Here is a 57,671-nt window from a genome sequence, read left to right as displayed (position 1 = left end):
CTCTTAAGTCATCTATTTCACTTGAAAGTTTATCTATTTGTTTTTTATTCTTTTTTAAGAGCTTTAAATCCTGAACAGCTAAACCATTAATAGCTGAGGTATATATTCTGTTACCGCGCTTTACAACGCTTGCAATGTTTGCGGCACTTTCGTGAATAACACCTTGGGTAGAGCTACTCTCAGCTTTCTCTAGCTGATCTTCTTCTTTCATTATTTTAGAGCTCTTACGGTGCGACAAATAACTTTTTAATAAAAGCACCAGAGCAAGAACAAGAAGTCCAACTAAAGCATATCCTTTTCCGTAGAATAAGATAACAGCCATGATTGCCGCAGCTACAAAAGCACTGAATGCAGTGAAAAACCAACCACCAATAACATTCAAAACACCTGCAACTCTATAAACAGCACTTTCACTTCCCCAAGCTTTATCTGCTAAAGAAGTACCCATAGCAACCATAAAAGTAACGTATGTGGTTGATAATGGAAGTTTCATTGAGGTCGCTATAGAAATCAATACACTGGCAACCATTAAGTTTACAGCTGCTCTTACCAAATCAAAAGCTGGTAAATCTTGAGTTTTAGCTATAACTTTAGGCTTAACAAAACGTTTTTCAGCCCAATTTTTATAGTTTTCAGGAAGTATATTGTTCACGCTTTCAGATAAGCCTATCGTTAGTCTTACAATATTTCTTGAAAGGAAGTTTGGTTCAAAACGTTCCTTGCCTTCATCTTGTCTAGATAGGTCTACAGAAGTCTTTACCACAGCCTTAGCTTTGCTAGAGAACCAAAGTGTTAATACCATTACAAGTCCAGCAATTAGGAGCAGAATAGGTTTTGTAGGTACTTTTCCAGCTAAACCTTCCATGCTATATTCAGATGGAGATATTCCTGTTGCTAAGTAAGCTTCATACCATTTTTGGTATGAGTCGTATCCAGCCATTGGCACACCAATAAAATTTACCAAGTCGTTACCAGCAAAAGCAACAGCCAAAGCAAAAGTACCGATGATAATAATTATGGTATAGATGTTAGATTTCAAGAAGTTGATAGCAACATATGATATTACAGTAAGTACAACAAAACTAATCCCTATTAAGGCCAAAGGATTTGAAGTAATGAGTTCAGTAATTTCAGGACTCATAAAAGAGGCGTTTTTAACCCCTTTAATAAGTATAAAATACAATATGGCTGTTGTTGCTAAACCACTAAAAACAGCACCATACCATGATGGTTTTTCCTGAAACTTGAAAGTCAATAATAGTCTAGATACGTATTGAATTATAGCACCAACAGTAAAAGCAACAACTACTGAGAGTAGGATACCAAGAATAATTTCAATCGCTTTAGCGTCGTTTATATAGTTGGTTAAATCTAAAATAGTTTCATTGCTATCAGCATAGATTTTTATTAATGCTACAGCTACAGAGGCACCTAATAATTCAAAAACGATAGAAACTGTAGTAGAGGTTGGTAGACCAAGTGTATTAAAAAAATCGAGGAGTAGTATGTCAGTAAGCATTACTGCCATGAAAATGACCATAATCTCATCAAACATAAATTCTCCAGGGTTGAAAATTCCCTTACGTGCTACCTCCATCATACCACTAGAGGTCATAGCTCCAACAGCAACACCTAAGCTGGCAACAATCATTATGGTTTTGAAGGAGACGGCTTTAGAACCTATAGCCGAGTTTAGGAAGTTAACAGCATCATTACTTACACCAACAACTAAATCTGCTATTGCTAAAAACGCCAAAGCAGCAAGCATATAGATATAAAGGTTTTCCATTTAATTCAAAGCTAAAATTGTACGCAAATTTCTTCTTTTAATTTGAACGTTATGTTAACTAAAGGTTATGTTCTTTGTAAGTCCTTAAAAAAAAGATTAACTGAGAACAATAGTTATCACTAGTATTTAGTGTAATATTATGAAATGTTACGAAATTTTAATTTAATAAAAACCTGAAAAACAAGTAATTAAAACTCTTATGTTAACTTAATGTTATGTAATTGTTGTTTAAATGTAAAATTAATGTTATGTTTGTAAGGTTATTATTAATTAAAGCCCAAATAGTTATGAGAAAGATAGTAATATTTTTGATGATGTTGAGTGTTGGTTATACCTACGCACAAAAAGAAAGAAGTTTAAAACTAAATAAAGAAACTAACTTAATTGAGGTGACTTATTACCACGACAATGGTAATGTAAGTCAAACAGGTTTTTATACAGCAGAGGGTAAGTTGCATGGGGATTGGTTTGCTTATGATGTTCAAGGAGAAAAAACAGTTTCTGCAAAGTATGATAATGGAAATAAAGTAGGGAAATGGTTCTACTGGAACAATGATTCTCTTAAAGAAGTAGACTACAAAAAAGGTGCTATTGCATCAGTTAGCGAATGGACAGAAAGCAAAACAATAATAGCTTCTAATTAGTCAGATTGAAATTGAAATAAGATTTTAAAAAAGAAAAACCCGCTTCATCTGAAGCGGGTTTTTTATTTATAATAAAATTTATTCTTAGTTGTTAATCCAAGAGAAATCACCTGAAGTGGTTGTAGAAGAAGCATAAGAAGCAGCTTCATCTGCATTAGCTCCATCCGCTTGAACGTTTGAAGCAGGTGCATTGTCTCTAAAATCAAATTGTGTATCAAAACCAGTTAAAGTTAAACCGTTTATAGTACAACCAGAGTTGTTTTTAATTTGAATACCTGTTCCACCAGTAGAAGAAACAGCTGTAAAGTTAACTAGAGTAGGGTTGTTGTTAGGACCATCAGCCTCAATTGCAGTAGAGAAACCAGCAATTGTTAAGTTGATATAAGCATTAGTTAAAGTACCGTTCCAACCTTCAGTCCAGTCAACAGCATCATCCTCTAAGTTTTCAGCATAGAAGTTAGTAACGCTAACCGTACCACCAAAGAACTCAACACCATCGTCAGCCCCTTCAATAACAGCAACGTTATCGATAGTTGTACCAGAACCAACAGCATAAAGAGTTAAACCATTAAACTGAGAATCAGCATTGATTTGAGCACCAGTATTTCTAAGGATTAAATAATCGATATTACCAGAAGAATCTGTATCGTTAGTACCACCGTACACTAAACCACCAACTTCAGCGATAGCGTTAACACCTTCACTAGTAGTCGCATCACCACAAAGTAATAAACCACCCCAAGCTTCACCATCGTTAGAACGCATAACAACAGGGCTAGAAGCATCACCTTGGATATCGATCATACCACCTTTTAAAACAGCGATATAGTTAGCAGTACCAGAAGCAGAAACGATTTCAGTTCCAGCAGGAATAGTTAAAGTAGCACCACTGTTTACTAATACAGGACCACTTATTGTATAAACAACTGAAGGATCTAAAGACATACTAGAAGTAATGTTTGCTGGTAAAGCACTACCCTCAACACCACTGTTGTTTGTAGCCCAAGCAAATAAACTTGCGTTAGTAGAAGAAGAAGCAAATACAGCATCATCAGCAGTATCAGCATCTGCACCATCAATTTGTAAGTTAGAAGCAGGTGCGTTATCTCTAAAATCTAAGTAAGTATCAAAACCAGTTAAAGTTAAACCATTGATTGTTGCACCAGAGTTGTTTTTGATTTGAATTGCAGTTCCTCCAGTAGAAGAAATTGCAGTAAAGTTAACTAGAGTAGGGTTGTTGTTAGGACCATCAGCTTCAATTGCAGTAGAGAAACCACCTATAGTAGCAGTAACATATGCATTAGTTAAAGTACCGTTCCAACCTTCAGTCCAGTCAACAGCATCATCCTCTAAGTTTTCAGCATAGAAGTTAGTAACGCTAACCGTACCACCAAAGAACTCAACACCATCGTCAGCCCCTTCAATAACAGCAACGTTATCGATAGTTGTACCAGAACCAACAGCATAAAGAGTTAAACCATTAAACTGAGAATCAGCATTGATTTGCGCACCAGTATTTCTAAGGATTAAATAATCGATATTACCAGAAGAATCTGTATCGTTAGTACCACCGTACACTAAACCACCAACTTCAGCGATAGCGTTAACACCTTCACTAGTAGTAGCATCACCACAAAGTAATAAACCACCCCAAGCTTCACCGTCGTTAGAACGCATAACAACAGGGCTAGAAGCATCACCTTGGATATCGATCATACCACCTTTTAAAACAGCGATATAGTTAGCAGTACCAGAAGCAGAAACGATTTCAGTTCCAGCAGGAATAGTTAAAGTAGCACCACTGTTTACTAATACAGGACCGCTAACAGAATATTGAACAGTAGGATCTAGTGTAATACTAGCAGTAATATTTGCAGGTAAAACACCATCTTCATTAATACTAGCGTTTGTTACCCAAGTAAAATTGCTAGCGTTGTTGTTTGATGAGTTGTATACAGCGTCATCTGCAGTATCAGCATCAGCACCGTCAATTTGTAAGTTAGAAACAGGAGCGTTATCTCTAAAGTCGAAAGTAGTTTCAAAACCAGTTAAAGTTAAACCATTTATTGTTGCACCTGAATCATTTTTGATTTGAATTGCAGTTCCTCCAGTAGAAGAAACAGCTGTAAAATTAACTAAAGTAGGGTTGTTGTTAGCACCATCAGCTTCAATTGCCGTTGAGAAATTCTCAAGTGTGTTAACTACATAGGCATTAGTTAAAGTACCATTCCAACCTTCAGTCCAGTCAACAGAATCATCTTGATTGTTTTCTAAGTAAAGGTTGTTTGGAGAGACAGTACCACCAAAAAACTCAACGCCATCATCAGTTCCATTGATAATAGCAACATTATCGATAGTTGTACCAGAACCAACAGCATAAAGTGTTAAACCATTAAACTGAGAATCAGCATTGATTTGAGCACCAGCATCTCTAATAATTAAATAGTCGATGTTACCAGAATCATCTGCATCATTTGTTCCACCGTAAGATAATTGACCAACTTCCGCAGTTGCATTAGTTCCTTCAGTTGTAGTTGCGTTACCACAAATTACAAGTCCACCCCAAGCACCAGCAGTACCATTAGATTTCATGATAACTGGACTATCTGCAGTACCTTGTACATCTATTTTACCTCCTTGTAATACAGCAATGTAGTTTTCTGTTCCAACGTTAGAAGTAATTTCAGTTCCAGCTGGAATAGTAAGAGTCATGTTTGTTGGTACAGTAAGAACACCATTTACAGTATAAGATACTGCTGGGTCTAAAGTTCTACTTTCAGTAAGTGCTCCAGAAAGAATAGATTCTGCTCCTGGGCCACTACCACCGCCATTATCATCATCATTGTTACATGATGTAAATAGCACACCTGTAATTGCTACAAGGCTTAATAATTTACTTAATTTTCTCATCATTGTTAATTTAAGATTTAATTGATTTTTTAAAATTTATAATTAATCGTCAGGGAAGTATTAATTCCTGTTGAGTAAGTCAGTACCGTATCCTTAGAAGGTATTCCTGTTACAGAAGATTGGTTGTTTTGGAATCTTTTAATTGTTGGATTCAATAAATTTTTTCCTGTAAAACCAATGCTCCAGTTGTCGTTGATTTCTTTATTGAAAATAAAATCTAGAACAACTACACCTTTTTCTACGATTTCCCCATTGAAAAACACATCAGGTTGACTTTGGTTTCTTGGTGCACCTAAAGCATATATTCTATCAGATGCATAGTTACCAGATAGTGTAAATTCGTAAGGGTATTTTTTTCCTGTATTAAATGTAAGAGCTACGTTTGTTATCCAGTCTGAAGCACCTTCTAAACCAACTTCTTCTTTATTTCCATATCTGAATGTACGTGTAACTTGACCATCACTGTTTCTTTCTACTTTAAGATCTTGGACATGATCTAAGTAAGAAACATTTCCTGTTAATTTTAAGTTTGGAAGAGAGTCTTGTTTTTTGATGATGTATACTCTACCTTCTAGCTCAGCACCAATTACTGTAGCTTTTTCACCTGTATTGAAATATGAGAATACGCTTCCATCAGCTCCTAGACGTAATGTTTTATTTATAGGGTCTTCAATTCGCTTATAAAAAGCAGTAAGAGAAACTAACTCATCACTAGAAGGGAATAACTCGTATTTTAAATCTACGTTTATGTTTTTAGATGCTTGTATATTAGGGTTACCTGCAGTTACTAAACCTTCTGGAGATACATATTCAAAAGGAGCGATTTCTTTAAATTCAGGTAAAGTTTGACTGAAGCTACCAGCTAATCTAACAGCTGATTTCTCACTTAATTCATACTTTAAGTTGAATGAAGGATATAGTCTTTCGTAGTTTTGAAGAGAATTACCAATTCTAGGTTGGAATGTAACTGGGTCAATGTAGTTACCTACATCAAAGTTAACATCAATCTCATCATTCTGATATCTTAAGCCTAATTGAGCAGTAAACTTATCAAATACAGCTACAAAATCTGCAAAACCAGCAAATGAAGTAAGAGTACCATCATAAAAGTCTGGTGCTACAGGGTTGAAGTTTAAAAGTCCATTGTTGAAGTTTTGCTCTGTGAAAATTTCAGATAAACCATCTACAGAAGAAGGGTTCAAAGATCCTCTGGTTTGTTCAACAATACCAAAGAACTGAGAGGTGAAATCACGTTGTTTATTTCTGATGTCACCACCAAAAGTTAATTTATAAACAGCATCACCATCTTCATTTTCCTTAAAAATGATTTCATCTTGAATACGACCACTGTATTCAATATCATTGATCTCTTGAACAGATTTACGCTGTTGAGTACCACCTATAAAAGCTAACTCTATTAAACCTGTGTCGTTAATGAAGTTAAGTTCGTTTCTTATACGGTTAGGCTCATTTGCGTCTACATAGTTAAAACCAGCAGCCCATTGTAAGGTGTTTTTTTCTGAAATATTATGAGTACCAGATAACTGAGTTACAGATAATAAAGTGTTTTTAATATTTTGGTCTCTAACAAATTGAAATCCTTCGTCAGTGTTATCTAATTCTTCAAAACGTTCAGAAGTTCCTTTTCTACCAGCTTCATAAGTTTCTTCAAAAACCTTGTTAACTGCAAAGGTGTTAAAGCTTAATCTGTTATCGCTATTAAATTTATATTGAGCGTTAAACATACCTACGGTACTAACAGTTCTCAACCATCTTACATTATCATTATCTCTAATATAGTCTCTGATGTTACCTTGGTCATATTGTCTAAAGATACCTTCGCGGTATTCGTGTTCAACAGATTGCCCACCACTAAAATACAATCCTAGTTTTTTAGACTCACCAACTTTACCTCCTGCATTAACAGAAAAAGAATGATCAATAGGTGTGCTTAAGGTTTGAGGTTCCCATGATTGTCTGGTTAGAGCATTACCAAGATTATCTGCAGAATATGCTCTAGAGTATACACCTAGAGTAATGTCTTTATTATTGGCAGTTACTTTGAAATTATCAAAAACATCTGCAGCGTTACTATTAAGACCACCGCTTAGGCTAATTCCCAATTCCTTAGATCCAGCCTCTTTAGAGACGATATCAATATTACCAGATGCTTGATCTGCTGAATTTTTTGGAGAGAATGTTTTGCTAATAGATACGTTTTGGATGAATTTTGAAGGAAATAAACCTAAGTCTATATTCTTCTTATCAATATTATCAGACGGTACAGGTAATCCATTTAAAGTTGTGGTAAGATATCTGTCACCAAGACCTCTAACATAAAGTTGTCCAGATCCATCAGATTTAGAAACGCCAGAGATTTTTGCTGTAGCAGCTGAAGCATCAGAAACACCAAGTCTGCTTAGTTGTTCCGCACCAATACTTTCTTTAATTTCAACAGCCTTTTTTTGATCTAATAATAAAGCGACTTCACTTTCTTTTCGTGTTGTAGTTGTAATAACTACTTCGTCTAAACTTGCTGCGCTTGCTCCCATAGGAACATTTACTGTTGTTACTTTTCCAGCAGTAACAGTTACAGGGATCTCTTGGGTTTCATAACCCACAAAGCTAAATACTAATGTGTAAGTACCAGCTTCTAAATCTTGAAATTGATAAAGGCCATCCATATCAGAAGTTGTTCCTTTGGTTGTGCCTTTAATTAAAATGTTTGCAAAAGGTAATGGCTCATCGTTAAAATCTTTGTCGGTTAACTTACCGGCAATTGAACCTGTTTGAGCCACCAAAACTACCGTAAACAGTAGAAAAAATACAGTTGTAAAAATATGCTTGTTCATCAATAAAAATGATATAAATTATCATTGCAAAGAAACGCTGATAATCATTTCTATAGGTTAAACCAAAATTAAACCTCTGTAATAAAAACGTTAGCTAAGTATTAGCTTAACATTAAATATTCGCTTCTAAAGGAAACATTAACTTAACATTGGAAAGCTTTGAGAGTAGTTGATTTTAATTTGAAAATTACTTCTCATTTTATCTATCTTGCACATTCTAAGAATACAGCTATGAATTGGGAACAATTACTCTCCTTAAAACGTTACGGTGATACTAATAAAAGACTAAGAAAAGAACAAGACGAAACACGTTTGGGTTTCGAAGTAGATTACGATCGTATCATATTTTCATCTGAATTTAGAGGGCTTCAAGATAAAACTCAAGTAGTTCCGCTATCTAAAACCGATTTTGTGCACACAAGATTAACGCACAGCTTAGAGGTAAGTGTTGTGGGTAGATCTTTAGGTAGAAAGGTGGGGCAACTGTTACTAAAAAAACATCCTCACTTAGAGGAAGTACATGGTTACAAAATTAATGATTTTGGAGCTATTGTGGCAGCTGCAGCTTTAGCACACGATATTGGTAATCCACCATTTGGTCATTCTGGTGAAAAGGCAATAGGATCCTATTTTAAGGATGGAAATGGTTCTGAATTCAAAATGCATTTAACAGATAAACAATACCAAGATTTATGTGATTTTGAAGGTAATGCCAACGGATTCAAAATCCTTACCGAAAGTAGAGATGGCAGAGAAGGTGGACTACGCTTAAGTTATGCCACACTTGGGGCATTTATGAAATATCCTAAAGAGTCTTTACCAAAAAAGCCAACAAAACATATCGCTGATAAAAAATATGGGTTTTTTCAAAGTGAAAAGGCAATGTTTAAAGATGTTGCCATGGAGCTTGGTTTAGCAAAACGTAGTGAAGAACATATAAGTTTTCATAGACATCCATTGACATTTCTTGTGGAAGCAGCTGATGATATTTGCTACACCATTATTGATTTTGAAGACGGCATCAACCTTGGTCTCATTGAAGAAGAATATGCATTGGAGTATTTAATTAACCTCGTAAGAGGCAAGATAAAAACCGAGAATTACAATTCTCTTAAAACAAAGGAAGACCGTGTAAGTTACTTGCGAGCATTAGCAATTGGGACTTTAATAGATGAAGCTGCCCAGCTTTTTATGAAGCATGAAGATGATATTTTAGCTGGAAATTTTGAAACCGCACTGCTAGATGTTAGTCAATACAAAGCACAGATAAAGGATATTATTGATTTAAGCATTAAAAATGTTTACCAATCTAAAGAGGTAATCAATAAAGAAATAGCTGGTTACGAGATTTTAAATCAGTTGCTAAACGTGTATGGTAAAATGGCCTTTAACTATTTTGAAAATAATTTATCCAATTACGATAAGCTGTTGTTAAATGTGCTTCCTGAGACTCTGAAGTTATCTAATGCATCATTGTACGACAACTTATTGGCTATATGCCTTTATATTTCAAAGCTGTCAGATACTAATGCAATGCTTCTTCATAAGAAAATTAGAGGTAATATCTTATAAAAAATTACACTTTATCGAAAAAATTTGTTTTTAAGCGATTTATTATTTTCATTTACCGTCTAATTAACTGTAACACCCCTACTTATGAAAAATAATATCCTTGGTGGCTTAGTTATTTTCGTCGTTGTAGTAACTTGTCTTTTGTTGATTGATGATATCTCTAGTTCTAAAGAGGTACAGACATCTTATGAAAAAATTGAAGTTGAACCAGTACAAGGTCAAACTGATTTAGCGATTGTTGAGGAGCAAGAATAGATTTTCAATTTCCTTGTTTATAGATGTTTTATCCAATTTTTGAAGTTCATTTAGTTGGTCAATAGTCCCATGTTCTACAAATTGATCTGCAATGCCAAGAATGCTAATAGGTTTCTTGTAACTGTTGCTGTTAGCAAAATTTAGTATTGAAGAACCAAACCCTCCAATTTTACTACCTTCTTCAATTGTGATAATAGCTTCATAATTTGAAAATATCGTATGAAGTAAATTTTCATCTAAAGGTTTTACAAACCTTAGGTCGTAATGTCCAATGTCTTCATTTCTATTAGAGGTAACTATTGTATCTTGAACTGTATTTGCAATTGTTCCAACAGAAAGAATAGCAATTTTTTTACCTGTTTTAAGACATTCTCCTTTACCAATTTCAATTTCTTCAAAAGGTTGTTTCCAATCTAAAATGTTTCCTCTTCCTCTTGGATATCTTATAGCTATAGGAAAATCTATTCCGAGCTGAACAGTGTACATTATATTTCTAAGTTCAATAGCATTTCTTGGAGAAAATATCACCAGATTTGGTATGCAATTAAGGTAAGAAATATCAAAGACTCCATGGTGTGTGGCACCATCCTCACCGACCAATCCAGCTCTGTCTAAACAAAAGATAACTGGTAGGTTTTGCAATGCCACATCATGAATTATTTGATCGTAAGCACGTTGTAAAAACGTTGAGTAAATATTACAAAACGGAATTAAACCTTGTGTAGCCATTCCTGCAGCCAAGGTAACGGCATGTTGTTCGGCTATACCAACATCAAAAGCACGCTTAGGAATTTTATCCATCATATATTTTAAGGAACTGCCTGTTGGCATGGCTGGTGTAATGCCGATAATCTTTTCATTTTTTAAAGCCAATTCCACTATAGTTTCACCAAATACATCTTGATATTTTGGTGGTTCACTAGTATTTGATTTAGTAATAAGTTCACCTGTTGAAGCATCAAATTTTCCTGGTGCGTGATATTTTACTTGGTCTCGTTCAGCTTGTTTTAAGCCTTTACCCTTCTTGGTTATAATGTGTAAAAACTTAGGGCCTTTTACAGTTTTCAGTCTTTGTAACTCTGAAATTAAAAGTGGTAAATCATGACCATCAATTGGTCCTGAGTAATTAAAATTTAAGGCTTCAAAAATATTATCTTGTTTTTGAGACCCTTTTTTAACATTGGTTAAATATTGTTTTAAAGCTCCAACACTAGGGTCTATACCAATGGCATTATCATTTAATATTACAAGGAGATTAGCATCTGTAACGCCAGCATGGTTAAGTCCTTCAAAAGCCATTCCGCTTGCAATAGAAGCGTCACCAATAACAGCAATATGATGTTTGTTTTCACCTTTAAGTTGCGAGGCAATCGCCATTCCTAAAGCTGCCGAAATTGAAGTAGACGAGTGGCCTACACCAAAAGTATCATAAATACTTTCGCTACGTTTTGGGAAACCACTAATGCCGTTTAGTTGTCTGTTGGTATCAAAGATTTCTTTTCTTCCGGTTAAAATCTTGTGTCCATAAGCTTGATGACCAACATCCCAAATCAATAAATCTTCTGGTGTGTTATATACGTAGTGTAAAGCTATGGTCAATTCTACAACACCAAGACTGGCACCCAAATGTCCTTCTTTGGTAGCAACAATGTTAATGATAAATTCACGCAAATCCTGAGCTAGTTGAGGTAAATCCTCAGCTTTTAATTGACGTAAGTCTTTAGGTAAGTTGATATGTTTTAAAAGTGAATTTTGCACCAAGCAAAAATACGAGTTTTTCTAGTCATCAATTATAAAAGTTATAGGTAGATAATATACCACAGATATTGCTATACCTCTTTGTTTACCAGGTATAAATTTTGGTAATAAATTTATAACACGTTTGGCTTCTACTTCAAAAACAGGATGTGGAGCTCTTACTTTTATATTTTCTACTTCTCCTGTTTCGTTAATTTTAAATTGTGTAAAAATTCTTTGTTTACCTTTTAAACCAATACTGTCTCCAATTTTTTCATTAAAATTCTCTTTTATGATTTCTTGTATGCGATCTGAAAAGTAAGTTTTCTTTTCTTCAGTCGTTAATTGTTTTGGTGTGTCCAAGAATTCTGGTGGCTGATTAACAACAATAAAACCAATAATAATTTCCTCTTCTATATTGTCTTCAAGCATAATATCTCCAATAATATTTGGTATTGTAATACTATCAGTTTTTTGATTGTTACATTGAGTAGGTTTTTTGATACTTTTTAAATCTATTGGAGTAGGTTTTTCTTCTAAAACAGCAATATCTCCAGTTGTTAGTATCATGCTTTCGACAACAACATCATCTATATCACGTTTTTTAGACTTGGTTTTTATAGGGATTGTAGAGTCAATTTTCTCACTTTTTTTCTTAATCTCACTAGTATCCGAAATTTTTTCATTCTGTTTTACTATTTCAATAGATTCAATTTTTTTAGTTTTCCCCCTTTCATCTTCACAATTAAATAATGTTAATCCCATTGATAGAAGTAAAGCCAATAAGAATACTCTATGAAAGCTCAAAGGTTGAACTAAAATAGCTTCAGGAATTTTAAGATTAATTGTGTCTAGCTGACTTTGCTTGATGTGTCCGCAGATACGTTGATTCTTGTTATTAGCAATATAATCCTGAATTTCATCGGGACTCATTTTAGTAAAATCGACAACGGTTTTGGAGCAGGAAAGACAGAATCGTCCTTTTTCATTAGGAGTCATTTTGGACCAATCTTCGTGACAAGGTTTTGGAATAGAAATTGAATAATTTGTTTTCATAATTAATAGCTTTAAAAGCTAGTATCAAATTTCTTGCCGCAATAATTATGTGTGGTTTTGAAATCGTATTTTTACAACTATGATAAATCCATTTGACGACACTTATTTTATGAAAAAAGCACTTCAAGAAGCTGAGGTTGCTTTTAAAAAAGGTGAAATTCCTGTTGGCGCAATTGTTGTAGTTGAAGATAGAATAATTGCTAGAACTCATAATCTAACAGAATTATTAAATGATGTTACAGCTCATGCCGAAATGCAAGCCATTACATCGGCAGCCAATTTTTTAGGTGGTAAGTATCTCACTAATTGTACACTTTATGTCACTTTAGAACCTTGTCAAATGTGTGCAGGAGCTTTGTATTGGAGCCAAATATCAAAAATAGTGTATGGTGCTTCAGATGAGCAACGTGGTTTTAATACTATGGGAACAAAATTACATCCTAAAACAAAGGTTGTTAGTGGTGTTTTAGCTGATGAAGCTTCGGAACTAATGAAGCGATTTTTTATTGAAAAACGAAATTTGAATTAAAACTAAAGAGTATGCATAAGTTATTAGGGATAGTGATTTTATTGTTAGTAGTAAACTGTAAATCCACAGAAAATAAAGCTAAAATGGTAAAAGAAGATGTAATCCTTATAGGAAAAGGTGATTTATATGGTTCAGGATCTGAAGGTATAGAGCAGCAAAATTTAGTGATTACCTCAGAAAGTGAATGGAAGGAATTATTGACTAAGATAGACTCGGTAAATAAAGTTTCGGATAGTTTTTCTGAAACCCAAATAGACTTTTCAAAGTACGGCATTATTGCAGTTTTTGATGCTGTAAAAAACTCTGGAGGACATAGCTTGAGCCTAGTTTTTCAAGAAACTAAGGATAAATTTTTGGTTGAGGTATTACGGAAATCACCTGACGGCATAGCAACTTCTGTTATGACACAGCCTTACTACATTGTAAAGATTCCTATACAGAATGTACCTGTAGTTTTTAAATAAAAAAACGCCCAACCATGGGTTGAGCGTTGAAACTGTAATAATAAGTATATCTTAAAGAATGCTTACGTTAGCAGCAACCATTCCTTTTCTTCCTTCTTCTTCTGTGTACTCTACATTATCGCCTTCACGAAGCTCTAAACCATTAAGGTTAGATACGTGTACGAAAATGTCTTTTCCTGTTTCTTCGTTGGTAATGAATCCAAATCCTTTTGAATCATTAAAAAATTTAACTGTTCCAGTCATTATAAAATAAATAAAAATTAAAACACAAATGTAATGTATAAACCAACGCAGTATGTTAATAAATCGTTTTATTTTAATTTATTGAAAATTAATGAGTTAAAATAAGTCTTTTTAATGTGGCTTCAGCCCTTGCTAATAAAGGTGTTACGAAGTATAATGTATTAATGAATAAAAAAAATTAATACTTCTTTTCTTTCTGATTTTCTCTCATTTTATCAAGATTTTCCTTGGTTAACATGTAATCTTGAATGTTTTTGTCCTTCCATCTGTAATAAGAAAACAACGGAAATACCACCAAAAATAAACCGACCACTCCAAGTCCGATAAGTTTCTCTGTGTATTCCACATCTAAAATTAAACCACAGATAATACTGGAAATAGAAGCTATAAATGCTATAAAAGTTATAATCTTAATGAATTTCATTTTTAAATTTTAGTAGGTAGTAAAGTTAATGAGTTCTCTTCTGTAGGCAGTTAATAGCTTAGATTTTGAAATGTAACCATAGTATTTACCATTTTTAATTACAGGTAAATTCCAAACACCACTCGCTTTGAATTTTTCCATAATAATATTCATGGAATCTTTTTCGTACGTAATAATATCAGTGTTGGTATGCATTAAGCTGGCAGCATCTACTTTATCGTATAGGTCAGCATCAAACATCATGTGTCTAATATCATCCAAACGAATCACACCCAAAAAGTGATTCTCGTCATCAACCACAGGAAAATGATTTCGAGACGATTTTGCTACGGCATTATTTAAGATATAACGTAATTTCATTTCTGGTTTTAGAATAATGAAATTGGTTTCAATCACTTTGTCAATATTCAAGACCATAAGAACGTTTTTGTCCTTATCGTGGGTCATTAACTCACCACGTTCAGCCAATTTCAAAGTGTAGATAGAATGCGAAATATAATATTTGGTTATAGTAAAAGATATGGCAGAAACAATCATCAGAGGTACAAATAATTCGTAACCACCTGTAATTTCAGCAATTAAGAATATAGCCGTAAGTGGTGCGTGTAAAACACCTGCCATTAAACCTGTCATCCCTATAAGTGTGAAGTTAGATTCAGACACATGAAAGTTCAGCCCTATATTATTAATAACTTTTGCAAAAGCATTACCCAAAGCACTTCCCATTACCAAGGTTGGGATAAAAACACCACCAACACCACCAGCTCCAAATGTTGTTGTCATCGCAATGGCTTTGAAAATAGAAATCCCTAGTAATAAAGCGATAACAATCCAGATGTTAGATAAGTCTAAATCAAAAGGAGTTTTACCTATAGCTGCTAAATGGTCTCCTTTTAGAAGGTTATTCATAATGCCGTAACCTTCACCATAAAGTGGTGGAATGAAATAAAGTATGGTTCCTATGGCTAAACCACCAATTAAGAGACGTTTTGCTCTACTTTCAAACTGTTTGAAGAAATTAGTAATGGCAAAAAATACCTTTGAAAAATATACAGATGCTAAAGCTGTAATGAGTCCCAAAATGCAGTAGAAAGCAATATCATGTATGCGAAACTTATCGATTAACTCAAATCGAAGTAGAACATCTGTTCCAAGAAAAAAGTAGGATGTTACTACGGCAGAAACCGAAGCTAGAAGTAATGGAATCAATGAAGTGAAAGCAATATCTAGACTAAAAATTTCAACTGCAAAAATTATAGCTGCGATAGGAGCTTTGAACATGGATGCCATAGCGCCTGCGGCAGCACAACCAATGAGAAGCATTCGAGTTTTCTGATTCATGTGAAATAGACGCGCCACATTAGAACCTAATGCTGAACCGACACTTACGGCAGGACCTTGTAATCCAACAGATCCACCAAAACCAGCTGTCAAAGGTGCGGTTATTAAACCTGCATAAATATTATATCTTGGAATAATACCTCCAAGTTTAGAAATAGCATAGAGCGTAGAGGATATACCATGACCAATGTGCTTTTTTAACCAAGTTTGTTTGATGATGTAAACCAAAATCAAACCGATAATTGGAAAAATAAAGTATAGCGAATTTTGATAATTTTTGAATAGTGATAATTCAAAAAGCAGTCTTATATAATGTGTAAGGTTTTTGAGAACCACAGTGCCAATTCCTGCCAAAAAACCAACAAGTATACTTAAGACAAAAATAAATTGCCTTTCGGAGATATTCTTATATCTCCAAATCAGTATACGCTTAAATAGACTATATTTTGTTGGCATACCTAAAGCTAATAAAAAATCCTGCTTTTGCAGGATTTAATAATTATGATTTTAAATTTAGTTTTAAATTTAATTCTTCAAGTTGTTCGTCATCGATAGGTGCAGGTGCATCTATCATTACATCTCTTCCCGAATTGTTTTTAGGGAAGGCGATGAAATCTCTAATGGTTTCTTGTCCACCTAAAATAGCAACCAATCTGTCTAAACCAAATGCAATACCACCATGTGGAGGTGCTCCATACTCAAAAGCATCCATTAAGAAACCAAATTGTGCTCTAGCTTCTTCTTCAGAAAAACCTAGGTGTTTTAGCATAATAGCTTGTGTGGCTTTATCGTGAATACGAATAGAACCACCACCAATTTCGTTACCATTTAATACTAAATCGTAAGCATTAGCCTTTACTTCTCCTGGTTTAGAATCTAATAATTCTAATTGACCTGGTTTTGGAGACGTGAATGGATGGTGCATTGCGTGGTAGCGCTCAGTATCTTCATCCCATTCTAAAAGTGGGAAATCCATAACCCAAAGTGGTGCGAATTCGTCTGGTTTACGTAAGCCTAAACGTTCTGCTAATTCCATACGTAAAGCACTTAATTGCGCTCTCACTTTATTAGTATTTCCTGAAAGCACACAGATTAAATCACCAGCTTTTGCTCCAGTCACTTCTGCCCATTTTGCTAAATCGTCTTGATCATAAAACTTATCTACAGAAGATTTGAAAGTACCATCTTCATTACAACGACAATACACCATTCCTAAAGCACCAACTTGTGGACGCTTTACCCAATCAATAAGTTTGTCTATTTCTTTTCTTGTGTATGCATTTCCGCCAGGTACTGCAATACCAACTACCAATTCAGCTGAATTGAATACATTGAAATCTTTATGTTTGGCAACGTCATTTAATTCGCCAAATTCCATTCCAAATCTAATGTCTGGTTTGTCATTTCCGTACAAACGCATAGCGTCATCGTATAGCATTCTTGGGAACTTATCGACTTCAACACCATTTACTTCTTTTAATAAGTGACGTGTTAAGCCTTCAAAAGTATTTAAAATATCTTCTTGCTCAACAAATGCCAATTCACAGTCTATTTGTGTGAACTCTGGCTGGCGATCGGCACGAAGATCTTCATCTCTAAAACATTTTACAATCTGAAAATATTTATCCATGCCACCAACCATAAGCAATTGCTTAAAAGTTTGAGGTGACTGTGGCAAGGCATAAAATTGACCTTCATTCATACGAGAAGGCACCACAAAATCACGAGCACCTTCAGGTGTAGACTTTATTAAGTATGGAGTTTCAACTTCAATAAAACCGTCATTAGAAAGATAATTTCTAACAGCTTGAGCGACTTTATGTCTGAAGATTAAACTATTCTTCACAGGATTACGACGAATATCTAAGTAACGATATTTCATTCGTAGGTCATCACCACCATCGGTTTTATCTTCAATAGTAAATGGAGGTACTAAAGAAGTATTAAGAACATTCAATTCAGAAACTAAAACTTCAATATCACCAGTTGGAATATTTGGGTTTTTAGAAGCACGCTCTACAACAGTTCCTTTCACTTGCACTACAAACTCTCTACCTAATTTTTGAGCTCTATCCAAGATGTCCTTTGGTGTACGCTCCTCATCAAAATAAAGTTGTGTAATACCATATCGATCTCTTAAATCAACATACACCATAAATCCTTTATCTCTAACTCCTTGAACCCATCCTGAAAGGGTAACTTTTGCATTGCTATCTGTGGCTCTTAATTCACCACAATTATGACTTCTGTACATATCTAAATTTTATAATCTTCACCGTTGCGAAATGCTAGGGTGAATGCGGATGCAAATTTAATGAAGTTAAATGATTAACAAATAAAAAAGCCCCAACAATTGTTGAGACTTTTTCTGCTATTAATCAAACCTTCTTAGTAAGATAAAGGTTGTTTTTTCTGAATAGAAAAACTTTTAATGTTGACCTTCTATTCTTTTATCCATATTGAATGGCTCTTGTAGGTCAGTTTGAGTTTCTGTATTTGCCACGCGGTCTTTGTGTATCCACATTTTTAATCTAACACTAAGATAGAATAAGATTGGTACTACAATGAGCGTTAGGAATGTAGCGATTAAGAGACCATAAATTACTGTCCAAGCCAAAGGTCCCCAGAATACTACGTTATCACCTCCCATATAAATGTTAGCATCAAAATCTGAAGCTAGCGTAAAGAAGTTAATGTTGAGTCCTATCGCCAGTGGAATTAAACCTAATATAGTTGTAATTGCTGTTAACAATACTGGTCTAAGACGTGCTTTACCAGCTTTAACTATACTTTCGTACAGGTGTTGTTTAGTTAGATATTGGTCTTCATCTAGATCGAGTTGGTTTTTCTTTCTATCGATAAGAAGTTGAGCATAATCTAATAATACCACACCATTATTTACTACAATTCCGGCAAGTGAGATAATACCAACCATCGTCATCATAATAACGAAGGCGCTTCCTGATAATACGATACCTCCAAACACTCCAATGAAACTCAAGAAAATAGCAAGCATAATAATTGCTGGTTTTGAAATGGAATTAAATTGGAAAATCAATATGAAGAATATTAATCCTAATCCAGTGAAAAAAGCACCCACTAAGAACGCCATTTGCTTGTTTTGTTCTTCAATCTGTCCCGTATAATCAATTTTGATACCTTCTGGAAGCCCTTTAAAGCTCTTCATTTCATTCTGAATTTGATTTACAATAGCTCCTGCATCTGTATAACCAGGTGCTAAAGCAGAATACACAGTAACCACACGTTTAGTGTCTTTGTGTTTTATAGCGCTAAATCCAGAATTGTTTTTCTGTTTTGCAACAGCAGATAGAGGTATTTCTTTAATCTGACCCGTATTGTCTCTAAACGTAATATTCTGATTGAAAAGTGCACTCGTATTATATCTGTTGTCTTTATTGAATCTTACGTAGATATCAAAATCATCTCCATCTTCTTTGTAAATACCAGCTTTGGCTCCAAAAATTGAATTACGTAGTTGGTCACCAATTTGCTTAGCACTAACACCAAGTTCACCAGCTTTTTCTCTATCAACTTCAACAACCATTGAAGGTTTATCTTTGTTAACGTCGATTTTAAGTTCATCAATACCAGCAATATTTTTAGAGTTGATAAACTCACGCATTCTTTCTGAAGTTACAATTAGCTCATCATAATCGCTACCTTCAATTTCAATGTTGATAGGTGAACCCGCTGGTGGTCCGTTGGCATCTTTTTCAACAGAAATAAGAACCCCAGGATAAATTCCAACTAGTGCTTCCTGAACTTTTTGACGCAATAACTCACTGTCTTCGCCACGACGGTATTTATACTCACGCATTGAGGCCGTAATCTTGGCTTTATGAGGCATTTCTGCAGCAGATCCACCATCGGTTTGTGGATTACCTGCACCTTCACCAACCTGAGATACTGCACTTTCTACAAGAAAGTTTCTGTCTCCATCCATATATTGACTGTCGTTAATAACAGCATATACACGTTTTTCAATCTGTTTAGTGATTTCATTTGTTTTCTCGATGGCTGTGCCTTCAGGATATTCAATGTAGACAATAATTTGAGTTGGTTTATTGTCTGGGAAAAATTCAACCTTAGTACGTTGTGTTGCTAAAGAGATTCCAAAAGCTATAAAAGCCGCAATAAGTAATAAGAATGTACCCAAACTTAGAATATAAGGCTTTCTCTTAGAAAGTGCCCAACGTAATTGGCCTTCGTACCAACCTTCTAATTTTACCAAGGCTTTGTTTTGGAAACTGTTTGCCCAGTTTCTAATAAATAATCGGTAAGCCCAAAGCATTATAGCTGTAAAGATCATGATGGTTCCAAGACCTCTGTAAGCACCACCAACCAAAAGAATGAGTACACCAATAACGGCTACAATAACCGTAGTTTTAATAATCTGCTTTAAAGGCATGTCCTTGTCTTCAGTAGTCATGTAGCGTGATACTAAAACAGAGTTAAAGAAAATCGCCACAAACAATGAAGAGCCTAAAACAATTGACAATGTTATAGGTAAAATTTTCATAAACTCACCCATAATTCCTGGCCATAGACCGAGCGGAACGAAAGCCGCAACTGTTGTTAAGGTTGAAATGATAATAGGAAAAGCAATCTCTCCAATCCCCATTTTAGCAGCTTCTTTACGACTCATGCCTTCTTCATCCATCAATCTATAGACGTTTTCAACAACTACAATTCCGTTATCTACCAACATCCCAAGACCCATGATAAGTCCAAAAAGTACCATAGTATTTAAACTATAGCCAATAAGGTTCAGAATCATAAGCGACATAAACATAGACATTGGTATTGCAAAACCAACGAATAGTGCATTCTTAAATCCTAAGAAGAACATCAATACCGTTACAACGAGTATAACACCAAAGATTATATTATTTACTAAATCATCAACCTGACCAATAGTTACAGAGGATTGATCATTTGTTATAGAAACTTCCAAATCTTGAGGGAACTCATTGTCAACAGCATCTTGAACTATTACTTGAATTTGCTCAGCAGCTGCGACCATGTTTTTTCCGGCACGTTTCTTTACATCGAGCATCACAACAGGTTCACCAGACATTCTGGCGAAAGTAGTTTTGTCTTCTTCCTTAAAAGCTACAGTTGCAACATCTTTAAGGTAAATAGCATTACCGTTTTCAGCTTTTACGACAAAATTTTCTAGCTCAGCAGGGTCTTCAATTTCACCAATAACTCTTATAGTACGACGCTGCCCACTTGCTTTTAAGTTGCCTGCAGATTGTGTAAGATTGCCGTTTCCGATAGCACCAATAATATCATTAAATGTCACTTTTGCAGCCATCATTTTATATATGTCTACGGCAACTTCAACCTCTTTTTCTTGAGCACCTCTGATGTCTGCTTTTTTGATTTCTTGTAAATCTTCAATTTCATCTTGAAGATATTCAGCATAATCTTTAAGTTTTTCAATTGGGTAATCACCAGAAATATTAATGTTTAGAATAGGCATTTCTTCCGAAAGGCTTAGTTCAAAAACATCTGGTTCTACTTTGGCTCCGTTAAACGTCGGCCAATCTTCACTAGCGGTTTCGGTATCAACTTCATCCTTTACCTTTTGTTTTGCCTGTTCTACGGTTAGTCCTTCATCAAACTCCACAATAACCATAGAGTAATCTTCTTGAGACGTTGAGGTAATTTCAACGACATTACTCACGGTTTTTAGTTCGTCTTCTAGTGGATCTGTGATAAGTTTTTCAATATCCTCAGCAGTATTTCCTGGGAATAATGTGCTAATATAGATTTTGGTTTCGTTAACCTCAGGAAAATTTTCTCTTGGCATACTGAAAAATGCAGTTATACCAACATAGAAGAAAACCAAAATTAAGACATTCATCGTGGTTTTGTTGTTGATTGCCCACGATGATAAGCCAAATTCCTTATCTGTATTTTTCTTCTTTTTATTTGCCATTACCTTCTTCTTTATAGTTGATTACCTCTACAGATTGTCCGTCTCTAACACTACGCGCACCTTCTTTAATAATTTCTGCTCCGGTTTCTAAGCCACTTAAAACCTCTATAACATCTCCTTGAGTTTTTCCTGTTTCAATAATGACACGTTTGGCATTGCCAATACCTTTTTCGTTTTTGTTTGTAACCACATAAACGTATTGCTCACCTTCAGCATTTTCTGAAATTACACTTTGAGGAATAAGAATGGCTTCTTCATTTGTGTAATCGTTAATCTTTAACTTAGCAGTAAGGTTTGGCTTTATAGATTTATCTTTATTAGGCACTTCAATTTCAACTTTAAAGGTTCTGTTTGCAGGATTGATAACATCACCTGCTTGACGAATTTTAGTGTCAATTTTCTTGTTTAGAACAGGAAGTTCAACAATAACATCTCTTCCTTTAGTAACATTGCTAACATAGCGCTCCGGAACTTCAGTTTCGATATACATGTTGTTAAGATTTACAATACGCATTAATGAGGACACACCAGCAGCGACAACACTTCCTTGCTCAGTGATAACATCATCAATAGTTCCAGAAAAAGGAGCTTTTACTACAGTTTTTGCAATTTGCTGTTGCATTTGATTTACCGCTTCTTGTTGAGATTCGTAAGTAGACTTAGCTTGTAAATACTGAATTTCACTACCTATATTTTGATCCCAAAGACGCTTTTGACGTTCGTAAGTGGTTTTTGCTAAATCAGCCTGGATTTTTAATTGTGCTAGCTGTTGACTTAAGCCACCATCATCAATTTTTGCTAGTGTTTGTCCTTTACTAACTTGTTGCCCTTCCTTTACATATACGTTAGTTAGAATACCATTATACTCTGGTGTAATAACCAAAAGATCTTTTGTGGTGACGTTTCCTTGAAGTTCTAAAATATGCTTAAACTCTTCGGTTTTGGCAGTGATTGTAGTAATTAAAGGAACGTGTTGTACAGTATCTAAAGTTGCAATTTTTTCATCCAATAACTTTATTTTTTCGTTAATGGCATCTTGCTCGTTAACTAACTCACCACGTTTTTTTCTTATGGTTTCTAGGTTATCGCTTTCTAGAACTTTTTCTACAGAATTCTTTTTTTGCTCTCCGCATGAGGCTAAAAGAATCGATAATAATAGTATGGAATATATTTTTTTCATAATTCGTTTCTTTTGATTGATTATTTTGGTGAAATGGTGTTTAGTGCTGTTTCTAACTCTGCTTTGGTATTAATAACGTCTAGCATGGCTTGTAATAATTCTTGCTGAGCAGTATAGAGCTGCGTTTGTGCTTGGCGTAACTCAAAACTAGAACCAATACCTTCAAAAAACTTTGTTTGATTTTTGTTTTCTATACGTTCTGCGAGTTTTAGATTTTCTTGCTTGTTTTGGTAATCTTCAATGGCAAACTGATAATCACTTTTTGCAGATGCTATTTGTAGCTTTATAGTTTGTTCGGTCTCCGTTAAATCGGTTTGAGATTTTTCCAAATTAATTTGAGCTCTTTGTGTTGAAGCACTTCGCATACCTGAACTAAAAATGGGAATACTCAGATTTAAACCAAACAATGATGATCCAAACCAATCTTGGCTACTTTTAGCAAACGTAAATTCGTCACTATATCCAGAGTAACCACCATTTAAAAAGGCGTTTAATGTTGGGAGCGCTTTACTTTTTTCAAGTTTCAATAAAAGCTCTTTAGACTTCTTGTCGTTTTCAGCTATTAGAAAATCAATATTGTTTTCTGGATTTGCATCAACCTCAAGTAAGCTAAGTGAAATATTTTCTTCTGTAAGAGATTCTAGAGAATCACTTAGAATTAATTCTGCGTTAATATCTCTTCCTAAAGTGATATTTAGCATTTGGTAAGCCAAAGTTTTTAATCTCGTAGTATTGTTTAGATTACTTTTTACGCCAGAAAGTGTAATTTTTAATTGTTCTACGCTTTCCTCTTCTTCCAATCCGTTTTCGAATATTTTATTGGTTTCATAAAGGTTTTTTTCAAGAACATCGATGTTACGTTCTAAAATTTGAACACTTTCTTCAGCCAAAAGTACATTGCCATAAGCATCAATTACAGCCTTTCTAACTTCTAAATCAGTTTTAATTTTAGCATTTTTCGAAATTTCTAAATAGACTTTTGCCGATTGTAAACCAACCAAATAAGAACCGTCAAAGACTTTTTGGTTTAACGTTGCAAAAGCGGTAACGCTTTGTTTGGTGCCAAAGGTAACTTCTGCAAATTCACCAGCTTGACCACCAAAAAATTCAGCAGGAATTAATTGCACCTGTTGTTTTAAATAATTTTGATAATCTACACTAGCGCTTAACTGAGGTAAGCCCGATGCTGTGGTTTCCCATTTTTGCTTTTCTGCAGCATCAATATCTTTGGCCGCATTAATTGCTGTTCGATTATTTTCTAAAGCATAATCAATAGCTTCTTGTAAAGAAAAACTCGTTGGTTGTTCTTGAGAAAAACTAAGTGATGTGGTGATTATACAAATAAATAATATGAGTTTGTGTCTCATTCTTTTGATTGATTTTATAGTTAATTCTGATTGATTTTTAAATAATTGTCTATTAATTCTATACCATTAGATGTACAAATACCTCGCAAATGATATTCTAAATAATTGTTCATTAATGTTTGCATTGAGAAGTTATCTAGTGGGAATAGTTCTTTATCTTTTAAGGCCATCATGCAAGTGAAATATATTTTGGAAACAAAATCTACATTGATGTCCTTTCTATATAAACCCATCTTTACTCCACGCTCTAGATTGCAGGTTACACAATCTTCCATAACACAGAATTGTCTTTCCTTTATATCCTTAAAAATTTTTGGATAATATTTTTCTAATTGGTATTGAGGTGATGATTTTTCATCTTTTAGGTTTTTCATTAAAAACCTTTTGATTTCAAAAATTTCCTCAATAGGATTTTTTTCTAAATCACGAATATCTTCAATACCACTAGAAATAGTTTGAAACAAATACATTACAGATTCTTCTACTAATACAGTTTTGTTTTCAAAATATTGGTAGATGGTTTTTTTGGACATACCAAGTGCATTGGCAATATCATCCATGGTAACACTCTTAAAACCATAGGTTAGAAAGAGTTCAACAGCCGTTTTTAAAATGTCTTTTTTCATAATTAAGGCGCAAATCTACAACAGGAAACTTTAAAAACAAAAAAAGTTTCCAACGTTTTAATAATTATTTAACATGAATAATATTGTCTTAAAATTGATGCAAAGCATTATTTTTGTGTCATGCAAAACATTGAAGCTTACCAGAAATCTTTTATTAATTATCTAGAAGATTTTGCAGTTAGTAAAGAGCCAGAGAATCTTTATGCTCCTATTAATTATATATTAAAGTTAGGTGGAAAACGACTTCGACCAGTTTTAACTCTAATGACTGCTGAAGTTTTTGGTGTACAGGCGAAAAAGGCATTAGATGCGGCACTTTCTGTTGAGGTGTTTCATAACTTCTCTTTGGTTCATGACGATATTATGGATGATGCTCCTTTAAGAAGAGGTCAACAAACTGTACATGAAAAGTGGAATATTAACACAGGTATTCTTTCAGGAGATGCCATGTTGATTTTAGCCTATCAATTGTTTGAAAATTATGAACCAAAAATATTTCAATCTTTAGCAAAGTTATTTAGCAAAACAGCGTTGGAGGTTTGTGAAGGGCAGCAATATGATATTGATTTTGAAACACGAAACGACGTTACAATACCCGAATATCTTAAAATGATAGAGTATAAAACAGCGGTTTTGGTTGGTGCAGCTATGAAAATGGGAGCCATTGTAGCCGAAGCTTCAGAACAAGATCAAGATGGTATTTATGATTTTGGACGCTATCTAGGTATTGCTTTTCAGCTTCAAGATGATTATTTAGATGCTTTTGGTAATCCAGAAACCTTTGGTAAGCAAGTAGGAGGAGATATTCTAGAAAACAAAAAAACGTATTTGTATTTAAAGACTCTAGAATTAGGAACTGAAAAGGAACAATCTAGTTTGTTGAATATTATCAATAACGATTCCATTTCTGAAAGTGAAAAAATAGCATCTGTAAAATCACTTTACAACAGTTCAGGAGCTTCTGAAGTTACTCAAAGAGCAGTTAAGGATTATACCAATAAAGCTTTTGAAGTGTTGAAAGGCTTAAATATCTCAGAAGAGAAAAAGCAACTCTTGCAATTATTTGGTGAGCAATTAATGAATAGAAAGGTTTAATGAATTTACCAGCTACTTTTGATGCTTTGATAGAAGAAGCTAATAGCTTGGATCTTTACAAGAAATTGATTTTTCAGCTTAATAAAGATTTACTGTATGCTAATGTGGATCTAGAATTTAATGAAGACACTTTACCTACAAGCCTAAAACTTGTATTACAAGAGACATTATTTCATCTCATTCAGAACAAATTTTCAGAGTATCTTAATTTACTTTATATAATAGATGTATCTGAATCTAAAATCAAAGCTTTAGATGGAAGTGATGTAGTTCAATTATCTGATGAGGTCACGTTTTTAATTCTTCAACGTGAATGGCAAAAGGTATGGTATAAAGCAAAGTACAAATAGAAGCCTACTTTGTCCTTTTCATGGGTGTAAATACTTATTCTGGTCTAAGTAAGTAATTTACTTCCTTTTTTTGTTAAAAAATAGCAAGCAATAGCGCCTAATATATTGTAAGGAAAAGATAGTAGAATTATAAGCCAACCAATTTTAAAGCCTTGTACAAAGCCATTTTTTATCATTTTAAAAATCCAGTTTGAAGGGAAATAACCTGCTTTCATATCGTAATAATGCCATAATATTCCGCCAAAAGGTGAACTTAGAAGAATTGTTAGAGATATTATCAAAAGGGTAAGTAGAATTTGCTTAGTTATTGTTTGTTTTATAAAGGTTTTAGTAAATATTGTTGCCAAGATCCCATAGAAAAAACACGGTATAGCAATAAATGAAATAGGATATTCCCAATGGTATAAAAACATTCTGAATAGTGCGCCAAACACTTTATGGCTGGGCATTATCATCCGCAAAATATTATAGAAAGTAGCTGCAATAATAAAACTTGTTGCCCAATAAAAAAGTAATCTTTTTGCTATGTTATTCAATTTATCCTTTATTGAAATTTGAGAATTTTTTCTAAAACCAAAACCTCACAAAAGGCATCCATGCTTGGTTTTGAATACTTTTATCTTCATCATACAATATGTCGTACCTAATACCAAAAGTCACGTTACCATTGCTGTAACCTAATCCTAAAAATAAAGCAGGATACCAATACTCGTCATCTTCGTTGGGTACAAAATTTTGATCAAAATCTCTATTAACATGAAGTTGTTCAAACTCAGTTGAGATTTGTAACTCTCTATAAGGATTAAATAATCCCAATACACTAGCGCCAACAACAGTAGATTTAAAAACATCTTTTTGTGAGCTATATTGAAAATTTAAACCAACTCCAGTGGCAACATATGGGCTAAATCTATAAATAGCATTAGGTGCAATGGCACCACTAAAAAAGCCATCGCCAAAATTAAGGCCAAGTCCACCTCCAAACTGTACGTTTTGCCAAAAGGTACTAGAATTTGAGTCCAGATTTTGAGAAAATGAAGAACTGATAAAAAAACAGACGAAAAGGCTGATTATAATATTTTTTCTAAGCTTATTTGAATTATTATTTGTCATATTGAAAATAGTTATTTGCTATTTGTTATAAATATAATAAAACGATATCTATGTTTAGTAAAAGTTGTATTTTTGAATAAATTTTGTTGAAACGACAACGTCTCATAAAAAATAATGGATAAATATTCCTTTCTCAACGCAGCACATACAGCATACTTTGCTGATTTATACGAACAATACCAAAAAAATCCTGATTCAATAGAACCAAGTTGGCGTGCCTTTTTTCAAGGTTACGATTTTGGTTCAGAAAATTATGGACTAGATGGAGAAATCGTTGAAGGTGTTTCTGCTCAAATACCAGAACAACTTCAAAAAGAATTTCAGGTTCTAAAACTTATAGATGGCTATAGAAATAGAGGTCACCTTTTTACAAAAACCAACCCAGTTAGAGCAAGACGAAAGTACGCTCCAACCTTAGAGATAGAAAATTTCGGATTGTCCCAAAACGATTTGAATACTAAGTTTTCTGCTGGTGAGGTTTTAGGTATTGGGTCGGCAACACTTCAGGTTATTATAGACCATTTAGAAAGTATTTATTGCGATTCTATTGGTGTAGAATATATGTATATAAGACAACCTGAAGAAATTCAGTGGATTCAAGAAAAGCTAAATATCAACGATAATCATCCGAAGTTTACAGCTGATGAGAAAAAATATATTCTCAAGAAGCTAAACCAAGCGGTATCGTTTGAATCATTTTTACATACAAAGTATGTTGGGCAAAAACGATTCTCCTTAGAAGGTAATGAATCTTTAATTCCTGCAGTTGATGCTATTATTGAAAGAGCAGCTGACCAAGGTGTTAAAGAATTTGTTATGGGAATGGCGCACAGAGGTCGTTTAAGTACATTGACAAATATTTTTGGTAAATCTGCTAAAGATATTTTTAGTGAATTTGATGGAAAAGATTATGAGGAAGAAGTTTTTGATGGTGATGTAAAATACCATTTAGGATGGACAAGTAATCGTGAAACCTATAACAATAAAAAGATAAACCTAAACATAGCACCAAACCCATCGCATTTAGAAACTGTTGGTGCCGTGGTACAAGGTATTACAAGAGCTAAACAAGACAAAGTTGAAATAGAAGATGCATCTCAAGTACTGTCTATCGTAGTGCATGGTGATGCCGCAATTGCTGGTCAAGGTTTAGTGTACGAAGTAGTACAAATGGCTAAGTTAGATGGTTATAAAACTAACGGAACCATTCATATTGTAGTGAATAACCAAATAGGTTTTACAACTAATTATTTAGACGCAAGATCTAGTACGTATTGTACAGATGTTGGAAAAGTAACATTGTCTCCTGTGCTTCATGTGAATTCAGATGATGCAGAATCAGTAGTACATGCTGCTTTATTTGCATTACAGTTTAGAATGAAATTTAAGCGTGATGTATTTATCGATTTGTTAGGTTACAGAAAATATGGTCACAACGAAGGTGATGAGCCTAAGTTTACACAACCATTATTATATAAAGCTATAGCAAAGCATAAAAATCCAAGAGATATTTATGCAGAGCGATTGTTGAAAGAAGGAGTTATTGATGAAGGTTATGTTCAACACATAGAAGCTAAGTATAAAGAACAATTAGAAGAGAAATTAGAAGATTCTCGTAAAGAAGATAAAACAGAAATTACTGCATTTATGCAGGAAGAGTGGAAAGGTTTTACTAATGTAACTGAGATAAAGATGATGGAACCTGTTGACACAACAGTTCCTAAAGAAACTTTAGAACAGATTACTAAAGTCATTTCTAACTTACCAGAAGATAAAAAGTTTATTCGTAAGATTCAAAGATTAGTGGAGTCTCGTCAAACTATGTTTGATGAAGACCGATTAGATTGGGCTATGGCTGAGCATTTAGCATACGGAACACTTTTAGAAGAAGGTTTCAATGTTAGAATTTCTGGACAAGATGTAGAGCGTGGAACCTTCTCTCATCGTCATGCTGTAGTGAAAGTAGAAGACAGTGAAGAGGAAATCATTCTTTTAAAGAATGTTTCTGAAAATCAAGGTCAATTCAATATTTTCAACTCACTACTTTCAGAATATGGTGTTGTAGGTTTTGATTATGGTTATGCTATGGCAAGTCCTAATACACTTACAATTTGGGAAGCGCAATTTGGAGACTTCAGTAATGGAGCTCAAATTATGCTAGATCAATATATTTCTGCAGCTGAAGATAAATGGAAAATCCAAAACGGATTGGTAATGTTATTGCCTCATGGCTACGAAGGTCAGGGAGCGGAACATTCATCAGCTCGTATGGAGCGTTACTTACAACTGTGTGCAAAAGATAATATGTTTGTTGCAGATTGTACTACGCCAGCTAACATGTTCCATTTGTTGAGAAGACAGATGAAAGCTAATTACAGAAAGCCGCTTATTGTATTTACACCAAAGAGTTTATTACGTCATCCTAAAGTAGTTTCTTCAGTAGATGAATTTGCAAACGGAAGTTTCCAAATGTTAATTGATGATACTTCAGCAAAAGCAGATAAAATTAAGACTTTAGTATTTGTAACGGGTAAATTCTATTATGACTTATTAGAGGAGCAAGAAAAATTAGAAAGAGATGATGTGGCTTTAGTTAGAATAGAGCAATTATTCCCACTTCCTGTTGAAAATATAAGAGAAATAATTAAAAAGTATAACAACGCTGAAGATATTGTTTGGGCTCAAGAAGAACCTAGAAACATGGGTGCTTACAGTCATCTTCTAATGCATTTGGATGAAGCTAAAGAATTCAGAGCAGCTAGCAGAAGACCTTACGGTGCACCAGCAGCAGGTAGTTCTACACGTTCAAAAATTAGACATAAAGAAGTTATAGATTACGTTTTTGATAAAACAAAAAACAACCAGAGATAAACATTAATACAACTCAAATTAGAGCATAATAAAATAAAAGTCCATGATTTTAGAAATGAAAGTGCCTTCGCCAGGCGAATCAATTACTGAAGTAGAAATAGCAGAGTGGTTAGTTCAAGATGGAGACTATGTAGAAAAAGACCAAGCTATTGCAGAAGTAGATAGTGACAAAGCAACTTTAGAATTACCTGCGGAAGCAAGTGGTACAATTACATTAAAGGCAGAAGAAGGTGATGCGGTTGCTGTTGGAGCTGTTGTTTGTTTAATAGATACTAGTGCAGAACCTAAAGCTGGAGCATCAACTACTTTTAAAGGTGGTGACGAAGGCGGAAATGATGCTAATGCAGAGGAAGATTTAAAGAAAGAACAAGAATCAGCTAAAGATACTGGTGCAAAAGCACCTAATCCTGCTGAAAAAACATATGCATCAGGTACTGCAAGTCCTGCTGCTAAAAAAGTTTTAGCTGAAAAAGGTATTGATGCCAGTGCTGTTACAGGTACAGGAAAAGACGGACGTATTACTAAGGAAGATGCAGTAAAAGCTGTACCTTCTATGGGAACTCCAACAGGAGGTAATAGAGGTCAGTCTCGTAGTAAAATGTCAATGCTACGTCGTAAAGTTGCTGAGCGTTTAGTTGAAGCAAAAAACACGACAGCAATGTTAACTACGTTCAACGAGGTTAACATGACACCTATTTTTGAGTTACGTAATCAGTATAAAGAAGAGTTCAAATCTAAGCATGGTGTTGGTCTTGGCTTTATGAGTTTCTTTACGCTTGCTGTTGTAAGAGCTTTACAAGAATATCCAGCGGTTAACTCTATGATAGATGGTAAGGAAATGATTTCTTACGATTTTGTAGATGTGAGTATAGCGGTATCTGGGCCAAAAGGTTTAATGGTTCCTGTAATAAGAAATGCTGAAAACTTAACATTTAGAGGTGTAGAAGCTGAGGTGAAGCGTTTGGCGCTTAGAGCTAGAGATGGGCAGATTACTGTTGATGAAATGACAGGTGGTACATTTACAATTTCTAATGGTGGTGTATTTGGTAGTATGTTATCTACGCCAATTATTAACCCTCCTCAAAGTGGTATCTTAGGAATGCATAATATTATAGAGCGTCCTATCGCTGTTGATGGTAAGGTTGAAATTCATCCTATGATGTACGTAGCTTTATCTTACGATCATAGAATTATTGATGGAAAAGAATCTGTAGGTTTCTTAGTAGCTGTTAAAGAAGCTTTAGAAAACCCAACAGAGTTATTGATGAACAATGATGTTAAAAAAGCTTTAGAGTTGTAAGCATAATTAACATAAGACTATAAAAACAAAAAGCGCAATTAATCAAATTGCGCTTTTTTTACTCCTAACTAACAGAGTAACTAACTAAAATTAACTAAAGAAATTTACAGCAATATTTGCTGAAATTACGATTACTGAACTTATAACTAATAATAAAATAAACAACTTGTCTCTTGTGGCATTACTTTTCATTGTTTGCATAACCTTTGATGTTTTAGAATAAAGCTCTGAATTAAAAGATCTTAATACAGAGCTTTAAAAATTCATTGAGGCTTTGATTAATAGCTGATGTAAAGTTCTGAATAATAACAACATAATACTATACGTAACTTTACGTATTTTTTGTTTTTTTTGAATTTCCTGTATAAAAAAAGCCTTGGACGGACGGTCCAAGGCCAATAATCCCCTAAGAACTAATTAATAGCTCGTTATTAACCCTTAATTAATAACAGTGTAAAATTCCGAATAATATCAATACCATACTATACGTAACTTTACGTATTTTTTAAAAATTATAGGAATTGTTCATTCTCTTTAGCCCATATAAGCAGACTATTTTGCTTACTTTCAAGCTTTAACTTTCTGATTATATTGCTTTTGTGTTTTTCTACGGTCCTGGTAGAAATAGACAAAATTTCTGCAATTTCTACACCAGTTTTGTTTTTAGAGATCAAACTAACGATGTTTTTTTCGTGTTTGGTGAGTGAATTTAGGTTTTCGGGAGCTTTACTGACCTCAATATGTTCAATAAGTTCAGGACTAAAATATGATTTATTTTTAGTGACGCTGTCTATACAGTTTTCTATTTCTTCTAAAGCAAACTCTTTAAGAACGTAACCATAAACACCAAGAGACTTTGCTTTGTTATATATAGCTTCATCTTTCTCAAAAGTAATCAGCACTATTTTTGTTGAAAGCTTTTCCTTTTTGCATTTTTCAGCAATTTCTAATCCTGTTAAAAAAGGCATACTAATATCTAAAATGGCAATATCAGGAACGTGTGCTTTAATAAGAGCAAGAGCTTCTTTTCCGTTTTTAGCACTTGCAAGCACATTATAATTGTTTTCGTTCAAAAAATCGTTCAGACCTTTAAGTACTAAGGGGTGGTCATCAGCGATGATTATAGATGGATCCATTTAGCTATTAATCTTTGTAAGAAATCAAATATAAATATAAAAAGAAACTTAGTAATAGAGAATACTTACAACTTTAAATAGAGGTATTTTTTTTGATAATCGATAACAGCTTTACCCTTTTTTAGAACATCAGCTCCAATAATACCATCAACAGGTTCTGCATTATGATTTATAAGACCATTGTTAACGTGAGCTAGATTAAATAGAATAAGAGCCACTTGCTTTTTTTTCCATTTTCCGATTTTTAAATCGTTAGACTTTGAAATCTTGGTCAACATGTCAGAGGCTCCAGCTCCTACGGCCTTTATTTCAGAATCCTTAACCTTAAGGTTAAAACGCTCAATAGCTTCAAAACCTACACAACTACTTGAAGCACCTGTGTCTAGGATAAAACGACCCTTAATGCCATTAATTGTAGCTTTAATTTCAAAGTGATTGGTTTTGGTAAATTTCAATTTTACCTTAGAGTAACCTTTATCAATTAAGAATTCTTTTAACGTATCCATTTTTAGAATTTGTGCAAATATAATATTCTAATTCGATTACTTTTGCACTATGATTATTACCGATACCCATACCCATTTATATAGTGAAGCTTTTGATGACGATAGAGCTGAAATGATCAACAGAGCCATTACCAATAATGTTGAGCGCTTTTTTATTCCTGCAATAGATTCTTCTTATACAGAATCTATGTACCAACTCGAAAAGGATTTTCCTAAGCATGTATTTTTAATGATGGGTTTGCACCCTACATATGTAAAGGAAAATTATCTTGAAGAACTAGCTCATGTTGAAGCGCAATTAGCTTCAAGAAAGTTTTTTGCTGTGGGAGAGATAGGTATTGATTTGTATTGGGATCAATCTACTTTAGATATTCAGATAAAAGCCTTTAAACATCAAATTAATCTAGCAAAGCAATATAAACTTCCAATAGTAATTCACTGTAGAGAAGCTTTTGACGAGATTTTTGAAGTTCTAGAATCTGAGAAAAGTGATGATTTATATGGCATTTTTCATTGCTTTACGGGAACTTTAGAACAGGCTCAAAAAGCTATTTCATATAACATGAAACTAGGAATTGGAGGAGTGGTTACGTTTAAGAATGGAAAGATTGATCAGTATGTCAATCAAATAGATTTAAAGCATATTGTATTAGAGACCGATTCACCTTATTTGGCACCAAAACCATTTAGAGGTAAGCGTAACGAAAGTGCATATATTAATAAGGTTGTAGAGAAATTGTCTGAACTTTATGATATCAGTGAAGAGGAAGTTGCACGTATTACTACAAAAAACTCAAAAGACGTATTTGGAATTTAATTATGGGAAAGCCTAATATCTTACTTATATATACAGGAGGAACTATAGGAATGATTAAGGATGCTGATTCAGGTGCTCTGAAAGCATTCGATTTTCATAATCTTTTAGATAGAATTCCAGAATTAAAACTTCTGGATTGTAATATAGAAACCATTTCTTTTGATGAGCCTATTGATTCATCTAATATGAGTCCAAAATATTGGATAGATATCGCTGAAATCATTGAATCAAATTATCAAAAATTTGATGGTTTTGTCGTCCTGCACGGAAGTGATACCATGAGTTATTCAGCTTCAGCTTTAAGCTTCATGTTAGAGAATTTATCTAAACCCGTAATATTTACAGGATCGCAATTACCAATAGGAGATCTGAGAACCGATGCCAAAGAGAATCTTATTACATCTATTCAAATGGCATCGTTACAAAATGATGGTGTGCCTGTAATTAGAGAAGTTGGTCTTTATTTTGAATACAAATTATACAGAGGTAACCGAACTACTAAAATAAACGCTGAACATTTTGAAGCATTCAGCTCATTTAATTATCCTTTTTTAGCAGAATCAGGAGTGCACTTAAAAGTTAATTCTGAATTTCTCAATAAACCTGAAGAGAAAAAGGGCTTAATTGTACATACGTCAATGGACTGTAATATTGGATTGTTAAAATTGTTTCCAGGAATTTCTAGACCAATATTAGAAGCGGTTTTAAAAAGCAAATTGATTAAAGGATTAATCATTGAAACTTATGGTTCGGGTAATGCAACTACAGAAAAGTGGTTTATTAACTTATTGAAGCATGCAATTTCAAATGGATTGTATATAATTAATGTAACCCAATGTGCAGGTGGAAGTGTGTCGATGGGTCAGTACGAAACAAGTTCAAAACTCAAAAAAATCGGCGTAATATCTGGAAATGATATCACTACAGAAGCAGCAATTACAAAACTGATGTATCTTCTCGGAAAAAAAATACCACCTCAAGAATTTAAAGTAGTTTTTGAAACGTCTCTAAGAGGAGAAATGTCCTAAAAATAACAGTTTAAATTTTAGTGTTTGAAGTTTTTTTCGTTATTTGCCATACTGTAATTTTCTAGTAAAATTCACAGAGAGGTGGCCGAGTGGTCGAAGGCGCACGCCTGGAAAGTGTGTATACCTCAAAAGGGTATCGAGGGTTCGAATCCCTTCCTCTCTGCTGTTAATTTAGCCTAGGATTGCATTATTTTTTTTATCTTTAACACTTTAACTAATAAAATTAAGATTAAGAACAATGAAAAGATTATTTTCTATCCTTGCCATAACATTTTTAATGGCTATCGGAACTGTTAACGCAAATGCAACAACATTAGCATCTACAACAGCCACAGTAACGAGTGTAGCTCAAGAGACGTCAGAAGAACCTGCCGAAGATTTGAGTTTTCACCAAGAATTAAAAAAGCGTTTTATTGAAGGTGGTCCAGGCTTTATGGGTATTGTACTATTATGTTTAATTCTTGGTTTAGCTATCGCTATTGAGAGAATTATCTTTTTAAACCTTTCAACTACTAATACTAAGAAATTAACGCAAAATGTAGAAGATGCATTAAATTCAGGTGGTATTGAAGCTGCTAAGGAAGTGTGTAGAAATACAAAAGGGCCTGTTGCTTCTATTTTTTACCAAGGTTTAGACAGAGCAGACGAAGATATCGATGCTGCTGAAAAAGCTGTGGTAGCTTATGGTGGTGTTCAAATGGGACAACTAGAAAAGAATGTATCTTGGATTTCATTATTTATCGCTCTTGCACCAATGCTTGGTTTCATGGGTACGGTAATTGGTATGATTCAAGCTTTCGATAAAATTGAAGCTGCTGGTGATATGCAACCATCTTTAGTTGCTGGTGGTATTAAAGTAGCACTTTTAACTACAGTATTTGGTCTTATTGTAGCTATCATACTTCAAATTTTCTACAACTATATCATTGCTAAAATCGATAGTATTGTTAATGATATGGAAGATGCATCAATCACATTGATGGACTTACTAGTAAGACACAAAAAATAAAAAAGACCAAATAAATTATGTTACATAAAATATTAAAAATAGTTGCCGCAGTTCTAAGTTTAGTGGGTATTGTATCCTTAGTTAGAATTATTGCTGCTGGTGACGAAGCAATCGAGACAGGTGAAAAAGCTGGTCTTGTCGATCCAATGGCATGGGTTGCTTATATCATCTTAGGACTAGTTTTATTATTCGTAATTGTTTTTGTTATCAAAAACCTTTTTACAAATACATCTGGTCTAAAAAACACCTTAATTGGTATTGGTGCTTTTGCTGCTGTACTAATTATAGCTTATGTTGTATCTGGAGGTGATACCATGCAATACAAATTAGAGGACGGATTTGCAACAGCAGGACAATCTACAATGGTTGGTGCTGGCTTAGTAGCTTTCTATATATTACTAGCTGTAGCTGCTGTATCAATGATATTCTCTGGAGTTAAAAAAGTAATTAGTAAATAAGAGTATATGGCAAAAAGAGCAGCACCCGAAGTAAACGCAGGATCAATGGCTGACATTGCCTTCTTACTACTTATCTTTTTCTTGGTAACAACAACAATTGAAAAAGATAAAGGTTTATTAAGAAGTTTGCCACCAATTGATGACTCACAAGTAGAACCGCCAATTATTAAGCAAAAGAACTTATTTACAGTGCTTATTAACCGAAGAAACCAATTGCTTGTAGAAGATGAGCAAATGGAATTAACGGATTTAAGACAAGCTGCAATAGATTTCTTAGATAATGGAGGTGGAACCAATGCAGCAGGAGAAAGTTGTGATTACTGTAAGGGTGAACGTTCAGAAAGTTCTTCTGATCACCCAGATAAGGCAATCATTTCCATGAAGCACGATAGAGAGACGACTTACGAAAAGTATGTTGAAGTGCAGAACGAACTTGTTGCAGCATACAACTACTTGAGAGAGCGTGAAGCAGAAAGATTATATAAGAGATATTATCCAGACGCTGACAACGTATATCAAGCAATGTTGGAAGAGAAGGAAAAGAATCAATTTAGTAAGGATGAAGTTCTTAATGAGCGTTTAGAGACTATTAAGAAATTATTCCCAATGAAATTATCTGAAGCAGAACCAGATAAAAGTTAAAAGAAATAAATATGTCAAAGTTTAAAAATAAAAAACAAGGTGACTTGCCAGCAATTTCAACGGCATCATTACCAGATATCGTATTTATGTTACTTTTCTTTTTTATGGTAGCAACGGTAATGAGAGATAGTTCCTTGATGATTGAGAATAGGTTACCAAGTGCAGACCAGGTTGAAAAGCTAAAGAAAGATAGAACAATCTTTATTTATGCAGGTAAGCCTAGTAGTCAGTATAAGCAATTTGGTGAAGAACCTAGAATACAGTTTAATGATGCATTTATAGGAGTTGAAGATGTACAGTCTTCAGTAATACAAAGTATCACTGAATTGAATGAAGATTTACAAAGTAAGGTTGTAGTAGGTCTTAAAGTTGATAAAGAAACCAATGCTGGTTTAGTATCAGATATTAAGCAAGAGCTACGTAAGGCAAATGCATTAAAAGTAATGTACATTGCTAATACCAAACTTGAAGAGTAAGAATTAATCTTAATTTTTATATAAAAAAGCGTCCTGATATTTTCAGGGCGCTTTTTTGTTCAATTGTAATTAAAGATTTTGTAGTTTTATTATATGAAATTTAAGCTTTTATTTCTTGTTACTTTTTTTACCTGTTTAGGTTTTTCTCAAGATGATATTGATAAGGAAGAACTCTATAAAAACTATAGAGAAGACCAATTTTATGCTTCTGTTACTTATAACTTATTAAATGAAAAGCCTCAAGGTATGTCACAAAAAGGATTTTCTACAGGCTTTCATTTTGGTTTTATTAGAGATATGCCTATCAATGAAAAACGAGATTTTGCAATTGGTGTAGGACTGGGTTTATCAGGTAATAATTATAATCAAGATATGCTGATTACAGAATCAGATAGAAATTATAGTTTTAATCTCATTGAAAATGACATTAGTTTTACAACTAATAAGATTGAGACGTTCTTAGTTGAAATCCCTTTAGAAATTAGATGGCGAACATCCACAGCCGTCGATTACAGCTTTTGGCGTGTTTATGCAGGAGTAAAGTTGGGTTACTTGTTGTACAATACTGCAAAGTTTAAAAGTGATGATATTGCTGATGTAAAATTGAGTAATATTGATGCTTTTGAAAAGTTACAATATGGGCTTACGCTAAGTGCTGGTTATGGCACATGGAACTTTCATGTTTATTATGGATTGAATCCAATATTTAAAAGTTCTTCCGAATTAGACGGTTCTTCTATAGACATGAAATCCTTAAAAATAGGACTCATGTTTTATATTCTATAACCAATAGTTCAATAATAGGAGTTGAGGAAAAAAGCCAACTAAAAGGCCTACAATAAGCTCATTATTACTATGTGCTTTTAGATGTAATCTTGAGGTGGCAATAGCACCCAAAACAATCATTATAAGTGCTATGGTACCATTAATATTTATTTGGTAATGAATACCTAAAGCCATAGCAAACATAGAAAATCCGGAGGCTGCTATCATATGTATACTAGCTTTAATCTTCAAAAATGCTAAGATTAAACAAGCGATGTTAGAGCAAAGAATTCCCAGAAAGAAATAATATAGCTCTATAATCTCATCAGGCTGTAAAACCCTAATCAGAATAAGGGCAATAATGATACTGTTAATCAGTAATGGGATTAAACGTTCCTTAGTAGTTTTAAGGTAAATTGAATCTACTTTATTAATGGTTTTAAGCAAAAAGAAAAGTAGAATAGGTAAGATAATTGTAAGAATAACAATTGAAAAAATCTTGGCTTTCATTACCGGTTCTGGAATGAAACGTGGTGTTTTAGAAAAGTAGAAAATAACACCCAAAAGAGGCATTATTAACGGATGAAAAACAAACGAAATACTCTTAAGAATAAAATTTTTCATCCAAAGATTATTAAATTTTCTTTCTTAAACGTGCCACAGGAATGTCTAGTTGCTCTCTATATTTAGCTACTGTTCGTCTTGCAATCGGATAGCCTTTTTCCTTTAAGATTTTAGAAAGCGCTTCATCAGTAAGAGGTTTCTTCTTGTTCTCTTCTTCGATAACGGTTTCAAGAATCTTTTTAATCTCTCTTGTAGAAACTTCTTCACCTTGATCGTTAGTCATAGATTCTGAGAAGAACTCTTTTATCAACTTTGTACCATAAGGTGTGTCTACATATTTACTATTGGCAACACGAGATACGGTAGAAACGTCCATTTCAATTTCATCTGCAATATCCTTTAGGATCATTGGGCGTAATTTGCGCTCATCACCTGTCAGGAAATATTCTTTCTGATAATTCATTATAGAGCTCATTGTGACAAATAGTGTCTGCTGACGTTGTCTAACAGCCTCTATAAACCATTTAGCCGCATCTAATTTTTGCTTTATAAACAATACGGCATCTTTCTGGGCTTTCGACTTCTCTTTTGATGCCTTATAGCCTTTAAGCATATTATTATATTCTCTAGATACATGTAGTTCAGGAGCATTTCTTCCATTTAAGGTCAGTTCTAATTCCCCATCAACAATTTTAATAGCAAAATCAGGAACGATGTGCTCTACAATTTTATTATTACCAGCGTAAGAGCCACCTGGCTTTGGGTTTAAGCGTTCTATTTCCTCAATAGCATCTTTAAGTTGCTCTTCGTTGATACTAAATTTTTGCATCAACTTTTTGTAGTGCTTTTTGGTAAATTGCTCAAAACCTTTGTCAATAATTTCGGTAGCTAGCTCAACATCTGGATGCTGCTCTTTTCTATGAAGCTGTATGCTTAAACATTCTTGTAAATTACGAGCGCCAACACCAGCAGGATCTAATTGATGGACTATAGAAAGTACTTTTTCAACTTCTTCCTCAGTAGTATATACATTTTGGGTAAAAGCCAAATCATCCGTAATATCGGCAAGCGAGCGACGTATGTAGCCACTTTCGTCTACACTACCAACTAAAAAGTAAGCAATTTCCTCCTCTTGTTCAGAAAGTCTAAAAGTGTTTAACTGATTTATTAAATGTTGTGTAAACGATGTTCCTGCTGCATAAGGCACATTTTTTTCTTCATCATCCGAACTATAATTATTGGCTTGGGTTCGATATTCAGGAATTTCATCGTCACTTAAATATTCATCAACATTAATGTCATCAGCATCTATGGTTTCATTATCGTTGTAATCTTCAGATGAGTTGTCAAAATCATCAAAGTTATCATCGTTAACATCAGTATCTTTTCCTGTGTCTAAAGCTGGATTTTCTTCTAATTCTTGCTTTAAACGTTGCTCAAAAGCTTGAGTAGGCAACTGTATCAGTTTCATTAACTGAATTTGTTGTGGTGATAGCTTTTGCGAAAGCTTAAACTGTAAATACTGCTTTAGAGCCATAGATGATAATTATCTACTAAAAGTAATAAATCTAAAATTAAAACTCAGCGTTTTGTGGTGTTCTAGGGTAAGGAATAACATCTCTAATATTACCCATACCAGTAGTAAACATAACCAAACGTTCAAAACCTAATCCAAAACCAGAATGAACCGCAGTACCATACTTACGTAAATCTAAGTACCACCATAATTCTTCTTCAGGAATATCTAAAGCTTTCATTTTTTCTTTAAGAACATCGAGGCGTTCCTCACGTTGCGAACCACCAACCATTTCGCCAATGCCTGGGAAAAGAATATCCATCGCTCTTACTGTCTTACCATCTTCATTTAAACGCATATAGAATGCTTTAATATTTGCAGGATAATCGAATAAGATTACTGGACATTTAAAATGTTTTTCAACTAAATAACGCTCGTGCTCAGATTGTAAATCTGCTCCCCATTCTTCAATAATATAGTTGAATTTCTTTTTCTTATTTGGTTTAGAATTTCTTAGAATATCAATAGCTTCGGTATAGCTTACACGTTTAAAGTTATTGTCTACAACAAACTTAATTTTTTCAATTAAGCTCATATCACTACGCTCTGCTTGAGGCTTCGTTTTTTCTTCGTCTAAAAGACGCTTTTCTAAAAACTCAAGGTCTTCTCTGTTGTGTTCTAAAACATAGCTTAAAACAGATTTCATAAAGTTTTCAGCTAAATCCATATTGCCTGCCAAATCCATAAAAGCCACTTCTGGCTCTATCATCCAGAATTCAGCTAAGTGACGCGACGTATTTGAGTTTTCAGCTCTAAAAGTCGGACCAAAAGTATATACTTTGCCAAGAGACATGGCAAAAGTTTCAGCTTCTAACTGACCAGAAACGGTTAGGTTAGTCTCTTTACCAAAGAAATCTTCTTTATAGTTAACTTCACCATCTTCAGTTAATGGAGGATTTTTAGCATCTAAACTTGATACTCTAAACATTTCACCTGCACCTTCAGCATCGCTCCCTGTGATAATTGGAGTATGCATGTAGTAAAATCCATTTTCATTGAAATATTTGTGAATGGCAAATGATAGTGACGATCTCAAACGCATTACAGCACTAAAAGTACTAGTTCTGGTACGTAGATGAGCATTCTCTCTTAAAAATTCAAACGAATGCTTTTTAGGTTGAATAGGGTAGGTTTCAGGATCGGAATCCCCTAAAACTTCAAGTTCTTTTACTTGAATTTCTACAGACTGTCCTTTGCCTTGGCTTTCTACCAATTCGCCAGTAATATTAACGGCAGCACCTGTGGTAACGCGTTTTAATAGACTTTCATCAAAATTTTCAAAATCTACAACACATTGAATATTATTTAATGTAGAACCATCGTTAAGAGCAATAAATCGGTTAGCTCTAAAAGTTCGTACCCATCCTTTTACGGTAACATCTTGTAAGGTCACATCTTGTGAAAGTAGTTGTGCTACAGTTTTTGTTGTCATTTTTAAAATATTTTGAATGCTAAGATAATTGTTATTCTTTGTTTTTTATGTTGTCCTCGGTATCATCTTCCGAAGGAATAATATTAATTGCAGGCTCTCTAAGAACTTCTTTATTGGCAATATTTCTTTCTAATGAAAGTAATAAGGATGGCAATAATAGTAAATTAGAAAGCATAGCGAAAAGTAAAGTTATAGAAACTAAAGCTCCTAGAGCTACAGTACCACCAAAACTTGATATGGTAAACACAGAAAACCCGAAAAACAGAACAATTGAAGTATAGAACATACTTACACCTGTCTCTCTAAGGGCTGCATATACTGATTTTCTAATTTTCCAATGGTTGGCTTGTAATTCTTGTCTGTATTTTGCCAAGAAGTGAATAGTATCATCCACAGAAATACCAAAGGCAATACTAAATACCAAAATAGTTGACGGTTTTATAGGAACACCCAGATAACCCATTAAACCAGCTGTGACTAAAAGTGGTAAAAGGTTTGGGATTAGTGATACAATAATCATCCTGAATGAACGGAATAAATATGCCATAAATAATGATATGAGCACAATGGCAAGCGTTAATGAAATCACTAAATTTCTCACTAAGTATTTAGTTCCTTTTTGAAAAACTAAAGCCTTACCGGTCATGGTAACTTCATAGCGTTCCTCAGGAAAAAGTTTAGTTATTTTATTTTGAATATTTTCCTCAATACGCTCCATTTTGTCCGTACCAATATCTTTCATAAAGGTTGTTATACGAGCATATTGACCAGTGCTATCTACAAAATTCTTTAGTAAATCTACATCTGAATTTGAGTTTTTAGCATAAGAAAGAATAAAGCTGTTTTCTTGGCTTGTAGGTAACTGATAATATTTTGGATTTCCGTTATAGTAGGCTTGTTTGCTATATTTTACAAGGCTCACCACAGAAATTGGGCGAGATAATTCAGGAGTTTCGTTGATGAGTTCTTCAAGTTCATTTATGCGTTTTAGGGTGGCTAATTTCATTACACCCTTTTTACGTTTGGTATCAACCATAATTTCTAAAGGCATAATACCATTAAATTCATCTTCAAAGAAACGAATATCTTTAAAAAATTGTTTGTCTTGAGGCATATCTTCAATAAGACTGCCAGAAATTCTTATTTGATTGAGACCAATCATACTTAGAATTATCAAAACGAGAGCTGTTGCATAAATAGTAATTTTTCTATGCTTTACCATGCGCTCTATCCAATCAACAAAGCCTCCGATCCAACGTTTGTTGAGATGTTCTAAATGTCTTTCTTTAGGATAAGGTAAAAACGTATAAATTATAGGAATTATAAGAAGGCACAGTATGAAAATTGCTAGTATACTTAACGATGCTACAATACCAAATTCTTTAAGAAGCTTACTTTCGGTGAGAATAAAAGTAGCAAAACCAGAAGCCGTGGTTACATTAGTCATTAATGTGGCATTACCTACTTTGGTAATAACACGTTGCAAAGATCTTACTTTGTTACCGTGAGATTTTACTTCGTGTTGGTATTTGTTTATTAAAAAAATACAGTTAGGAATACCAATAACAATAATCAATGGCGGAATTAAAGCCGTAAGTACTGTAATCTCATAACCCAACAAACCAATAATCCCAAAGGTCCACATTACACCTATACAAACAACGATCAACGAAATAAATGTGGCTCTAAATGATCTGAAGAAAAAGAAGAAAATTAAAGATGTTACAAATAATGCAGCACCAATAAAGATTGGAATTTCATCAACAATATTTTGTGAGTTAAGCGTTCTTATATAAGGCATACCAGAAACCCTAACATCAAGATTGTTTTTATCTTTAAAGTCTTTTATTTTTTCCTCTAAGACATCAATAATAAAATCTTTTCTAGCAGGAGTATTTACAATGTCTTTCTTTAAATATATAGCTGTACGAATGGTTTTTGTTTCAGCATTAAATAAAAAGTTATCGTAAAAAGGATACTGCTCAAAAAGTTCTGTTTGAAGTTTTTCAATTTGCTCAACACTTCTAATTGAGTCTTTTACAAATGGTTCTAAATCAAACTTTTGATCTTCATTATTTTTAATTAATTTTTGAAGATCCTTTATAGATAGAACTGTTTCAACTTCATCATAAGACTTAAAGGAATCTGCAAGTTTGTTCCAAGCATTAAGTTGTTTTACACTAAATAAGCTAGAATCTTTAACACCTAAAACAATAAGATTACCTTCTTCGCCAAAGATATTTAGAAAGTTATTGTACGTAATGTTAACCTCATGTTCATCAGGTAACATATTAGCTTCAGTATAGGTGAAACGCATATGTCTCCATTGCATGCTAAAGAATACCGTAGCTAAAATTATAGCTAATAAAATGAAAATTTTATTGCGAAGAATTAGCCTCGCAATTGCTTCCCAAAATCCTTTGGTTAATAGTTTAAACATACATTGAAGAAAATGAGCCGCAAAGGTAGAAAAAACCTAAGGAATAGCTAGGTAATTAACACTAATATAATATGAATTATAGTGAAATATTAAAGGTGAACTTAAAAGCGATATTATCTTCAAAATTTGGAAGATGATAACCTCCATATCTGTAGGCAAAACTAAGTCCAAACCCAAAAAGTAATCGATTGATTTCTAAGCCAGACTCTGAGTACAATTTTTCAAGTGTATTGAATTCTATACCTTCATGTCTATCAATACTTTTCATATTGCCAATAGCATATCTTGAAATTAAAACCAATTGTGGTTTAAACCACTCAGAGACTTTAAATGGACTAAAAGCATGTTTTATTTGTAGGGTTGAAAACTTATCACTAAAAAATTCATTGAAATACATAGTTTCAAAACTGTTGAGACCAGCTACTGAGAAACGTTGTAAAATGGTTTCTTTTGTTATGTTATTTGGATAAGCATGATACAAATGCGTTAAAGGCGTTTTACCACCCGCAATACCAGCAACTAAAGTAATATTAGTTTGAGCATTGTTATCATAATTGAACTGTTGAATAGTTCTGAAATCTATTTTAGAAAAATCAAAGTCACTTCCAAAAACAGACTTAAAACCTTTAGTAACTTGAAGAGTGAATTTAGGATAACCATCAATTAAAGTTTTAACCTTATCTCCTTCTAATAATTCAAACGTACTAAAAGGACTCCATTGTAAACTTAGTTTAGCCATACTTAAATCGAATGAGTTATAAGCACGGTCATCAACTAAAAAATTATAATTGTAAGTAGGGTTGATTTTGCTAAGTGACAACTCAGTTTCTGAGACCAAATGGTTGGTTATTTTATGTTCTACAGCTATAGCTTTTGTGATATGTCGGTGAAATAAATCAATGTTTAAAAGCCGAGGTTCAAAAAACGTAAAGAATCGTTTATCCGTTAAAAACTTAGAGCTTCCCGTTTCTTGCAAATCGTCAGTGTATGATAGGTTGACCCAAGTATTTGTAGATCTGCTAACCCTAAAGCCACCACCAATTCTATATTTTATACGGTCATCTTTGAATCCATAAACGACATAAGAATTCAGTCTGTATTTTTCTGAAAATCGGTCGTTGGTAACTCCGCCTAAACCTGTTCTAAATCCTTCGTATTGATTAAATTTTACTAAATAACGTAAATCCGCATTGAAGTAGTTGAAAGGAAAAAAGCCATTACCTATATTTTTAAGAAACTCTGCTTTTTTGATAGAATCACGAGCTTGTTCAATGGAATCTCTATCTTTTGTTTGTGGTTGTTGAGCAAAAATATTTGTTGCATAAAAGAATAAGAGAACAACAAATAAGCGCTGTAACATAAGAGAGGGTAAAATAGTTGTTAAATAAAACATCCCAAAAACACATTTGGGATGAATATTCTTTTTGTTGAGACTAAACAGTCATTATTTCTTTTTCCTTAACGTCTAGAATACTATCAATTTTCTTAACGTAAGAATCTGTGAGCTCTTGTACATCGATTTCAGCATTGCTTTGTAAATCTTCAGAAACATCAGCCTTTTTTAGGTCGTTCATTGCATCTTTACGTGCATTTCTTACACCAATTTTAGCATCTTCTGCTTCAGCTTTTGCTTGCTTTGCTAAATCTTTACGTCTTTCCTCAGTTAAAGGTGGAACATTGATGATAATCATTTCACCATTATTCATCGGATTAAATCCAAGATTAGCAATCATAATACCACGCTCAATTTCTTGAAGCATATTTTTTTCCCAAGGTTGAACAGAAATTGTTCTTCCGTCTGGTGTATTAACATTCGCAACTTGGTTTAAAGGAGTTTGAGATCCGTAATAATCTACCATTACACTGCCTAACATAGCAGGACTAGCTTTACCAGCTCTGATATTAACCAATTGCTTTTCAAGATGCTTTAATGCAGCATCCATGGATTCTTTTGTTGAGTCTATTATAAATTTAATTTCTTCGTCCATTGTGTTAAAATTTTAATTGAGAGTTATCAAAATTTAAGCCAAACCTATAGGTTAACTACCGTTCCAATGTTTTCACCAGTTACGACTTTACGTAGATTTCCTTTTTTGTTCATGTCAAATACTATGATAGGTAATTTGTTTTCCTGACTCAAAGTGAAAGCTGTAGTATCCATAACTTTTAAACCTTTACGTAGCACATCATCAAACGTTATATGGTCAAACTTTATTGCTGAACTATCTTTTTCTGGGTCAGCGGTGTAAATACCATCAACACGTGTACCTTTTAAAATAACATCAGCTTCAATTTCAATAGCTCTGAGTACTGCTGCTGAATCTGTAGTGAAATAAGGATTACCTGTACCACCACCAAAGATAACCACACGGCCTTTGTTTAAATGGCTCATAGCTTTCCTTCTAATAAAAGGCTCTGCAACTTCATTGATTTTTATGGCCGTTTGAAGACGTGTTTTTATACCTGTATCTTCAAGCGCATTTTGCAAGGCCAAACCATTTATTACAGTGGCTAACATTCCCATATGATCTCCTTGAACACGATCCATACCGTTCATAGCACCTGCAACACCTCTAAAAATGTTACCACCTCCAATAACTATAGCGACTTCAACACCCAAGTCCGTAATCTCTTTAATTTCTTCAGCATATTCGTTTAATCGCTCAGGATCTATACCGTATTGACGATTTCCCATTAAGGCTTCACCAGACAATTTTAGAAGTATTCTTTTGTATTTCATTTTGAATTTTAAAAGTTGAACAAAGCTACATAATTATTGGCATCTGTAAAAGAGAAAAAAATATCAAAAAAAAGCCTTTCATTTTTGAAAGGCTTTAATATTCTTTTTTTTTTAGAATAAATGAATTATCCTACAGTAGCACGTTTAAAACCAGCTACTTCTACGTCTCCGTATGTTTTAACGTATTCAGCAACAGTTTGCTTATCATCTTTGATAAACTTTTGATCTAATAAACATTGTTCTTGATCTAAAGTTGTGTTATCAGAAATGAAACGCTCCATTTTACCTGGTAAAATTCTATCCCAGATTTGCTCTGGCTTACCTTCAGCTTTTAATTCAGTTTTAGCATCTTCTTCAGCTTTAGCAATAACTTCTGGAGTTAATTGTGCCATAGAGATGTACTGAGGTACATTTTTTAAAGTTTTGCCTAAACGACCTAACTCTATATTATCTTTTTCGATAGCTGCAATACGAGCTTCAGTTTCAGAAGCTACATAAGCAGGATCAAAATCTTTGTAAGATAAAGTAGTTGCTCCCATAGAAGCTACTTGCATAGCTACATCTTTAACTAAAGTTTCAACATTATCAACTTTAGCAGAAAGACCTACTAATGCAGCAATTTTATTGATGTGAACATATTGTCCAACATATGGTGCTTCTAATTTTTCAAAAGCAGTGATGTCTAATTTTTCACCGATAACACCAGTTTGCTCAGTTAATTTATCTGCAACAGTCATTCCGTCAAAATCAGCAGCTAAGAATTCTTCCTTAGTGTTGTAGTTTAATGCTGTTTCAGCTAAATCGTTAGCAAGTTTTACGAAGTTTTCGTTTTTACCAACAAAGTCAGTTTCACAACCTAATACAATTGCAACACCAACTGTATTGTCTGCATTTATTTTAGCCACAGCAGCACCTTCAGAAGAATCTCTGTCAGCTCTCTTTTCTGCAACTTTTTGTCCTTTTTTACGTAATACTTCAATGGCTTTGTCAAAATCGCCACCAGCCTCGACTAAAGCTTTTTTACAATCCATCATACCAGCACCAGTTGCTTGTCTTAGCTTGTTTACTTCTGCTGCTGTAACTTTTACAGTGTTTTCCATAGTGTTTAAATTTAAAAAGTCGATTAATTAATTTTCAACAAAGAAAAGAATTAAACGACTTTCATATATTTTCTAAATGTTATTTATTCTTCTTCTTCGTTTGCAACAGCTTTTTTAGCCTTTTTTGCAGGTTTAGCTTTACCTTCTTTATCAGCTGCTTTTTCAGCTTTTCTTTCGTTTAAACCATCTTCGATTGCAGATGTTACGATAGATAAAACTTTGTTGATTGATTTAGAAGCATCATCATTTGCAGGGATAACGTAATCTACCTGACGTGGGTCAGAGTTAGTATCTACCATGGCAAAGATTGGAATGTTTAATTTTTGAGCTTCTTTTATCGCGATGTGCTCACGCATAATATCAACTACAAATAAAGCACCTGGTAAACGTGTCATATCAGAGATAGAACCTAAGTTCTTTTCTAACTTAGCACGTAAACGGTCTACTTGTAAACGTTCTTTTTTAGATAAAGAGTTGAATGTTCCGTCTTTCTTCATTCTATCAATAGAAGCCATTTTTTTAACAGCTTTTCTAATAGTAACAAAGTTAGTTAGCATTCCACCTGGCCAACGCTCAGTAATGTAAGGTTGGTTTACAGCTCCTGCTTTTTCAGCAACGATGTCTTTAGCTTGTTTTTTTGTAGCAACGAATAAGATTTTCTTACCTGATGCTGCAATTTTACTTAATGCTGCACAAGTTTCATCGATTTTAGCTGCTGTTTTGTAAAGGTTGATGATATGGATACCGTTACGCTCCATATAGATGTAAGGGGCCATGTTTGGATTCCACTTACGTGTTAGGTGACCAAAATGTACACCTGCGTCAAGTAATTCTTTTACTTCTACTTTTTCCATTTTTGTAATAGTTTACGTTCTGTTGAATTAGCAATGATTAAGTGGTTGCCTTGGCTTGCCTTAACCATTTAGATGCTAAACTAAATCCTGACTGTTAGGTCATGGACAACAATAACTGGTTTAAATTTTGCTGAATTTTCAGCGGTTTCAATAAATAATAAAATAATCCAGAACCTGAAAAGTTCAGATTCTGAATTAAGTGTTGTTGGATATTAACGTTTAGAGAACTGGAATTTCTTACGCGCTTTCTTCTGACCGAATTTCTTACGCTCTACCATTCTTGGATCTCTTGTTAATAGACCTTCTGGCTTTAATATTGCTCTGTTTTCAGCATCAACTTCGCACATAGCACGAGATAATGCTAAACGTATAGCTTCCGCCTGGCCGGTGATACCACCTCCATATACGTTTACAGTAATATCAAAGTTGCCATCATTGTTAGTCATGGTAATAGGTTGGTTTACTTTATACTGCAAAGTAGCAGTAGTAAAGTATTCCGCCATGTCTTTTTTGTTCACCGTGATGTTACCTTTTCCTTGAGCAACATACACACGAGCAACAGCCGTCTTTCTACGGCCAATTTTGTGAATTACTTCCATTAGTTAAATTCGTTTAAATTAATTGTTTTTGGCTTTTGAGCTTCATGAGCGTGCTCAGCACCAGCAACAACAGTTAAGTTTCTAAAAAGAGTTGCTCCTAATTTGTTTTTAGGTAGCATTCCTTTTACTGACTTTTCTACTAATCTGGTTGGGTCTTTCTCAAACATTTCAGTAGCAGTCAAGCTTCTTTGACCACCTGGATAACCTGTGTGACGGATATAACTTTTATCTGTCCATTTGTTACCAGTTAAGTTGATTTTTTCAGCGTTTACAACAATTACGTTGTCACCGCAATCAACGTGTGGCGTAAAGTTAGGCTTGTGCTTACCTCTTAAAAGTTTTGCTACTTTAGAAGCTAAGCGACCTAAGTTTTGTCCTTCAGCATCAACTAAAACCCACTCCTTATTAACGGTAGCTTTGTTAGCAGAAACTGTTTTGTAGCTTAATGTATCCACACTAATTTGATTTATTATTGCACCATAGGGTACAAAAGATTAAACATTTCTCTTCCGAAAAAGAGTTTGCAAATTTACGACAAACAATTGGATTGGCAAATGTTATTTGAAGGTTTTTTTGTGCTGGAAATCAGAGTGATTAAGAATATTATTTTTTAATCAAAATTTCGTCTAAATTTTACTGACTTTAAAAATGAAATTATGCTCGACAAAATTGGCTCTTTCTTGTTCGATTGTAAGTTGAAAATGATTTTCTAATGCAATCTTTTTTATGGTTGTGAGATCACAATCTTGGGATAATATCATCAGAATAGTTTTGTCATCACGATGAGATAATTGTTGGAATAATTGATGGAAATATTCAAAATCTTTACCACAGAACCAAGCTCTTTCTTTTGTGTTCTTTGGTGTTTTAGGATAGTATGGAGGATTAATAATGATATAGTCAAAGCTATTTTCAGAAATATTGTTGAATAGGTCTGAATTTAATATTTCTACATCTAGATTATTTTTTTTAGAAGCTTTGTTTAATGCTTCTAATGCCACTGTGTTTATGTCAGATGCAGTGACTATAGCACCTTTTGAGGTAGCGTAAAGTGATATTATTCCAGAGCCGCAACCTAATTCTAAGAAGGTTTTGTTTGTAATATCTAGTTGCTTTATACAGTCTAATAAGATTTTTGTACTTAGTGTATAGTGTGGTGGAAATACTTCTGGCATGACCATAACCTCAATACCATCATATTTATAAGATCTTGGTTTTGAGAAATAACTCTCGGTACCATATTTTAAAAATGGATGTGATATTTTTTTTAATAGCTTTCTTATCATTCTGAATAAAAACCTTCAATTTCAGGTTGTCTGTATTTCCAAATTTTGTGTAATGCTTTTATTTCATAAGGATATTTGTAAACTCCTGTTTTGTATCGAAGCTGAGAAATGGAACGTAAAATTCTCTTTTTAAATCCTTTAATTCTGAAATCTGATGCTGTAGGATAGTAACCATTAAGTACAGTTTCAAAATTCATTATTCGATCGACCATTTTTGGTGTAAGCCAAGGTGTTAAAGGATTTTTTCTTAAATCGAAATTTTCCCAAGCAGGATCTAACCAATCATCTAGTTTTTTAGGAAAGCTAAATCCAGCTTTTTGGATTTGCTCGTATAATTCAGACCCTTCTGTCGCCACTGGGCTATACAGATATATGATGATTTCAGAGTCAGGATTTATGTCTTTTATTTCTTTAATGAAGTTGATATCCCATTCTATTTGCTCCATAACCTGTTCTGGTGTGTCCGCAGGCATTCCTAATACAAAAGAGAATTCTGGGATAATACCTATAGGATATAGCCGAGCAGCAAAGTCTTTAATACCTTGACCTGTTTGCGTTCCTCCTTTATTCATTTGTTTTAAAATCTCATCATTACCCGTTTCGGCACCTAAGAATATCATTTTGCAACCTGCTTCTTTCATTAAAATTAGGTCATCGTCTGAGTACTTGTTTATGGTATCAATACGACCTTCGCCCCACCAAGTAATACCATCATCTTTTATAAGTTCTGAAAATTCTACAACACGTTTTCTAGAAGTAAAAAAGTTGTTGTCGTGAAATTCTATAGCATCAATACCATAATTGGTTTTAAAATAAGAGACATCTTTATAGACGCTTTCGGCAGATTTCGCTTTCCAGCGTCCATCATATATAGGTACAACTGCACAGAACGAACAGGTAAATGGACATCCTAAACTTGAGTGGTATGAAAATGTTTTACTTCCTAAAAAAGTTCGGCTTAAGTAATTTTCTAAATTATATAAGGAATTGAGATGCTCGTATGGTAAATCAGGTAGCGCATTTTGGTCTAGTAACTTTTCTTTTTTCGTCCTAACAATATTGCCATCTTCATCTTGATAGATAAGATTCATAATGTTAGGAAGCACTTCTAAATTGCCAGATTCTAATGTGTTTAACAGCTGAGGGAATGTGACATCTCCTGGACCATTAACGATATAATCTACATAAGGTGCTTCAATTGACACCTTATATTGATTAGAAGCAAAATAACCTCCCCAAATAGTGATGGAATCAGGAAATTCTTCTTTTATATTTTTGGTAAATGGAATGGCTTGTCGTAATTGAGGGCCAGGCATAACCGTAGAACAGAAGTATTTAAACTCGCCAGTTTTAAAATAGTCGTAAATCGTTTGCCAAGGGTCTTCTTCTAAATTTCCATCAACAAATACATAATCATATTTTCCGTGAATGGATGCACCTACCTGAAGAATAGAATTAGGAATTCTGTGCTTGCTATTGGCACTTCTTGGGTTGAATATGATGATTTTGTTTGACACTATTTTATAAGCTTTGCGAGAATATTACCGTGTAGGTTTTTAATGTTCATTTCGTTGATTTCTAACTTCAATTCTTTTGCTGACAACCAAATTTTACGAATAAAAATAGGATTTTCATTAAGGGTGTAATTGAATTTATACGTTCCTAGTTCATCTAACTTTGATAGACACAGAATGGTTTCTTCTACAAATCCACCTGTAAATTCAAATTCAATCAGAGGGATTTTATAGTTCAAGCTTTTTAAGACTTCGTATTCATAACCTTCAACATCGATTTTACAAAAATCTGGAATTCCGTAACGTTCAATCTGTGAGTTTAAAGTTACAACTTTAACAGGTTGTTTTTTGTTCCAATAAATAGAATCGGTTGTAAAATAGGATTTAAATTTATTGGATAATGTAGCAATTTCTATGTGATTGCCTAATGATAAGTCTAAGGTAGCATTTTCACTACCTATAGCCATATTAACTATTGAAAAATCAGGATATTCCTGGTTTAGTTTATTTAAAGCATTTTGGCAATTTTCTTGAGGCTCAAATGCCACAACAGTATGTTTTAGGCTTAAAAATATTGAACTCTTGTAGCCAATGTTTGCACCAATATCAAAGCAAAGACTATCTTTCTTGAGGATGGACTTGTAAAGGCGCCTAAGCTTTTTTTTATGTAAAAACTTTTTAAAAAACATTCTTTTTTGTCATTAAGCAGTTTTAATTAGTTTTTGTTTTCTAAGTCTTAGATAAAAGAACAACGCAAATATTTGGGCTATAGCGTTAGCGGCCAAGACGCCTGTAACATTATAATCGAGATATAATAAAAGTAATGATAAACCAAAATTGATTATTAGACAAATTACAGAAATAGTGATGACTTTTTTTTCTAGAAACATTTTAAAGCAGACAAGAATATCTATTGAATAAACATAGCAAGGGTAACCAATAATGAAGCCTAAAACGAGTTGGAAAAATGATAGTTGAATATCAAAAAACAAAAGTGCATAATAAATAGAGCCAACTATAAAGCTATTTGCTAAAAGGCCAAAAGTTGCTACATTTTTTTTAATCTTTCTTAGATTTTTAGACGGCATTCTATAAATGTTCTTTACGTAAGGAAAAAGTAATAGCATTACAACTGACTGAGAAAAAATGAAAAACCCTGAAATGATTTGATACTCGCCTAATAATTTACCAGAATAGAATATGCTGTAAGCATAAATATCAATCTTAGACTGCATAAATCCAGATATTGCTAATAGGAAAAAAGGTAAACTCAATTTTAGAAGACTAAAATCGAATTTAAACTCTTTAAACCTTAAAAACTTTTTATAGATAATAATAGACATCACTGCCTTAATAACAACAGAGATTGCATAACTCCTTATTAAAATTGAAATATCTAGATTTTTTCTAAAAATGAATAACATAATTATTAGTACCAAAAAGCTGATAACCTCAATGCTAATAGATATAATGTAGTCTCGATTGTAATAAATTATTGATAGAAATGAATCATACAAAAATAAACCTAATAACCATAATATTAAATACAATGACAGATGTAAAGGAAATAGAATTAAGATGCTTACAATAAATATTGTGCAAAGTACTAATCTGGCTAAAACTAGTTGTTGCCAATCTGCAACAATATTTCTTGGGTTTTGACTGAATAAGCGAAGTAAATAGTTCTTGCTTCCCCAACTTGTTACTATTGAAGCTAAAAAGAAAAAGAGCATATACTCTACAAAATTACCCCAAAGCGCTTTTGAAAAATAATTGACAATGAGATAAGAAAAAACTATAGAAATTAAGGGGTTTAAGACACTTCTAAAACCATTGATTGCTATTGGGTAAAAACGATTAGCTGTTTTCTTTAATTTTTGGTTGGTCATTTAATTTCTTCTATAGCAAAATCACAATTTAAGCTATTTAAATTTTAGAGACCTATATATCATTGATTAATATTATTTTTATCAATAGCGATGAGAAATTTTTTAAATCTAAATAGACAGACCTTAATATATTTCACACCTTTAGGGTTGGTGTTGATTTACTTTTTTTTGAAATCATTGTCTTTTCCTTTGCACGATTTTGCCAATAGTTATTTTCCTGCTGATATTACTTCGAATAGTGAAGAACCAGAACTTATTCTTTTTGATATCTATAACTACAACGAGTACATCTGGGATTTAGGTTATAAAGAAGTTTTGGGCGATTTTTATCTCAATAGCCCTTTTAATGCTGTAGCTTTTTATCCGTTAACTTATGTGCAGAACGCTTATATCGCCAAGGCGATTTTTAATTGCATAAGCATACTACTCTTTATAATATCCGTATATCTTTTGTATCAACGCTTGGGTAAAAGCAAAAGGTGGTTAATTGTTGCAGTACCTATATTGTTTTTTATTCCTTTGAGGAATCAAATTATGTTTGGTCAAACGTATTTTTTGGTGTTTTTATTGGTTGTTATTGGTTATGTGTTATTTGAAAAACAAAAGAGACTATCAGGAAGTAGTCTGTTGGTTACAGCAGCTTTGCTGAAAGTATTTCCTATAGCTTATGGTTTGCCACTGCTTTTTAAAAGGGAATGGAAAACAATTTTAACGGCGATAATTGTAGCCATAGTCTTTTTGGCATTGTCTATAGCGTTCACAGGAATTTCAATATGGGAAACCTATTTTTTTGAAGTGATTCCCAATGCCATAAAAAATAAGAGTACGGTTAATTTTCAGTACAACGCGCAATCTATGGATGTGTTTTTAAAAACACTATTTGTTAAGGATGACTACTATAATCCATCAGCCATTTTTGATAATGAACAACTGTATTATGCCTTAAAATGGATTTATAAATCAGTTGTAATTGGTATAGCCATATCTCTTAGTTTGTCTCGTAAAAATGAACTGTTTGCTTTGCTTTCAATTTGGGTAGTGACTTTATTTTTACTACAATCTAGAACTGCAACTTACGCTCAGGTTTTATGGCTGATTCCAGCGTACTATATAATGTCATTATCTATCTCAAAAACAAAAATAATAGTATTTCTTGTTGTGTTGTTTTTGGTATGTAATCTGCCGATTGCTAGTTTAGAACCTTTGCCTTTGGTGTTTAAATTTTCAAGATTATGGCTTAGTATTATCCTAGCAGGTCTATTTTTCTTTAGTTTTAATACAAAGATTAATTACAAGTATATCGCCTTAGGCTTTGTAATCTTATTGCCTTTGCATTTTGATATGTTTTCTAAACCAAAAAAAGACAATTCAACTTATGTTTTAGAAGAACAAAAGCATTTTATGATTTATGATTTTTATGAAGAAAAGGGTGTTTTAACATATGTAGCACTTGGTAAAAATGGTAATGAGATTGTGGCAACTAACATAAGCATCAAAAGTTTTGACGAAGCTTCGTACACTATCGTAAACAACCAGGTTGTAGTCAATGGAAAACAGATAACAGATACACCTGATCTTAAGAAAAAACCAGTATTAGTAAATGATTGTGAAGTGTTTTTTCTTACTGACTCAAGATCGCGGAGAGGTGCTTACACTATAAAAAAGATTGATATTTGTAATTCGTTTTGAGTCTCTTTATTTCAATGAGTTAAAGAGTTTGAAGTTGTAAAGTTTCAAACGTTGAAATAAAAAAGCACAAGACACTTTTAATACACCAATACCATAAATAAAACTACGCTTAAAATTTATAGATGATGAGTCTTTTTCATATTTAGCAGGACAGGATATTTCACCAATAATAATACCTTTATAACAACATTGAGCCAAAATCTGATTATCAAAAATAAAGTCATCTGAATTATTTTGATAAGGAATAGATTTTAAAACCTTAGTGCTAAATGTTCTATACCCAGTGTGATATTCAGATAATTTCTGATTCATTAGAACATTTTGAATAAACGTCAATATTCTATTAGAAATGTATTTATAAATAGGCATACCGCCAGAAAGTGCACTTTTTCCCAAAATACGAGACGCAAGTACAACATCATAAACTCCGTTAGCCACCATATCAGCCATTGCGGGAATTAACTTTGGGTTGTACTGATAATCTGGATGTAACATTATAACAACATCAGCACCTAATTCAATAGCCTTATCATAGCAACTTTTTTGATTAGCACCATAACCTAAGTTTTTGCTATGTTGAATAATATGCTTTATGCCAATATGCTTTGCAACTTCTAGAGTGTTATCGTTGCTGTAATCATCTGTGAGAATCACTTCGTCAACTATATCCAGAGGTATTTCTCTATAAGTTTGCTCTAAAGTTTTTGAAGCATTATATGCAGGAAGTATGACTACTATTTTTTTTTGATAGAGCATTTATTTCAAGAGATTAATAGTGTTACTTGATTTTTCTCTTATACTCTCTGGAACCTCAATAACCTTAAAAGGGGATAGACTATCAATATCTTTTCTATGATACAAATTACCTAAAAAAGGGAATTCTTCATAAATATGGGTTTCTAATCCAGAAAGTTTGTTTTCAACTTCCTTTAGAGGCATATTCCATTCTCTAGATATACGTTCGCCAGAAGGTTCCATAAAAGAGATATAAACAAGCTCTAATTCTGTGTGTAGTTTTTTATTCTTTAGGCTTTTATCTTTCCATAGAGTATTTTGATATTTTTGAAGCTTTTGGTTAAAATAGACCAAAGTATCATCTAGCTTAAAATAATCTAAGTAGTTGTTGTAGTTTTTTTGTGTTTTAAATAAAGGCTGTACAACAACCTCGTGACACCAAATACATTTTGCATGAGTTCCTGCTCGAGTAAGATTACTATTAGCAGCATATTTAATATTTCCCTTTATATCGTAAATTCCAAATTTTAATTGACCATTTGGCATTCTCTCTGTGGTTTCATATTCTAAGGTATCCTTAGTAATAGAATCAATTTCAGCAGAGATAAATGCTTGTCTGTTATTTTCAAGAATATCAGTAAAAGAAATTATACGATGTACATTCGATATGCTAGAGTTATCTATGTATCCTTTTGTTTCCAAAAATTGATAATCTTCATTAAAATCTTTTAAT

The 57,671-nt window shown here is 33.5% G+C and carries 51 protein-coding genes and 1 tRNA gene (2 of these 52 running past the window's edge); 18 read left to right on the top strand and 34 right to left on the bottom strand.

The annotated features are described in order from the left end of the window. A protein-coding gene (locus tag QGM60_RS11605; protein WP_281140410.1) for an inorganic phosphate transporter crosses the window boundary here: on the bottom strand, nucleotides 1-1,789 show its 5' portion. Its footprint begins 506 nt before the window's first position; 1,789 of the gene's 2,295 nt are visible here — the first part of the coding sequence; it begins with the start codon at nucleotides 1,787-1,789; its stop codon lies off the left edge, out of view. A 287-nt stretch (nucleotides 1,790-2,076) separates the two neighbouring features. Between QGM60_RS11605 and QGM60_RS11600 the strand changes: the two genes are divergently transcribed. Continuing rightward, entirely contained in the window at nucleotides 2,077-2,433 is a 357-nt protein-coding gene (locus QGM60_RS11600; RefSeq protein ID WP_281140409.1) for a nicotinic acid mononucleotide adenyltransferase, read from the top strand. Nucleotides 2,434-2,517: 84 nt separating this feature from the next. On the opposite strand, the gene QGM60_RS11595 is transcribed toward QGM60_RS11600, so the two are convergent. Together QGM60_RS11595 and QGM60_RS11590 are read right to left on the bottom strand one after the other, a co-directional pair. After that, on the bottom strand, nucleotides 2,518-5,343 hold the full coding sequence (locus QGM60_RS11595) for a hypothetical protein (protein WP_348634908.1): 2,826 nt from the start codon (nucleotides 5,341-5,343) through the stop codon (nucleotides 2,518-2,520). Nucleotides 5,344-5,372: 29 nt separating this feature from the next. Then, nucleotides 5,373-8,195, bottom strand: coding sequence for a TonB-dependent receptor (locus tag QGM60_RS11590; protein ID WP_281140407.1), 2,823 nt, complete (start codon nucleotides 8,193-8,195; stop codon nucleotides 5,373-5,375). A gap of 231 nt (nucleotides 8,196-8,426) precedes the next feature. Here QGM60_RS11590 and QGM60_RS11585 point away from each other — a divergent pair, with 231 nt between their 5' ends. Then, nucleotides 8,427-9,767, top strand: a complete 1,341-nt coding sequence (locus QGM60_RS11585) for a deoxyguanosinetriphosphate triphosphohydrolase (protein ID WP_281140406.1) — start codon at nucleotides 8,427-8,429, stop codon at nucleotides 9,765-9,767. 84 nt (nucleotides 9,768-9,851) lie between these two features. Continuing rightward, entirely contained in the window at nucleotides 9,852-10,022 is a 171-nt protein-coding gene (locus tag QGM60_RS11580; RefSeq protein WP_281140405.1) for a hypothetical protein, read from the top strand. Here the strand turns inward: QGM60_RS11580 and dxs are convergent. Both dxs and QGM60_RS11570 read right to left on the bottom strand, forming a co-directional pair. After that, complete coding sequence (gene dxs / locus QGM60_RS11575; RefSeq protein ID WP_281140571.1) at nucleotides 9,996-11,780, bottom strand: 1-deoxy-D-xylulose-5-phosphate synthase; 1,785 nt, start codon at nucleotides 11,778-11,780, stop codon at nucleotides 9,996-9,998. The two genes, QGM60_RS11580 and dxs, sit on opposite strands and share 27 nt — an antisense overlap. Nucleotides 11,781-11,801: 21 nt before the next feature. Then, entirely contained in the window at nucleotides 11,802-12,815 is a 1,014-nt protein-coding gene (locus QGM60_RS11570) for an energy transducer TonB (RefSeq protein ID WP_281140404.1), read from the bottom strand. Between the two features lie 79 nt (nucleotides 12,816-12,894). Between QGM60_RS11570 and QGM60_RS11565 the strand changes: the two genes are divergently transcribed. Then, nucleotides 12,895-13,344: a nucleoside deaminase gene (locus tag QGM60_RS11565; RefSeq protein WP_281140403.1), complete on the top strand. Its 450-nt coding sequence runs from the start codon at nucleotides 12,895-12,897 to the stop codon at nucleotides 13,342-13,344. Between the two features lie 11 nt (nucleotides 13,345-13,355). Continuing rightward, nucleotides 13,356-13,808 carry a protease complex subunit PrcB family protein gene (locus QGM60_RS11560; RefSeq protein ID WP_281140402.1) on the top strand — a complete coding sequence of 151 codons (453 nt, stop codon included), beginning with the start codon at nucleotides 13,356-13,358 and terminating at the stop codon, nucleotides 13,806-13,808. Nucleotides 13,809-13,859: 51 nt separating this feature from the next. Here the strand turns inward: QGM60_RS11560 and QGM60_RS11555 are convergent, their stop codons facing one another. The 8 genes from QGM60_RS11555 to QGM60_RS11520 form a co-directional block, all read right to left on the bottom strand. Continuing rightward, the gene (locus QGM60_RS11555; RefSeq protein WP_073085124.1) at nucleotides 13,860-14,051 is read right to left on the bottom strand and encodes a cold shock domain-containing protein; all 192 of its coding nucleotides are present in this window, start codon (nucleotides 14,049-14,051) and stop codon (nucleotides 13,860-13,862) included. A 178-nt stretch (nucleotides 14,052-14,229) separates the two neighbouring features. Continuing rightward, a complete protein-coding gene (locus tag QGM60_RS11550) occupies nucleotides 14,230-14,475 on the bottom strand; it encodes a hypothetical protein (RefSeq protein ID WP_281140401.1) in 246 nt (81 codons plus the stop codon). Nucleotides 14,476-14,484: 9 nt separating this feature from the next. Further along, nucleotides 14,485-16,272, bottom strand: a complete 1,788-nt coding sequence (locus tag QGM60_RS11545; RefSeq protein WP_281140400.1) for a chloride channel protein — start codon at nucleotides 16,270-16,272, stop codon at nucleotides 14,485-14,487. Between the two features lie 43 nt (nucleotides 16,273-16,315). Continuing rightward, on the bottom strand, nucleotides 16,316-18,070 hold the full coding sequence (gene aspS / locus QGM60_RS11540) for an aspartate--tRNA ligase (RefSeq protein ID WP_281140399.1): 1,755 nt from the start codon (nucleotides 18,068-18,070) through the stop codon (nucleotides 16,316-16,318). Nucleotides 18,071-18,244: 174 nt separating this feature from the next. Further along, on the bottom strand, nucleotides 18,245-21,781 hold the full coding sequence (locus QGM60_RS11535; RefSeq protein WP_281140398.1) for an efflux RND transporter permease subunit: 3,537 nt from the start codon (nucleotides 21,779-21,781) through the stop codon (nucleotides 18,245-18,247). After that, complete coding sequence (locus QGM60_RS11530) at nucleotides 21,771-22,961, bottom strand: efflux RND transporter periplasmic adaptor subunit (RefSeq protein ID WP_281140397.1); 1,191 nt, start codon at nucleotides 22,959-22,961, stop codon at nucleotides 21,771-21,773. Before QGM60_RS11530 ends, QGM60_RS11535 begins: the two co-directional genes overlap by 11 nt. Before the next feature lie 20 nt (nucleotides 22,962-22,981). Further along, complete coding sequence (locus QGM60_RS11525) at nucleotides 22,982-24,328, bottom strand: TolC family protein (RefSeq protein WP_281140396.1); 1,347 nt, start codon at nucleotides 24,326-24,328, stop codon at nucleotides 22,982-22,984. 20 nt (nucleotides 24,329-24,348) lie between these two features. Next, nucleotides 24,349-24,954, bottom strand: coding sequence for a TetR/AcrR family transcriptional regulator (locus QGM60_RS11520; protein ID WP_281140395.1), 606 nt, complete (start codon nucleotides 24,952-24,954; stop codon nucleotides 24,349-24,351). A gap of 120 nt (nucleotides 24,955-25,074) precedes the next feature. On the opposite strand from QGM60_RS11520, the gene QGM60_RS11515 reads away from it, so the two are divergent. Together QGM60_RS11515 and QGM60_RS11510 are read left to right on the top strand one after the other, a co-directional pair. Continuing rightward, a complete protein-coding gene (locus tag QGM60_RS11515) occupies nucleotides 25,075-26,049 on the top strand; it encodes a polyprenyl synthetase family protein (RefSeq protein ID WP_281140394.1) in 975 nt (324 codons plus the stop codon). Further along, nucleotides 26,049-26,399, top strand: a complete 351-nt coding sequence (locus tag QGM60_RS11510; protein ID WP_281140393.1) for a hypothetical protein — start codon at nucleotides 26,049-26,051, stop codon at nucleotides 26,397-26,399. Before QGM60_RS11515 ends, QGM60_RS11510 begins: the two co-directional genes overlap by 1 nt. Nucleotides 26,400-26,443: 44 nt before the next feature. Here the strand turns inward: QGM60_RS11510 and QGM60_RS11505 are convergent, their stop codons facing one another. Next, the gene (locus QGM60_RS11505) at nucleotides 26,444-26,854 is read right to left on the bottom strand and encodes a hypothetical protein (RefSeq protein ID WP_281140392.1); all 411 of its coding nucleotides are present in this window, start codon (nucleotides 26,852-26,854) and stop codon (nucleotides 26,444-26,446) included. Nucleotides 26,855-26,966: 112 nt separating this feature from the next. Continuing rightward, nucleotides 26,967-27,512 (bottom strand): alpha-ketoglutarate decarboxylase, encoded by a 546-nt coding sequence (locus tag QGM60_RS11500; protein WP_281140391.1) that lies wholly within the window; start codon nucleotides 27,510-27,512, stop codon nucleotides 26,967-26,969. 114 nt (nucleotides 27,513-27,626) lie between these two features. Here QGM60_RS11500 and QGM60_RS11495 point away from each other — a divergent pair, with 114 nt between their 5' ends. Then, nucleotides 27,627-30,383 carry a 2-oxoglutarate dehydrogenase E1 component gene (locus tag QGM60_RS11495; RefSeq protein WP_281140390.1) on the top strand — a complete coding sequence of 919 codons (2,757 nt, stop codon included), beginning with the start codon at nucleotides 27,627-27,629 and terminating at the stop codon, nucleotides 30,381-30,383. Nucleotides 30,384-30,426: 43 nt separating this feature from the next. Next, nucleotides 30,427-31,683 (top strand): 2-oxoglutarate dehydrogenase complex dihydrolipoyllysine-residue succinyltransferase, encoded by a 1,257-nt coding sequence (odhB, locus tag QGM60_RS11490; RefSeq protein ID WP_281140389.1) that lies wholly within the window; start codon nucleotides 30,427-30,429, stop codon nucleotides 31,681-31,683. Nucleotides 31,684-32,195: 512 nt separating this feature from the next. On the opposite strand, the gene QGM60_RS11485 is transcribed toward odhB, so the two are convergent. Then, nucleotides 32,196-32,819, bottom strand: a complete 624-nt coding sequence (locus QGM60_RS11485; RefSeq protein ID WP_281140388.1) for a response regulator transcription factor — start codon at nucleotides 32,817-32,819, stop codon at nucleotides 32,196-32,198. A gap of 65 nt (nucleotides 32,820-32,884) precedes the next feature. Next, nucleotides 32,885-33,325, bottom strand: a complete 441-nt coding sequence (locus QGM60_RS11480) for a retropepsin-like aspartic protease (protein WP_281140387.1) — start codon at nucleotides 33,323-33,325, stop codon at nucleotides 32,885-32,887. Nucleotides 33,326-33,374: 49 nt separating this feature from the next. Here QGM60_RS11480 and QGM60_RS11475 point away from each other — a divergent pair, with 49 nt between their 5' ends. The 8 genes from QGM60_RS11475 to QGM60_RS11440 all read left to right on the top strand — a co-directional run bounded on the left by QGM60_RS11475 (nucleotide 33,375) and on the right by QGM60_RS11440 (nucleotide 38,541). Beyond that, nucleotides 33,375-34,142, top strand: coding sequence for a TatD family hydrolase (locus tag QGM60_RS11475; RefSeq protein ID WP_281140386.1), 768 nt, complete (start codon nucleotides 33,375-33,377; stop codon nucleotides 34,140-34,142). Nucleotides 34,143-34,144: 2 nt separating this feature from the next. Next, on the top strand, nucleotides 34,145-35,170 hold the full coding sequence (locus QGM60_RS11470) for an asparaginase (protein WP_281140385.1): 1,026 nt from the start codon (nucleotides 34,145-34,147) through the stop codon (nucleotides 35,168-35,170). A 75-nt stretch (nucleotides 35,171-35,245) separates the two neighbouring features. Further along, a tRNA-Ser gene (locus QGM60_RS11465) sits at nucleotides 35,246-35,333 on the top strand. A 75-nt stretch (nucleotides 35,334-35,408) separates the two neighbouring features. Then, on the top strand, nucleotides 35,409-36,179 hold the full coding sequence (locus QGM60_RS11460; protein ID WP_281140384.1) for a MotA/TolQ/ExbB proton channel family protein: 771 nt from the start codon (nucleotides 35,409-35,411) through the stop codon (nucleotides 36,177-36,179). 17 nt (nucleotides 36,180-36,196) lie between these two features. Then, nucleotides 36,197-36,637 (top strand): hypothetical protein, encoded by a 441-nt coding sequence (locus QGM60_RS11455; RefSeq protein ID WP_281140383.1) that lies wholly within the window; start codon nucleotides 36,197-36,199, stop codon nucleotides 36,635-36,637. A gap of 6 nt (nucleotides 36,638-36,643) precedes the next feature. After that, on the top strand, nucleotides 36,644-37,279 hold the full coding sequence (locus QGM60_RS11450) for a biopolymer transporter ExbD (protein ID WP_281140382.1): 636 nt from the start codon (nucleotides 36,644-36,646) through the stop codon (nucleotides 37,277-37,279). Between the two features lie 11 nt (nucleotides 37,280-37,290). Continuing rightward, entirely contained in the window at nucleotides 37,291-37,755 is a 465-nt protein-coding gene (locus QGM60_RS11445; RefSeq protein WP_281140381.1) for a biopolymer transporter ExbD, read from the top strand. Between the two features lie 93 nt (nucleotides 37,756-37,848). Further along, nucleotides 37,849-38,541 carry a porin family protein gene (locus tag QGM60_RS11440; protein ID WP_281140380.1) on the top strand — a complete coding sequence of 231 codons (693 nt, stop codon included), beginning with the start codon at nucleotides 37,849-37,851 and terminating at the stop codon, nucleotides 38,539-38,541. On the opposite strand, the gene QGM60_RS11435 is transcribed toward QGM60_RS11440, so the two are convergent. From QGM60_RS11435 to QGM60_RS11365, 15 genes are all read right to left on the bottom strand, one after another. Then, entirely contained in the window at nucleotides 38,536-39,144 is a 609-nt protein-coding gene (locus tag QGM60_RS11435; RefSeq protein WP_281140379.1) for a hypothetical protein, read from the bottom strand. The two genes, QGM60_RS11440 and QGM60_RS11435, sit on opposite strands and share 6 nt — an antisense overlap. Before the next feature lie 10 nt (nucleotides 39,145-39,154). Next, entirely contained in the window at nucleotides 39,155-40,621 is a 1,467-nt protein-coding gene (gene rpoN, locus QGM60_RS11430) for an RNA polymerase factor sigma-54 (protein WP_281140378.1), read from the bottom strand. Between the two features lie 37 nt (nucleotides 40,622-40,658). Next, nucleotides 40,659-42,092 carry an asparagine--tRNA ligase gene (asnS, locus tag QGM60_RS11425; protein ID WP_281140377.1) on the bottom strand — a complete coding sequence of 478 codons (1,434 nt, stop codon included), beginning with the start codon at nucleotides 42,090-42,092 and terminating at the stop codon, nucleotides 40,659-40,661. A gap of 31 nt (nucleotides 42,093-42,123) precedes the next feature. Continuing rightward, on the bottom strand, nucleotides 42,124-44,532 hold the full coding sequence (locus QGM60_RS11420; protein WP_281140376.1) for an efflux RND transporter permease subunit: 2,409 nt from the start codon (nucleotides 44,530-44,532) through the stop codon (nucleotides 42,124-42,126). Nucleotides 44,533-44,608: 76 nt separating this feature from the next. Continuing rightward, nucleotides 44,609-45,925, bottom strand: coding sequence for a DUF5686 family protein (locus QGM60_RS11415; RefSeq protein ID WP_281140375.1), 1,317 nt, complete (start codon nucleotides 45,923-45,925; stop codon nucleotides 44,609-44,611). A 40-nt stretch (nucleotides 45,926-45,965) separates the two neighbouring features. Beyond that, nucleotides 45,966-46,520 (bottom strand): ribosome recycling factor, encoded by a 555-nt coding sequence (gene frr, locus QGM60_RS11410; protein WP_281140374.1) that lies wholly within the window; start codon nucleotides 46,518-46,520, stop codon nucleotides 45,966-45,968. A 44-nt stretch (nucleotides 46,521-46,564) separates the two neighbouring features. Next, entirely contained in the window at nucleotides 46,565-47,272 is a 708-nt protein-coding gene (gene pyrH / locus QGM60_RS11405; protein ID WP_281140373.1) for a UMP kinase, read from the bottom strand. 125 nt (nucleotides 47,273-47,397) lie between these two features. Then, nucleotides 47,398-48,372 (bottom strand): translation elongation factor Ts, encoded by a 975-nt coding sequence (gene tsf / locus QGM60_RS11400; RefSeq protein WP_281140372.1) that lies wholly within the window; start codon nucleotides 48,370-48,372, stop codon nucleotides 47,398-47,400. A gap of 83 nt (nucleotides 48,373-48,455) precedes the next feature. Then, nucleotides 48,456-49,226, bottom strand: coding sequence for a 30S ribosomal protein S2 (gene rpsB, locus QGM60_RS11395; protein ID WP_281140371.1), 771 nt, complete (start codon nucleotides 49,224-49,226; stop codon nucleotides 48,456-48,458). Nucleotides 49,227-49,438: 212 nt separating this feature from the next. Continuing rightward, complete coding sequence (rpsI, locus tag QGM60_RS11390; protein ID WP_281140370.1) at nucleotides 49,439-49,825, bottom strand: 30S ribosomal protein S9; 387 nt, start codon at nucleotides 49,823-49,825, stop codon at nucleotides 49,439-49,441. Then, the gene (gene rplM, locus QGM60_RS11385) at nucleotides 49,825-50,280 is read right to left on the bottom strand and encodes a 50S ribosomal protein L13 (protein WP_281140369.1); all 456 of its coding nucleotides are present in this window, start codon (nucleotides 50,278-50,280) and stop codon (nucleotides 49,825-49,827) included. Before rplM ends, rpsI begins: the two co-directional genes overlap by 1 nt. Before the next feature lie 171 nt (nucleotides 50,281-50,451). Continuing rightward, a complete protein-coding gene (locus QGM60_RS11380) occupies nucleotides 50,452-51,111 on the bottom strand; it encodes a methyltransferase (RefSeq protein WP_281140368.1) in 660 nt (219 codons plus the stop codon). After that, nucleotides 51,108-52,628, bottom strand: coding sequence for a radical SAM protein (locus tag QGM60_RS11375; RefSeq protein ID WP_281140367.1), 1,521 nt, complete (start codon nucleotides 52,626-52,628; stop codon nucleotides 51,108-51,110). Before QGM60_RS11375 ends, QGM60_RS11380 begins: the two co-directional genes overlap by 4 nt. Further along, nucleotides 52,628-53,314 carry an FkbM family methyltransferase gene (locus QGM60_RS11370; protein WP_281140366.1) on the bottom strand — a complete coding sequence of 229 codons (687 nt, stop codon included), beginning with the start codon at nucleotides 53,312-53,314 and terminating at the stop codon, nucleotides 52,628-52,630. The genes QGM60_RS11375 and QGM60_RS11370 overlap by 1 nt, the downstream gene beginning before the upstream one ends. A gap of 12 nt (nucleotides 53,315-53,326) precedes the next feature. Next, nucleotides 53,327-54,514: a hypothetical protein gene (locus tag QGM60_RS11365; protein ID WP_281140365.1), complete on the bottom strand. Its 1,188-nt coding sequence runs from the start codon at nucleotides 54,512-54,514 to the stop codon at nucleotides 53,327-53,329. 90 nt (nucleotides 54,515-54,604) lie between these two features. Between QGM60_RS11365 and QGM60_RS11360 the strand changes: the two genes are divergently transcribed. Beyond that, the gene (locus tag QGM60_RS11360) at nucleotides 54,605-56,203 is read left to right on the top strand and encodes a glycosyltransferase family 87 protein (RefSeq protein ID WP_281140364.1); all 1,599 of its coding nucleotides are present in this window, start codon (nucleotides 54,605-54,607) and stop codon (nucleotides 56,201-56,203) included. 6 nt (nucleotides 56,204-56,209) lie between these two features. On the opposite strand, the gene QGM60_RS11355 is transcribed toward QGM60_RS11360, so the two are convergent. Further along, nucleotides 56,210-56,959 (bottom strand): glycosyltransferase family 2 protein, encoded by a 750-nt coding sequence (locus QGM60_RS11355; RefSeq protein ID WP_281140363.1) that lies wholly within the window; start codon nucleotides 56,957-56,959, stop codon nucleotides 56,210-56,212. Continuing rightward, nucleotides 56,960-57,671, bottom strand: the 3' portion of a protein-coding gene (locus tag QGM60_RS11350; RefSeq protein ID WP_281140362.1) for a hypothetical protein. Its footprint extends 395 nt past the window's final position; only the last 712 of its 1,107 coding nucleotides appear in the window; its start codon lies off the right edge, out of view — the gene reads right to left on this strand; the stop codon is at nucleotides 56,960-56,962. It abuts the gene before it with no gap.

Source organism: Winogradskyella sp. SYSU M77433 (assembly GCF_029911945.1).
Taxonomy (GTDB): Bacteria; Bacteroidota; Bacteroidia; order Flavobacteriales; family Flavobacteriaceae; genus Winogradskyella.
Note: the sequence above shows the minus strand (reverse complement) of the source record. Positions and strands in the feature narration are given on the sequence as shown.

What these genes read in the sequence shown, in the direction of transcription:
- QGM60_RS11600 (WP_281140409.1), top strand. Translation starts at nt 2,077, where the DNA reads ATGAGAAAGATAGTAATATTTTTGATGATGTTGAGTGTTGGTTATACC.
- QGM60_RS11595 (WP_348634908.1), bottom strand. Translation starts at nt 5,343, where the DNA reads ATGAGAAAATTAAGTAAATTATTAAGCCTTGTAGCAATTACAGGTGTG.
- QGM60_RS11590 (WP_281140407.1), bottom strand. Translation starts at nt 8,195, where the DNA reads ATGAACAAGCATATTTTTACAACTGTATTTTTTCTACTGTTTACGGTA.
- QGM60_RS11585 (WP_281140406.1), top strand. Translation starts at nt 8,427, where the DNA reads ATGAATTGGGAACAATTACTCTCCTTAAAACGTTACGGTGATACTAAT.
- QGM60_RS11580 (WP_281140405.1), top strand. Translation starts at nt 9,852, where the DNA reads ATGAAAAATAATATCCTTGGTGGCTTAGTTATTTTCGTCGTTGTAGTA.
- QGM60_RS11570 (WP_281140404.1), bottom strand. Translation starts at nt 12,815, where the DNA reads ATGAAAACAAATTATTCAATTTCTATTCCAAAACCTTGTCACGAAGAT.
- QGM60_RS11565 (WP_281140403.1), top strand. Translation starts at nt 12,895, where the DNA reads ATGATAAATCCATTTGACGACACTTATTTTATGAAAAAAGCACTTCAA.
- QGM60_RS11560 (WP_281140402.1), top strand. Translation starts at nt 13,356, where the DNA reads ATGCATAAGTTATTAGGGATAGTGATTTTATTGTTAGTAGTAAACTGT.
- QGM60_RS11555 (WP_073085124.1), bottom strand. Translation starts at nt 14,051, where the DNA reads ATGACTGGAACAGTTAAATTTTTTAATGATTCAAAAGGATTTGGATTC.
- QGM60_RS11550 (WP_281140401.1), bottom strand. Translation starts at nt 14,475, where the DNA reads ATGAAATTCATTAAGATTATAACTTTTATAGCATTTATAGCTTCTATT.
- QGM60_RS11545 (WP_281140400.1), bottom strand. Translation starts at nt 16,272, where the DNA reads ATGCCAACAAAATATAGTCTATTTAAGCGTATACTGATTTGGAGATAT.
- aspS (WP_281140399.1), bottom strand. Translation starts at nt 18,070, where the DNA reads ATGTACAGAAGTCATAATTGTGGTGAATTAAGAGCCACAGATAGCAAT.
- QGM60_RS11535 (WP_281140398.1), bottom strand. Translation starts at nt 21,781, where the DNA reads ATGGCAAATAAAAAGAAGAAAAATACAGATAAGGAATTTGGCTTATCA.
- QGM60_RS11530 (WP_281140397.1), bottom strand. Translation starts at nt 22,961, where the DNA reads ATGAAAAAAATATATTCCATACTATTATTATCGATTCTTTTAGCCTCA.
- QGM60_RS11525 (WP_281140396.1), bottom strand. Translation starts at nt 24,328, where the DNA reads ATGAGACACAAACTCATATTATTTATTTGTATAATCACCACATCACTT.
- QGM60_RS11520 (WP_281140395.1), bottom strand. Translation starts at nt 24,954, where the DNA reads ATGAAAAAAGACATTTTAAAAACGGCTGTTGAACTCTTTCTAACCTAT.
- QGM60_RS11515 (WP_281140394.1), top strand. Translation starts at nt 25,075, where the DNA reads ATGCAAAACATTGAAGCTTACCAGAAATCTTTTATTAATTATCTAGAA.
- QGM60_RS11510 (WP_281140393.1), top strand. Translation starts at nt 26,049, where the DNA reads ATGAATTTACCAGCTACTTTTGATGCTTTGATAGAAGAAGCTAATAGC.
- QGM60_RS11505 (WP_281140392.1), bottom strand. Translation starts at nt 26,854, where the DNA reads ATGATAATGCCCAGCCATAAAGTGTTTGGCGCACTATTCAGAATGTTT.
- QGM60_RS11500 (WP_281140391.1), bottom strand. Translation starts at nt 27,512, where the DNA reads ATGACAAATAATAATTCAAATAAGCTTAGAAAAAATATTATAATCAGC.
- QGM60_RS11495 (WP_281140390.1), top strand. Translation starts at nt 27,627, where the DNA reads ATGGATAAATATTCCTTTCTCAACGCAGCACATACAGCATACTTTGCT.
- odhB (WP_281140389.1), top strand. Translation starts at nt 30,427, where the DNA reads ATGATTTTAGAAATGAAAGTGCCTTCGCCAGGCGAATCAATTACTGAA.
- QGM60_RS11485 (WP_281140388.1), bottom strand. Translation starts at nt 32,819, where the DNA reads ATGGATCCATCTATAATCATCGCTGATGACCACCCCTTAGTACTTAAA.
- QGM60_RS11480 (WP_281140387.1), bottom strand. Translation starts at nt 33,325, where the DNA reads ATGGATACGTTAAAAGAATTCTTAATTGATAAAGGTTACTCTAAGGTA.
- QGM60_RS11475 (WP_281140386.1), top strand. Translation starts at nt 33,375, where the DNA reads ATGATTATTACCGATACCCATACCCATTTATATAGTGAAGCTTTTGAT.
- QGM60_RS11470 (WP_281140385.1), top strand. Translation starts at nt 34,145, where the DNA reads ATGGGAAAGCCTAATATCTTACTTATATATACAGGAGGAACTATAGGA.
- QGM60_RS11460 (WP_281140384.1), top strand. Translation starts at nt 35,409, where the DNA reads ATGAAAAGATTATTTTCTATCCTTGCCATAACATTTTTAATGGCTATC.
- QGM60_RS11455 (WP_281140383.1), top strand. Translation starts at nt 36,197, where the DNA reads ATGTTACATAAAATATTAAAAATAGTTGCCGCAGTTCTAAGTTTAGTG.
- QGM60_RS11450 (WP_281140382.1), top strand. Translation starts at nt 36,644, where the DNA reads ATGGCAAAAAGAGCAGCACCCGAAGTAAACGCAGGATCAATGGCTGAC.
- QGM60_RS11445 (WP_281140381.1), top strand. Translation starts at nt 37,291, where the DNA reads ATGTCAAAGTTTAAAAATAAAAAACAAGGTGACTTGCCAGCAATTTCA.
- QGM60_RS11440 (WP_281140380.1), top strand. Translation starts at nt 37,849, where the DNA reads ATGAAATTTAAGCTTTTATTTCTTGTTACTTTTTTTACCTGTTTAGGT.
- QGM60_RS11435 (WP_281140379.1), bottom strand. Translation starts at nt 39,144, where the DNA reads ATGAAAAATTTTATTCTTAAGAGTATTTCGTTTGTTTTTCATCCGTTA.
- rpoN (WP_281140378.1), bottom strand. Translation starts at nt 40,621, where the DNA reads ATGGCTCTAAAGCAGTATTTACAGTTTAAGCTTTCGCAAAAGCTATCA.
- asnS (WP_281140377.1), bottom strand. Translation starts at nt 42,092, where the DNA reads ATGACAACAAAAACTGTAGCACAACTACTTTCACAAGATGTGACCTTA.
- QGM60_RS11420 (WP_281140376.1), bottom strand. Translation starts at nt 44,532, where the DNA reads ATGTTTAAACTATTAACCAAAGGATTTTGGGAAGCAATTGCGAGGCTA.
- QGM60_RS11415 (WP_281140375.1), bottom strand. Translation starts at nt 45,925, where the DNA reads ATGTTTTATTTAACAACTATTTTACCCTCTCTTATGTTACAGCGCTTA.
- frr (WP_281140374.1), bottom strand. Translation starts at nt 46,520, where the DNA reads ATGGACGAAGAAATTAAATTTATAATAGACTCAACAAAAGAATCCATG.
- pyrH (WP_281140373.1), bottom strand. Translation starts at nt 47,272, where the DNA reads ATGAAATACAAAAGAATACTTCTAAAATTGTCTGGTGAAGCCTTAATG.
- tsf (WP_281140372.1), bottom strand. Translation starts at nt 48,372, where the DNA reads ATGGAAAACACTGTAAAAGTTACAGCAGCAGAAGTAAACAAGCTAAGA.
- rpsB (WP_281140371.1), bottom strand. Translation starts at nt 49,226, where the DNA reads ATGGAAAAAGTAGAAGTAAAAGAATTACTTGACGCAGGTGTACATTTT.
- rpsI (WP_281140370.1), bottom strand. Translation starts at nt 49,825, where the DNA reads ATGGAAGTAATTCACAAAATTGGCCGTAGAAAGACGGCTGTTGCTCGT.
- QGM60_RS11380 (WP_281140368.1), bottom strand. Translation starts at nt 51,111, where the DNA reads ATGATAAGAAAGCTATTAAAAAAAATATCACATCCATTTTTAAAATAT.
- QGM60_RS11370 (WP_281140366.1), bottom strand. Translation starts at nt 53,314, where the DNA reads ATGTTTTTTAAAAAGTTTTTACATAAAAAAAAGCTTAGGCGCCTTTAC.
- QGM60_RS11365 (WP_281140365.1), bottom strand. Translation starts at nt 54,514, where the DNA reads ATGACCAACCAAAAATTAAAGAAAACAGCTAATCGTTTTTACCCAATA.
- QGM60_RS11360 (WP_281140364.1), top strand. Translation starts at nt 54,605, where the DNA reads ATGAGAAATTTTTTAAATCTAAATAGACAGACCTTAATATATTTCACA.
- QGM60_RS11355 (WP_281140363.1), bottom strand. Translation starts at nt 56,959, where the DNA reads ATGCTCTATCAAAAAAAAATAGTAGTCATACTTCCTGCATATAATGCT.